This window comes from Curtobacterium sp. BRD11, from assembly GCF_031844345.1.
Taxonomy (GTDB): domain Bacteria; phylum Actinomycetota; class Actinomycetes; order Actinomycetales; family Microbacteriaceae; genus Curtobacterium.
Genome location: NZ_JAUZUZ010000003.1, coordinates 173,015 through 229,633, shown reverse-complemented (window position 1 = coordinate 229,633; position 56,619 = coordinate 173,015). Strand labels below are relative to the sequence as shown.

The 56,619-nt window shown below is 72.2% G+C and carries 54 protein-coding genes, 2 tRNA genes and 1 riboswitch (2 of these 57 only partly in view); of the genes, 34 read left to right on the top strand and 22 right to left on the bottom strand.

Features of this window, described 5'->3' with window-relative positions; all coding sequences use genetic code 11:
* A protein-coding gene (locus Q9R28_RS08990) for a hypothetical protein (RefSeq protein ID WP_311205924.1) crosses the window boundary here: on the bottom strand, positions 1-507 show its 5' portion. It extends 159 nt beyond the left edge of the window; the window shows 507 of its 666 coding nt (coding positions 1-507); it begins with the start codon at positions 505-507; its stop codon lies off the left edge, out of view.
* Positions 508-1,173: 666 nt separating this feature from the next.
* Between Q9R28_RS08990 and Q9R28_RS08985 the strand changes: the two genes are divergently transcribed.
* The 8 genes from Q9R28_RS08985 to Q9R28_RS08950 all read left to right on the top strand — a co-directional run bounded on the left by Q9R28_RS08985 (position 1,174) and on the right by Q9R28_RS08950 (position 10,482).
* Complete coding sequence (locus tag Q9R28_RS08985) at positions 1,174-2,178, top strand: aldo/keto reductase family protein (protein WP_311205923.1); 1,005 nt, start codon at positions 1,174-1,176, stop codon at positions 2,176-2,178.
* 286 nt (positions 2,179-2,464) lie between these two features.
* On the top strand, positions 2,465-2,995 hold the full coding sequence (locus Q9R28_RS08980; protein WP_235426514.1) for a GtrA family protein: 531 nt from the start codon (positions 2,465-2,467) through the stop codon (positions 2,993-2,995).
* Positions 2,992-4,515, top strand: coding sequence for a glycosyltransferase (locus tag Q9R28_RS08975; RefSeq protein WP_251159842.1), 1,524 nt, complete (start codon positions 2,992-2,994; stop codon positions 4,513-4,515). The genes Q9R28_RS08980 and Q9R28_RS08975 overlap by 4 nt, the downstream gene beginning before the upstream one ends.
* Positions 4,512-6,500, top strand: coding sequence for a glycosyltransferase family 39 protein (locus Q9R28_RS08970; protein WP_311205922.1), 1,989 nt, complete (start codon positions 4,512-4,514; stop codon positions 6,498-6,500). The genes Q9R28_RS08975 and Q9R28_RS08970 overlap by 4 nt, the downstream gene beginning before the upstream one ends.
* Positions 6,501-6,800: 300 nt before the next feature.
* Positions 6,801-7,649: a DUF4397 domain-containing protein gene (locus Q9R28_RS08965; RefSeq protein WP_311205921.1), complete on the top strand. Its 849-nt coding sequence runs from the start codon at positions 6,801-6,803 to the stop codon at positions 7,647-7,649.
* Positions 7,650-7,780: 131 nt separating this feature from the next.
* On the top strand, positions 7,781-8,932 hold the full coding sequence (locus Q9R28_RS08960) for a glycosyl hydrolase family 8 (RefSeq protein WP_311205920.1): 1,152 nt from the start codon (positions 7,781-7,783) through the stop codon (positions 8,930-8,932).
* On the top strand, positions 8,929-9,642 hold the full coding sequence (locus Q9R28_RS08955; protein WP_066653002.1) for a class F sortase: 714 nt from the start codon (positions 8,929-8,931) through the stop codon (positions 9,640-9,642). Before Q9R28_RS08960 ends, Q9R28_RS08955 begins: the two co-directional genes overlap by 4 nt.
* A gap of 45 nt (positions 9,643-9,687) precedes the next feature.
* The gene (locus tag Q9R28_RS08950; protein ID WP_200884134.1) at positions 9,688-10,482 is read left to right on the top strand and encodes a polyprenol monophosphomannose synthase; all 795 of its coding nucleotides are present in this window, start codon (positions 9,688-9,690) and stop codon (positions 10,480-10,482) included.
* A gap of 166 nt (positions 10,483-10,648) precedes the next feature.
* On the opposite strand, the gene treZ is transcribed toward Q9R28_RS08950, so the two are convergent.
* From treZ to glgX, 3 genes are read right to left on the bottom strand one after another with little or no spacing between them, the layout of a single operon-like run.
* Complete coding sequence (treZ, locus tag Q9R28_RS08945; RefSeq protein WP_066653008.1) at positions 10,649-12,403, bottom strand: malto-oligosyltrehalose trehalohydrolase; 1,755 nt, start codon at positions 12,401-12,403, stop codon at positions 10,649-10,651.
* Entirely contained in the window at positions 12,400-14,847 is a 2,448-nt protein-coding gene (gene treY, locus Q9R28_RS08940) for a malto-oligosyltrehalose synthase (RefSeq protein ID WP_311205919.1), read from the bottom strand. The genes treZ and treY overlap by 4 nt, the downstream gene beginning before the upstream one ends.
* Positions 14,844-17,243 (bottom strand): glycogen debranching protein GlgX, encoded by a 2,400-nt coding sequence (glgX, locus tag Q9R28_RS08935; RefSeq protein ID WP_311205918.1) that lies wholly within the window; start codon positions 17,241-17,243, stop codon positions 14,844-14,846. Before glgX ends, treY begins: the two co-directional genes overlap by 4 nt.
* A gap of 129 nt (positions 17,244-17,372) precedes the next feature.
* Between glgX and Q9R28_RS08930 the strand changes: the two genes are divergently transcribed.
* From Q9R28_RS08930 to Q9R28_RS08910, 5 genes are all read left to right on the top strand, one after another.
* Positions 17,373-17,693: a hypothetical protein gene (locus Q9R28_RS08930; RefSeq protein WP_058727630.1), complete on the top strand. Its 321-nt coding sequence runs from the start codon at positions 17,373-17,375 to the stop codon at positions 17,691-17,693.
* 78 nt (positions 17,694-17,771) lie between these two features.
* A riboswitch (TPP riboswitch) is annotated at positions 17,772-17,883 on the top strand.
* Complete coding sequence (locus Q9R28_RS08925) at positions 17,879-18,628, top strand: ECF transporter S component (protein ID WP_209683523.1); 750 nt, start codon at positions 17,879-17,881, stop codon at positions 18,626-18,628. (Overlaps the previous riboswitch by 5 nt.)
* A gap of 5 nt (positions 18,629-18,633) precedes the next feature.
* Positions 18,634-20,421: an ATP-binding cassette domain-containing protein gene (locus Q9R28_RS08920; protein WP_311205917.1), complete on the top strand. Its 1,788-nt coding sequence runs from the start codon at positions 18,634-18,636 to the stop codon at positions 20,419-20,421.
* Entirely contained in the window at positions 20,418-21,224 is an 807-nt protein-coding gene (locus Q9R28_RS08915; protein ID WP_066653024.1) for an energy-coupling factor transporter transmembrane protein EcfT, read from the top strand. The genes Q9R28_RS08920 and Q9R28_RS08915 overlap by 4 nt, the downstream gene beginning before the upstream one ends.
* Entirely contained in the window at positions 21,217-21,858 is a 642-nt protein-coding gene (locus Q9R28_RS08910; protein WP_311205916.1) for an ATP-binding protein, read from the top strand. Before Q9R28_RS08915 ends, Q9R28_RS08910 begins: the two co-directional genes overlap by 8 nt.
* A 69-nt stretch (positions 21,859-21,927) precedes the next feature.
* Here Q9R28_RS08910 and Q9R28_RS08905 read toward each other — a convergent pair whose 3' ends face one another.
* Entirely contained in the window at positions 21,928-23,319 is a 1,392-nt protein-coding gene (locus Q9R28_RS08905) for an MFS transporter (RefSeq protein WP_311205915.1), read from the bottom strand.
* 102 nt (positions 23,320-23,421) lie between these two features.
* Here Q9R28_RS08905 and Q9R28_RS08900 point away from each other — a divergent pair, with 102 nt between their 5' ends.
* On the top strand, positions 23,422-24,849 hold the full coding sequence (locus tag Q9R28_RS08900; RefSeq protein WP_066653028.1) for an LLM class flavin-dependent oxidoreductase: 1,428 nt from the start codon (positions 23,422-23,424) through the stop codon (positions 24,847-24,849).
* Positions 24,846-26,168, top strand: a complete 1,323-nt coding sequence (locus tag Q9R28_RS08895) for an acyl-CoA dehydrogenase family protein (protein WP_311205914.1) — start codon at positions 24,846-24,848, stop codon at positions 26,166-26,168. Before Q9R28_RS08900 ends, Q9R28_RS08895 begins: the two co-directional genes overlap by 4 nt.
* A gap of 179 nt (positions 26,169-26,347) precedes the next feature.
* Here the strand turns inward: Q9R28_RS08895 and Q9R28_RS08890 are convergent, their stop codons facing one another.
* The 5 genes from Q9R28_RS08890 to Q9R28_RS08870 all read right to left on the bottom strand — a co-directional run bounded on the left by Q9R28_RS08890 (position 26,348) and on the right by Q9R28_RS08870 (position 30,255).
* A complete protein-coding gene (locus Q9R28_RS08890) occupies positions 26,348-26,692 on the bottom strand; it encodes a metallopeptidase family protein (RefSeq protein WP_311206000.1) in 345 nt (114 codons plus the stop codon).
* 75 nt (positions 26,693-26,767) lie between these two features.
* Positions 26,768-26,843 (bottom strand) — tRNA-His (locus tag Q9R28_RS08885).
* 75 nt (positions 26,844-26,918) lie between these two features.
* Entirely contained in the window at positions 26,919-27,557 is a 639-nt protein-coding gene (gene orn, locus Q9R28_RS08880; RefSeq protein WP_066653036.1) for an oligoribonuclease, read from the bottom strand.
* A 1,013-nt stretch (positions 27,558-28,570) separates the two neighbouring features.
* On the bottom strand, positions 28,571-29,809 hold the full coding sequence (locus Q9R28_RS08875) for an MFS transporter (protein WP_311205913.1): 1,239 nt from the start codon (positions 29,807-29,809) through the stop codon (positions 28,571-28,573).
* Complete coding sequence (locus Q9R28_RS08870) at positions 29,806-30,255, bottom strand: MarR family transcriptional regulator (RefSeq protein WP_311205912.1); 450 nt, start codon at positions 30,253-30,255, stop codon at positions 29,806-29,808. Before Q9R28_RS08870 ends, Q9R28_RS08875 begins: the two co-directional genes overlap by 4 nt.
* A gap of 61 nt (positions 30,256-30,316) precedes the next feature.
* Here Q9R28_RS08870 and Q9R28_RS08865 point away from each other — a divergent pair, with 61 nt between their 5' ends.
* The 3 genes from Q9R28_RS08865 to Q9R28_RS08855 all read left to right on the top strand — a co-directional run bounded on the left by Q9R28_RS08865 (position 30,317) and on the right by Q9R28_RS08855 (position 31,429).
* Complete coding sequence (locus tag Q9R28_RS08865; protein ID WP_311205911.1) at positions 30,317-30,607, top strand: oligoribonuclease; 291 nt, start codon at positions 30,317-30,319, stop codon at positions 30,605-30,607.
* A gap of 29 nt (positions 30,608-30,636) precedes the next feature.
* A complete protein-coding gene (locus Q9R28_RS08860) occupies positions 30,637-30,897 on the top strand; it encodes a co-chaperone YbbN (protein WP_066653047.1) in 261 nt (86 codons plus the stop codon).
* A 459-nt stretch (positions 30,898-31,356) separates the two neighbouring features.
* Positions 31,357-31,429: transfer RNA gene (locus tag Q9R28_RS08855), tRNA-Arg, on the top strand.
* Positions 31,430-31,488: 59 nt separating this feature from the next.
* On the opposite strand, the gene Q9R28_RS08850 is transcribed toward Q9R28_RS08855, so the two are convergent.
* Both Q9R28_RS08850 and Q9R28_RS08845 read right to left on the bottom strand, forming a co-directional pair.
* Positions 31,489-32,661, bottom strand: a complete 1,173-nt coding sequence (locus Q9R28_RS08850) for a hypothetical protein (protein WP_311205910.1) — start codon at positions 32,659-32,661, stop codon at positions 31,489-31,491.
* 169 nt (positions 32,662-32,830) lie between these two features.
* A complete protein-coding gene (locus Q9R28_RS08845) occupies positions 32,831-33,196 on the bottom strand; it encodes a hypothetical protein (RefSeq protein WP_209683505.1) in 366 nt (121 codons plus the stop codon).
* Between the two features lie 74 nt (positions 33,197-33,270).
* Between Q9R28_RS08845 and msrA the strand changes: the two genes are divergently transcribed.
* The 5 genes from msrA (at position 33,271) to Q9R28_RS08820 (ending at position 37,255) form a co-directional block, all read left to right on the top strand.
* Positions 33,271-33,798, top strand: coding sequence for a peptide-methionine (S)-S-oxide reductase MsrA (gene msrA, locus Q9R28_RS08840; RefSeq protein WP_066653055.1), 528 nt, complete (start codon positions 33,271-33,273; stop codon positions 33,796-33,798).
* Positions 33,799-33,835: 37 nt separating this feature from the next.
* A complete protein-coding gene (locus tag Q9R28_RS08835) occupies positions 33,836-34,039 on the top strand; it encodes a hypothetical protein (protein ID WP_081984725.1) in 204 nt (67 codons plus the stop codon).
* Between the two features lie 117 nt (positions 34,040-34,156).
* Entirely contained in the window at positions 34,157-34,867 is a 711-nt protein-coding gene (locus Q9R28_RS08830; RefSeq protein WP_209683502.1) for a single-stranded DNA-binding protein, read from the top strand.
* Between the two features lie 216 nt (positions 34,868-35,083).
* The gene (ettA, locus tag Q9R28_RS08825; RefSeq protein WP_209683500.1) at positions 35,084-36,769 is read left to right on the top strand and encodes an energy-dependent translational throttle protein EttA; all 1,686 of its coding nucleotides are present in this window, start codon (positions 35,084-35,086) and stop codon (positions 36,767-36,769) included.
* Positions 36,770-36,772: 3 nt separating this feature from the next.
* Positions 36,773-37,255, top strand: coding sequence for a thioesterase family protein (locus tag Q9R28_RS08820; RefSeq protein WP_251154763.1), 483 nt, complete (start codon positions 36,773-36,775; stop codon positions 37,253-37,255).
* 122 nt (positions 37,256-37,377) lie between these two features.
* On the opposite strand, the gene Q9R28_RS08815 is transcribed toward Q9R28_RS08820, so the two are convergent.
* Positions 37,378-38,235 carry an acyl-CoA thioesterase II gene (locus tag Q9R28_RS08815; protein WP_066653071.1) on the bottom strand — a complete coding sequence of 286 codons (858 nt, stop codon included), beginning with the start codon at positions 38,233-38,235 and terminating at the stop codon, positions 37,378-37,380.
* A gap of 43 nt (positions 38,236-38,278) precedes the next feature.
* On the opposite strand from Q9R28_RS08815, the gene Q9R28_RS08810 reads away from it, so the two are divergent.
* Positions 38,279-38,980 (top strand): hypothetical protein, encoded by a 702-nt coding sequence (locus Q9R28_RS08810; protein WP_209683494.1) that lies wholly within the window; start codon positions 38,279-38,281, stop codon positions 38,978-38,980.
* A gap of 109 nt (positions 38,981-39,089) precedes the next feature.
* Positions 39,090-39,932 carry an NAD(P)H-binding protein gene (locus tag Q9R28_RS08805; protein WP_066653078.1) on the top strand — a complete coding sequence of 281 codons (843 nt, stop codon included), beginning with the start codon at positions 39,090-39,092 and terminating at the stop codon, positions 39,930-39,932.
* 207 nt (positions 39,933-40,139) lie between these two features.
* Here the strand turns inward: Q9R28_RS08805 and Q9R28_RS08800 are convergent, their stop codons facing one another.
* The 3 genes from Q9R28_RS08800 to pepN form a co-directional block, all read right to left on the bottom strand.
* A complete protein-coding gene (locus tag Q9R28_RS08800) occupies positions 40,140-40,550 on the bottom strand; it encodes a globin (RefSeq protein ID WP_066657907.1) in 411 nt (136 codons plus the stop codon).
* Between the two features lie 44 nt (positions 40,551-40,594).
* Positions 40,595-41,680, bottom strand: a complete 1,086-nt coding sequence (locus Q9R28_RS08795) for a mechanosensitive ion channel domain-containing protein (RefSeq protein WP_311205908.1) — start codon at positions 41,678-41,680, stop codon at positions 40,595-40,597.
* Between the two features lie 81 nt (positions 41,681-41,761).
* Entirely contained in the window at positions 41,762-44,341 is a 2,580-nt protein-coding gene (gene pepN, locus Q9R28_RS08790) for an aminopeptidase N (protein ID WP_251159830.1), read from the bottom strand.
* Between the two features lie 120 nt (positions 44,342-44,461).
* On the opposite strand from pepN, the gene Q9R28_RS08785 reads away from it, so the two are divergent.
* Entirely contained in the window at positions 44,462-45,106 is a 645-nt protein-coding gene (locus tag Q9R28_RS08785) for a DsbA family protein (protein WP_066653084.1), read from the top strand.
* A gap of 91 nt (positions 45,107-45,197) precedes the next feature.
* Here Q9R28_RS08785 and Q9R28_RS08780 read toward each other — a convergent pair whose 3' ends face one another.
* The gene (locus Q9R28_RS08780) at positions 45,198-45,725 is read right to left on the bottom strand and encodes a GNAT family N-acetyltransferase (protein ID WP_251159829.1); all 528 of its coding nucleotides are present in this window, start codon (positions 45,723-45,725) and stop codon (positions 45,198-45,200) included.
* Between Q9R28_RS08780 and Q9R28_RS08775 the strand changes: the two genes are divergently transcribed.
* From Q9R28_RS08775 to Q9R28_RS08765, 3 genes are read left to right on the top strand one after another with little or no spacing between them, the layout of a single operon-like run.
* Positions 45,724-46,377, top strand: coding sequence for a helix-turn-helix domain-containing protein (locus Q9R28_RS08775; RefSeq protein WP_251154768.1), 654 nt, complete (start codon positions 45,724-45,726; stop codon positions 46,375-46,377). The two genes, Q9R28_RS08780 and Q9R28_RS08775, sit on opposite strands and share 2 nt — an antisense overlap.
* 10 nt (positions 46,378-46,387) lie before the next feature.
* The gene (locus tag Q9R28_RS08770; RefSeq protein WP_251154769.1) at positions 46,388-46,876 is read left to right on the top strand and encodes a ribose-5-phosphate isomerase; all 489 of its coding nucleotides are present in this window, start codon (positions 46,388-46,390) and stop codon (positions 46,874-46,876) included.
* An 18-nt stretch (positions 46,877-46,894) separates the two neighbouring features.
* Positions 46,895-47,824: a DNA-formamidopyrimidine glycosylase family protein gene (locus tag Q9R28_RS08765; protein WP_311205907.1), complete on the top strand. Its 930-nt coding sequence runs from the start codon at positions 46,895-46,897 to the stop codon at positions 47,822-47,824.
* A 46-nt stretch (positions 47,825-47,870) separates the two neighbouring features.
* Here Q9R28_RS08765 and Q9R28_RS08760 read toward each other — a convergent pair whose 3' ends face one another.
* Both Q9R28_RS08760 and Q9R28_RS08755 read right to left on the bottom strand, forming a co-directional pair.
* Entirely contained in the window at positions 47,871-49,349 is a 1,479-nt protein-coding gene (locus Q9R28_RS08760; RefSeq protein WP_311205906.1) for an amidohydrolase family protein, read from the bottom strand.
* Positions 49,346-49,999 carry an FMN-binding negative transcriptional regulator gene (locus Q9R28_RS08755; RefSeq protein ID WP_066653091.1) on the bottom strand — a complete coding sequence of 218 codons (654 nt, stop codon included), beginning with the start codon at positions 49,997-49,999 and terminating at the stop codon, positions 49,346-49,348. Before Q9R28_RS08755 ends, Q9R28_RS08760 begins: the two co-directional genes overlap by 4 nt.
* Positions 50,000-50,032: 33 nt before the next feature.
* On the opposite strand from Q9R28_RS08755, the gene Q9R28_RS08750 reads away from it, so the two are divergent.
* From Q9R28_RS08750 to Q9R28_RS08735, 4 genes are all read left to right on the top strand, one after another.
* A complete protein-coding gene (locus Q9R28_RS08750; RefSeq protein WP_311205905.1) occupies positions 50,033-51,439 on the top strand; it encodes a serine hydrolase domain-containing protein in 1,407 nt (468 codons plus the stop codon).
* A 94-nt stretch (positions 51,440-51,533) separates the two neighbouring features.
* Positions 51,534-53,150, top strand: coding sequence for a sensor histidine kinase (locus Q9R28_RS08745; protein ID WP_251154774.1), 1,617 nt, complete (start codon positions 51,534-51,536; stop codon positions 53,148-53,150).
* A 60-nt stretch (positions 53,151-53,210) separates the two neighbouring features.
* Entirely contained in the window at positions 53,211-53,873 is a 663-nt protein-coding gene (locus Q9R28_RS08740) for a response regulator transcription factor (protein WP_066653098.1), read from the top strand.
* A 22-nt stretch (positions 53,874-53,895) separates the two neighbouring features.
* Positions 53,896-54,783, top strand: coding sequence for a DMT family transporter (locus Q9R28_RS08735; RefSeq protein WP_251154775.1), 888 nt, complete (start codon positions 53,896-53,898; stop codon positions 54,781-54,783).
* 36 nt (positions 54,784-54,819) lie between these two features.
* On the opposite strand, the gene Q9R28_RS08730 is transcribed toward Q9R28_RS08735, so the two are convergent.
* The 3 genes from Q9R28_RS08730 to Q9R28_RS08720 form a co-directional block, all read right to left on the bottom strand.
* Positions 54,820-54,972, bottom strand: coding sequence for a hypothetical protein (locus Q9R28_RS08730; RefSeq protein WP_158407736.1), 153 nt, complete (start codon positions 54,970-54,972; stop codon positions 54,820-54,822).
* A 100-nt stretch (positions 54,973-55,072) separates the two neighbouring features.
* The gene (locus Q9R28_RS08725; protein ID WP_066653100.1) at positions 55,073-55,390 is read right to left on the bottom strand and encodes a hypothetical protein; all 318 of its coding nucleotides are present in this window, start codon (positions 55,388-55,390) and stop codon (positions 55,073-55,075) included.
* Between the two features lie 48 nt (positions 55,391-55,438).
* Positions 55,439-56,497 carry a LacI family DNA-binding transcriptional regulator gene (locus Q9R28_RS08720; protein WP_251154776.1) on the bottom strand — a complete coding sequence of 353 codons (1,059 nt, stop codon included), beginning with the start codon at positions 56,495-56,497 and terminating at the stop codon, positions 55,439-55,441.
* Positions 56,498-56,600: 103 nt separating this feature from the next.
* Here Q9R28_RS08720 and Q9R28_RS08715 point away from each other — a divergent pair, with 103 nt between their 5' ends.
* Positions 56,601-56,619: the 5' end (the start) of a sugar ABC transporter substrate-binding protein gene (locus Q9R28_RS08715; protein WP_251154777.1), read on the top strand. 1,277 nt of this gene lie beyond the right edge of the window; the window shows 19 of its 1,296 coding nt (coding positions 1-19); it begins with the start codon at positions 56,601-56,603; its stop codon lies beyond the right edge, outside the window.

Sequence of the window (56,619 nt, the reverse complement as noted above, 5' to 3'; positions counted from 1 at the left end):
CTCGCCGCGTGTCAGGTCCTTGCGGAACACCCGCGGGTCGGATCGGTGGAGGTCGCTCTCGTACTCGATCGCGACCCTCGCGTCCGGGTAGGCCAGGTCCACGCAGGCGACCCATCTGCCTCCGACGACGACGTCGTGGTTGCGCGACGGAAGGGGGAGTCCGCGCCGGACCAGGACCAGTCGGAGACGTGTCTCGCCCGGGCTCCGCGAGCCCGGGCGCACCTCGGCGAGCGCGGCGCGTGCCTTGCGGACGTGCCGCCCGCCGCGGTGGCGGCGGACGACGGCCCTGAGTTCGTCGACCGTGCACCAGTTCAGCCATCCGACCAACGCGTCGCCGGCGATGACGAGCTCGTCGACCGTGAGGAACGCTGCCAGCACGACGAAGGTGGTGGCCGGGTCCACGATCGGGGTGGTCCCGGAACGGACGACGTTCGCGAGGTGTGCCCTGGTTCGGTGTCCGACGGTCCCGCGCACGCGGATGGCCTGGTCCTTGCCGATGGTGGTCACGTGGATGCGTCGGTCTGCCTCGAGTCTGCGTGGGAGCGGTATGCCGAGGAGGTGCGCTGCGGTCGTGTGACTGAACGCCTGGTCGTACCGGAGCCGTGGAGCGACCGCGCGTGCACGGTCCGCGTGGGAGGTGGGTGGGGTCCAGCACCGTGTGCCGTGGAAGGGGCGGCAGAGCCGTCGTGAGCGGAGTCGGCTTGCCGGGACACCGCGGTGCAGTGCCTCGCGGACGCGGAAGGGGCGTCCGCGGAGCGGCGGCGGGAAGTGGTCGGCGAGGGACATGCGGGCAGCGTGCCTGATCGTCCAGGTCGGCCGTGGCGGGTGCTGTCGAGCTGTGGACGGGCGCCGGACGGAGCGAGGTGTGCAGGACTCGTGCCTTGCCGAGGACCGGTGCGTGCGGCCCGGAGCGGGCGGATCCGGTCTGTTGCTGCTCGCACCCCGAGCGGGCGGATCCGGATGAGGTCGGGAGGCGCGCGTCGCGTGTTCCGCCCGCTCGCGCCAGCACCCGATCCGACCCCGCCGCACCACACCGCGTGTTCCGCCCGCCCGCGCCGGCGGCGCCCGCGCCGGCGGCGCCCGCGCAGGCGCCCGTGCCGGTGGCGCCCGCGCCTCTCCACAGGTACTCGCACACCCCCTCACGAGAGCGCTCACTCCACTAGCGTCAGGAGCATGGAATTCAGGTACCTGGGCAACTCCGGACTCAAGATCTCCGAGATCACCTACGGCAACTGGCTGACGCACGGCTCGCAGGTCGAGAACGACGTCGCCACCCAGTGCGTGCGGGCAGCGCTCGACGCCGGCATCACCACGTTCGACACCGCCGACACGTACGCCAACACCGCGGCGGAGACGGTCCTCGGCGAGGCGCTCAAGGCCGAGCGTCGCCAGTCGCTCGAGATCTTCACGAAGGTCTACTGGCCGACCGGGCCGAAGGGGCACAACGACGTCGGCCTTTCCCGCAAGCACGTCATGGAGTCGATCGACGGCTCGCTCGAGCGCCTGCAGACCGACTACGTCGACCTCTACCAGGCGCACCGCTACGACCACGAGACGCCGCTCGAGGAGACCATGCAGGCCTTCGCGGACGTCGTCCGTCAGGGCAAGGCGCTCTACATCGGCGTCAGCGAGTGGAACGCGGAGCAGATCTGCGCCGGTGCCGCGCTGGCGAAGGAGCTCGGCTTCCAGCTCATCTCGAACCAGCCGCAGTACTCGATGCTGTGGCGCGTCATCGAGGGCGAGGTCGTCCCCGCCTCGAAGCAGCTCGGTCTCAGCCAGATCGTCTGGTCCCCGATCGCACAGGGTGTCCTCACCGGCAAGTACAAGCCGGGTCAGCCGGCCCCCGAGGGGTCCCGCGCCACGGACGAGAAGGGCGGCGCGGACATGATCAAGCGGTTCATGCGCGACGAGGTCCTCGAAGCCGTGCAGCGCCTGCAGCCCGTCGCCGACCAGGCCGGCCTCACGCTGGCCCAGCTCGCGATCGCGTGGACGCTGCAGAACCCGAACGTCGCCTCGGCGATCGTCGGCGCGTCCCGCCCCGAGCAGGTCACCGACAACGTGAAGGCCGCGGGCGTGACGCTCGACGCTGACGCGCTCGCCGCCATCGACGAGGCGCTCGGCGACATCCCGGAGCGCGATGCCAGCAAGACGGTCAGCCCGGAGCAGCGCCCCGCGTAGCGCGCGACCGACCGACGGACGGGAGGCACGGTGCCAGCTGGCACCGTGCCTCCCGTCCGTCGTACAGCAAGCTCACGACGAGCGCGACCGTCCGGACGGACTGCCCTTCTGGCACCTGATCAGCAAAAACGCTGAAGGATGTTCACTGATGAATGGCAGGTGTCGCGGAACTGGCAGAGTCCTGGCAGGGGCTGTACCCCGACCAAACCACTCCGCAACGTGCCCCCGAAGAGGGGGCATGACCCGAACCGTCACCCCCGTTCTGGTGCCACCAGGCACAGGCTCGGTGCCGACCTCCACCGCCTCGACCGCCCACCCAGCGGCGACCGGCGTCCCTGCGGCGAGCGTCGCACGACCGGCCCTCGGCCCGCGGCTCCGCGCCACCATGACGCAGCTCGCGTCGTTCGGCGCCATCGGAGCGATCTGCTTCCTCATCGACCTCGGCGTCTACAACCTCCTGCGCGCGACCGTCCTGCCCGACGGTCCGATCGCCGCGAAGATCGTCTCCGCCGTCATCGCCACGGTGGTCGCGTGGCTCGCGAACCGCTCGATCACGTTCCGTTCGCAGCGGCAGGTCGGCCGGAAGGAGACCCTCCGCGAGGGACTCCTCTTCGCCGTCACGAACGTCATCGGTCTCGGCATCGCCGCGGCCTGCCTGTTCGTCTCGCACTACGTCCTCGGCTTCACCTCGACCCTCGCCGACAACGTCGCCGGCAACGGGGTGGGTCTCGTCCTCGGCACCGTCTTCCGGTTCGCCGCGTACAAGGCCCTCGTCTTCCGTTCCACCGACGCTCACGCGAAGGAGCACGCCGCATGACCATCACCACCACGCTGCTGACGGCCGCCGGGCCGCTGCTGCAGCCGAACGAGGGGACCGGTCCCGCCGGGGACCTCCCGAACCGCGGGACCACGGACGTCCCGACGGGAGGCTCGGGGCAGGCTCCGCAGGTCGCCTGGTCGCTGGGCGAGTGGGTCGGCTACTCGGCGCTCATCGCGGTCTCCGTGCTGCTCACGGTGATCGCGCTCACCACGCTGTGGTGGATGCTGCACGCCTGGCGCTCACGTGACGCGCTGAAGTCGACGAGCTTCAGCCAGACCCCGCTGCCGGCCGCCCACCGCTTCACCCTGCTGGTGCCCGGTCGGCACGAGCAGGACGTGATGGGCGAGACGCTCGACATGCTCGCGACGCAGGACCACCCGGACTTCGAGATCATCGCGATCGTCGGCGAGGACGACCCGGAGACGGACGCCGTCGTGCGCGCGGCTGCGGAGCGTCATCCGGGACTGATCCGCGTGGTCGTCGACGACACCGCACCGAAGAACAAGCCGAAGGCGATGAACCTCGCGCTGCAGTACGCGACGGGCGACATCGTCGGGGTGTTCGACGCCGAGGACGAGGTCTACCCGAAGCTGCTGTCGCTCGTCGACTCGCGCTTCCAGGAGACCGGCGCTGACGTCGTGCAGGGCGGCGTCCAGCTGATGAACTTCAAGTCGAGTTGGTGGTCGCTCCGCAACGTGCTCGAGTACTACTTCTGGTTCCGCTCGCGCCTTCACTTCCACGCGGGCTCGAAGTTCATCCCGCTCGGCGGCAACACCGTCTTCGTGACGAAGGAGCGCCTCGAGTGGTCGGACGGCTGGGATGCGCACTGCCTCGCCGAGGACTGCGAGCTCGGCGTCCGGCTCTCCGCCGACGGCGCGAGGGTCGTCGTCGCCTACAGCCCCGAGGCCGTCACCCGCGAGGAGACGCCGCCCACGTTCGCGTCCCTGCTCAAGCAGCGGACCCGCTGGAACCAGGGCTTCCTGCAGGTGCTCGGCAAGGGGGAGTGGAAGAAGCTGCCGTCCTTCCGCCAGCGCTTCTTCGCCCGCTACATGCTGACCATGCCGTTCATCCAGGCGGCGACCGGTCTGCTCATCCCGCTCAGCGTCCTGATGATCCTCTTCGTCAAGGTGCCGACGGCGATCGCCCTCGTCTCGTTCATCCCGGTGGCGCCCACGCTCATGCTGCTCGCCGTCGAGGTCGTCGGACTCAACGAGTTCGGTCGCATATACAAGGAGAAGGTCCGCATCCGCGACTACGTGAAGCTCGTCCTCGGCCTGGTGCCGTACCAGGTGTTCCTCGCCGCAGCGGCGGTCCGTGCCGTCGTCCGCCACGTCAAGGGGCAGAACGGGTGGGAGAAGACCGAGCACACGGGCCAGCACCGCACCGGTGGCGCTCAGCCCGAGGTCGTCGGGTTCGCGTCCGAGCTGACCGGCTCGGCTGCGTCCGCATCATCGGCTGCGTCCTCGTCCTCGTCTGAGCGTGCGCTCGCCGGTTCGTCTGCAGGAGGTGCCCGATGACCGCCACCATCACCCACACCACCGGGATCCCCGTCCGGGGTGCCGCCTCCCTGTCCGGCGTGCGCGGTTGGTTCCGTGTCCACGCGGCGAGCATCGGTTGGCTGGTGCCCGTCCTCATCGTGACCGTCGTGGTGCAGGCGTGGAACATGACCGGTACCCCGCAGCGCATCGACGACGAGGGGACCTACACCGCCCAGGCGTGGGCGATCGCCAACCTCGGGGAGATCACCCACTACACCTACTGGTACGACCACCCGCCGCTGGGGTGGATCCAGATCGCGGCGTACACGTCGCTGACCGGGGCGTTCGCGCGCTACCCGTTCGCCGTCGAGGCCGCCCGCGAGGCGATGGTCTTCTTCGCCGCCGTCTCCAGCGTCCTGCTCTTCGTCCTCGCGCGTCGACTGGGCGCAGGTCGCGTCACGGCCGCGGTCGCGGGGCTCGTCTTCGCCCTCTCACCGCTGGCCCTGCAGTACCACCGCACGGTCTACATCGACAACGTCGCGACGCCGTGGCTCCTCGCCGCGTTCGTGCTGGCGCTCAGCCGACGCCAGCAGCTCGCCGGGTTCGCCGGAGCGGCCGCGTGCCTCGGCGTCGCGGTGCTCTCCAAGGAGACGTACCTGCTCGCGCTGCCGTTCCTGATCTGGATCGCGGTCCGTCGGGCCGACAGGAGCACCCGTCGGTACACGCTGAGCGTCGCCGGGGCCGTCCTGGTCGTCATCGGTGGCGGCTACCTGCTGCTCGCCGCGGTCAAGGGTGAGCTCCTGCCCGGCGCCGGGCGGGTGAGCCTCTTCGAGGGCATCACCTACCAGCTCGGTTCGCGCACCGCGTCGGGATCGATCTTCGACGGAGGCAGCCTGGCGAACCAGGCCGCCGCACAGTGGTGGGCGCTCGACCCCGTCTTCATCGTGCTCGGTTCGGCCGCCGCGGTCGTCGGGCTGTTCCTGCGCCGGGTCCGCCCGATCGCCGCGATGCTCGTCTTCCTGCTCGCGATGATGTTCCGCCCGAACGGGTACCTGCCGGTGCCGTACGTCATCGTGCTCGTGCCCTTCGCAGCGCTGCTCGTCGCGTACACCGCCGAGCGAGCGGTCCTCGCGCTCGCCGGACGGATCCGGTCCAACGCCCGGACCCGCGTGCACGGAATCGCTCGACGTGGCTTCGGTGCCGCCTGGGCCGTGGTCACCGCAGCGGCCGTCGTCGTGGCGGTGCCGCTCTGGGGCACGCAGCTGCGCGGGTTCACGTCGGCGAACCTCGACCTGCCGATGCAGCAGGCCGAGCAGTGGGTCGGCGACAACGTCCCGAAGTCCTCGCGGCTGCTCGTGGACGACGCCATGTGGGTCGACCTGGTCCGCGACGGGTACGCCCGCAACAACGTCATCTGGTACTACAAGCTCGACACCGACGCCGCCGTCCAGCGCCAGTCGCCGAACGGGTGGAAGGACTCCGACTACGTCGTCACGACGGACTCGATGCGCACCGGCGGGAACTCCTCGCAGGACGTGTCGCTCGCCATCCGGAACTCGACGAGCGTGGCCACGTTCGGCACCGGTGACCAGCAGGTCGACGTCCGTCGCATCCACTCCGAGGGCGAGGCGGCCGCGAACGACGCGATCACCGCCGCGACGAACGGGCGGAAGACGATGGGGACCGAGCTCGCGCAGAACCCGGCGCTCCGGGCCGACGCCGGCACGAAGTCGCAGTTCCGAGCGGGCCAGGTCGACTCGCGCGCGATGCTCGCCCTCGGCCAGGTGCTCGCTGACCAGTCGGTGGCGGTCGAGCGATTCCGCCCGCTCACGGGGGAGGACGGGCAGCCCTTCCGCCGACTCGTCGTGCAGACCGCCGACCGGGCGGATGCTGCTCGTGCCGTCGCCACCTTCGATGCCATGAGCGACGGGATCCGCCCGGCCGACGTCGAGCGCGACGGGGAGCGGGTCGTCGTGACCTACACCCCGACCGACCCCACGACGACGCCGACGAGCGCCTCCTGACCCCGGCCCCGTCGTGAGCGGGCGGAACCGGTAGCCGAACCGGCAGCCCCCGAGCAGGATCCGCCCGCTCGCGGAACGGCGAGCGCCTCCCGACCCCGGCCCCGTCGTGAGCGGGCGGAACCGGTAGCCGAACCGGCAGCCCCGAGCAGGATCCGCCCGCTCGCGCACCGCCACCGGCCACCAGCCCCGCTCCCCACCTCCACCCCCCCACACGCTGCCCAGCCCCACGCTCCCCAGCACCAGCACCAGCACCAGCCCCAGCACCAGCACCAGCACCACCCGAACCGAAGGAGCACCACGATGCACGCACGCACCTCCGCGCCCACCGCCTCGCGCCGCACCACCCGCCGCCCGGTCGTCGTCGCCGGGATCGCCGCAGCCGTCGTCGCCGCCACCGTCGGCCTCGCCGCACCGCAGACCGCCTCGGCCGCGACCGGCTCCGACGAGGGCTGGCTCCGCGTCGGCCACCTCTCCCCGGACACCAAGGGCGTCGACGTCGAGCTGACCAGCCTGTCCGGCGGCAAGACGGTGTTCGAGCTCGACGACGTCACGTACGGCCAGGTCAGCCCCTACCAGGAGCTCCCCGTCGGCACCTACGTCCTCTCGATGCGCGCTGCCGACGCCCCCGACTCCACCCCGGTGATCTCGACCGACGTCCAGGTCCAGCAGGGCGACGCGAACACCGTCGTCGCCTACGGCAAGAACGACGACCTGCAGACCAAGGCGTTCACCGACGACCTGCAGCAGCCCGGTGACGGCAAGGCCAAGCTCCGTCTCGTCCAGGCCGCGACCACGGCGAAGGAGGTCGACGTCAGCACGACCGACGGCACCGCCATCGCCGAGGACGCCTCCTTCGGCACGGCCACCCGGTACGCGACGGTCGGCGCCGGCAAGTGGTCGCTCGACGTCTCCGGCAGCGGCCAGCGCGGGACCGCCGAGGTCGACCTCGCCGGCAACACCGTCTCGACGCTCTTCGTCCTCGACGACAGCAAGGGCGACCTGACCGTCGTGCCCGTCACCGACGCGGCCGCCACGGCAACGACCCCGTCCGGTGGGGTCCAGACCGGTGGTGGCGGCGCAGCCGCCGACCGCCCCGTCACCGAGTTCACGCACGCGATCGTCGCGGCGTTCCGCTCGCTGTTCCACTGACCGACGGGCAGCCGACGGGTCGCGTGACCCGTCGGGCCCGGCCTGGAGGCGCGGATCACCGCAGCCCGAGCGCCCACCTGGTGCGCGCCTCCCGTCCGACCGTCCCCGACCACCCCGGAAGAGGTGCCGGCATGACCCGCAGGACCTGGATCCCCATCACCGCCGCAGCGGCGGTCGTCGTCGCCGTCGGCGTCGCCCTCGTCGCCGTCCGTCCGTGGAGCGACGCCGTGCCGCAGGCAGGAGCGACCTCGAGCGTGACCTCGTCGCCCGCCCCGGACGTCGACCGCAGCGCCGCCGAGCTGCGGCAGGACTTCCTCGACGACTACGTGCAGGACGGCCGGGTCGTCCGCACCGACCAGGGCGGCGACACCGTCAGCGAGGGGCAGGCCTACGGTCTGCTCATCGCCTACGCGGACGACGACCGTGCGACCTTCGGCGACATCTGGTCGTGGACGAAGCGGCACCTGGTGACCGACGACGACCTGCTCGCGTGGCGGTGGACCCCGGAGGACGGGGTCGTCGACGGCCAGTCCGCGAGCGATGCCGACCTCGACGCCGCCCGGGCACTCGTGCTCGCCGGCGACCGGTGGGGCGACGAACGGTACACCGCCGCGGGCAGGGCGATGGCGTCGGCGATCCTCGAGCACGAGACCGCGGAGACCGACCTCGGGACGATCCTGCTGCCGGGGCCGTGGGCGGACACAGAGCCGTACCGGTACGACGCGTCCTACGCGTCACCCGCCGCGTTCCGGGTGCTGGAACGGGCGACCGGCGACCGCCGCTGGGCGGAGCTCACCGAGGGTTCCCGTGCGGTGACCGCCGCCGTGCTCGACGTCAGCGACCTGCCGAGCGACTGGTCCCAGGTGCACGCCGACGGCACGGTCGAACCGATGCCCGCGAACGGCGACCAGGGCAGCGTCGTCTACGGGTGGGACGCGATGCGGCTGCCGCTGCGCTACGCCGAGGCGTGCTCGGCCGAGGACCGCACGCTCGCCGGGTCGATCGCGCCGACCCTGCGCCGGAGCACCGAGCTCGCAGCCCAGCTCGACCTGGGCGGCACGGCCGTGACCGGGGACACCAGCGCGCTCGCCTACGCCGCACGGGCAGCGGCCGAGCACGCGGCCGGTTCGTCGGCGGCGGCGTCGGCCGACCTGCGGCGGATGGACCGGACCTCGGCGACCACCCCGACCTACTACGGCGACGCGTGGGCAGCGCTCGGCGCGACCATGCTCACGTCCGACGTCCTCGGTGGCTGCGCGACCGACGCGGGAGGCGCCTCGTGACCGGGCGTCGGACCGCGACCGGACCGAGCCGGTGGTGGTCCGGCCGCCCCGGCGTGATCGTCGGTGGAGCGGTGGCGGCGGTCCTCGTCGGCGGCGGCATCGCCGGGGTGGCCGTCGCCACCACGGGGACCGACGCCGCGGGGACCCGGACGGCGGCGACCAGCAGCCCGTCCGCGAGGACGGACCCGGGTGCGGCGGCGAACGGCTCCGGGGCCGGCGACACGTCGGGCTTCCAGGACCCCGCTGCCCCGGCGGCACGCTCGACCGCCACGCCGGTGCGGGTGGAGATCCCGGCGATCGGTGTGTCCTCGGGCCTCGAGGACCTCGGCCGTGGTGCCGCTGGGGAGCTCGACCCGCCGGAGGACTGGGACAGCGCGGGCTGGTTCGCCGACGGCATCGTGCCGGGGCAGGTCGGGCCGGCCGTGATCGCCGGGCACGTCGACAGCCCGACGAGCGCCGCCGTCTTCTTCCGGCTCGACGAACTCGTGGCCGGGGACGAGATCCACGTGGCGATGTCCGACGGCACGACCCGCACCTTCACGGTCGACCGTTCGGAGCGCGCCGCGAAGTCGGCCTTCCCGACGAGTGACGTGTACGGCAGCGCACCGACCCCGCAGCTCCGGCTGATCACGTGCGACGGTACGTTCGACACCGCGACCGGGCACTACACGGACAATCTGATCGTGTTCGCAGACCTGACGTCGGGCTGACGCAGGGCGACCCGATACCCTTCGATGCGAACCGCGAGGAGCACCATGAGCACGTCCCTGGTCATCATCCCGACCTACGACGAGGCGGAGAACGTCCGCCCGATCGTCGCCCGCACCCTGGCCGCGACCGACGACAGCGTCCACGTGCTCGTCGTCGACGACAACTCCCCGGACGGCACCGGCGACATCGCGGACGAGATCGCGCGTGAGACCGACCGGGTCCACGTGATGCACCGGACGGTGAAGGACGGCCTCGGCGGCGCGTACCTCGCGGGGTTCGCCTGGGGCCTCGAGCACGGCTACGACAAGCTCGTCGAGATGGACGCGGACGGCTCGCACCACCCGGAGTACCTCCCGTGGATGCTCGAGCTCGCCGACTCGAACGACCTCGTGCTCGGCTCCCGCTGGATCAAGGGTGGCGAGGTCGAGAACTGGCCGTGGTACCGCGAACTGCTGTCCCGCGGCGGGAACCTCTACACGCGGATGGCGCTCGGCATCGCGGTGCGTGACGCGACCGGCGGCTTCCGGGTGTTCACGTCGAAGGCGTTCGAGCGGATCGACCTGGCCGGGGTCGCGTCGAAGGGGTACTGCTTCCAGGTCGACCTGTGCTGGCGTGCGCTCGAGGCCGGGTTGCGGGTCGTCGAGACGCCGATCACCTTCACCGAGCGCGAGTTCGGGGTCTCGAAGATGAGCGGCAACATCGTCCGCGAGAGCCTGACGCTCGTGACGAAGTGGGGCATCGACCGGCGGGTGCGCGAGGTGCGCTCCGTCGTGAAGGACCACCGCCGACTGCCCTCGGTGCGCAAGAACGCGCACGCGGTCGGAGACCAGTCCGCCTGACCCGCAACGGCCCGGGACCGGTGCCGGTGACGGCCCGGTACCGGTAGCGGTTCTGCCGCGCCGTGCCCGGCCGGTGTCGTGGCTGCTCTGGTCCGCGGAAGCAACAGTCCCCCGTGGGAGTTCCACGGGGGACTGTCGCTCTCGCAGATCGGTCAGGGTGCGTCCGTCAGCGCAGGACCACCACGCCGCGCGACGCGAACCGGACCACACCGGCGTCGACGCTCGCCTCACCGAAGCGGTAGAGCTCCTCACCGGTCGCGTCCGGGACGGACACCTCGGCAGCGTCGTCGGCGAAGTTCACCACGACGTGCACCGGCGCCGCGTCGGGCCCGAGCAGACCGCGGGTCAGCACGAGCCAGCGGTCGTCCCCGTCGAAGCGGACGGCGTTCGCCTCGTAGCGGTGGTCGACGAAGGCCTGCTCGGTGCGGCGCAGCGCGACGAGCACGCGGTAGGCCCGGAGGATCCGCGCACCCCGCTCCGAGGTGACGTCGGCCCAGTCGAGCTTCGAGTTCGAGAACGTCGTCGGGTCCTGCGGGTCCGGGACGACCGATTCGTCCCAACCGTGCTCCGCGAACTCGGCGATCCGACCCTTCGCCGTGATCTCGCCCAGCGCCTTCTCCGGGTGGGAGGTGAAGAACTGCCACGGCGTGGTCGCGGCGAACTCCTCGCCCATGAACAGCATCGGCGTGAACGGGCCGAGCAGCGTCAGCGCCGCGGCGATGACGAGCGACTCGTCGTCGAGTGACGCCGCGAGCCGGTCGCCCGCGGCGCGGTTGCCGATCTGGTCGTGGTTCTGGTTCGCGACGACCAGCGCCGTCGCGGGCGACGTCCCGCGGTCGATCGGTCGACCGTGCCGCTTCCCGCGGAACGACGACCAGGTGCCGTCGTGGAAGAACCCGTGCTCCAGGACCTTCGCCAGCGCCGAGAGCGGTGCGAAGTCGGCGTAGTAGCCGTTCGTCTCGCCGGTGAGCGCCACGTGGACGGCGTGGTGGAAGTCGTCCGACCACTGTCCGGTCAGGCCGTACCCGGAGGCCTCCTGCGGACGGAACATGACCGGGTCGTTGAGGTCCGACTCGGCGATGAGCGAGAGCGGGCGCCCGACGAACTCCGAGTACGACTCGGTCTCGGAGGCCATGACCTGCAGCACGTGCGGGCGCGTGGTGTCCCGGATCGCGTGCACCGCGTCGAGCCGGAGTCCGTCGACGTGGTGGTCGCGGAACCACATCCGCACGTTGTCCAGCACGTACCGCCGGACCTCGGGGTGCTCGACGTTGACCGAGTCGCCCCAGGTGTTCCCGAGCCCCTGCAGCAGGTACGGACCGTACAGCGGCAGGTAGTTCCCGCTCGGGCCGAGGTGGTTGTAGACGACGTCCTGGATGACCCCGAGGCCCAGCGCGTGGGCGGTGTCGACGAAGCGGTCGTAGGCGTCGGGACCGCCGTAGGGGTGGTGCACGGCGAACCAGCCGACCCCGTCGTAGCCCCAGTTCCACTCGCCGTTGACGGCGTTGACGGGGAGCAGCTCGACGAACTCCACGCCGAGCTCGACGAGGTGGTCGAGCTTCGCGGCCGCAGCGTCGAGGGTGCCCTCGGGCGTGTAGGTGCCGATGTGCATCTCGTAGATCACACCGCCGCGGGCGGGACGGCCCGTCCAGGCCTCGTCCGTCCACGCGAAGCGCTCCGGGTCGACGACCTCGGACGTGCCGTGCACCCCGTCCGGCTGGTACCGGCTGCGGGGGTCCGGACGGACGTCCTCGTCGTCGTCGATGCGGAAGCCGTAGCGGGCACCGACCACGGGAGCGACCTCGTCGGTGCTCCACCAGTCGTCGTCACCGCGGGTCAGGGCGTACTCGACGTCGTCGACGACCAGGCGCACGCGCTCGGGGTTCGGCGCCCAGACGGCGTAGCGGGCGGGAACGGTCATGCGTGACCCTCCAGGATCTCGATCTCGGCCTGCTGGTCGGAGACGGCGGTGCCGTCCGACCCGGAGGCCGCGGGGGTGGTCGTCGACGTGGACGAGGAGGCAGCGGCCGCCCCGGCGTCGGCGAGGTCGGCGGGCACGAGGAGCGCAACCGGCAGGTCCGTGAGCAGCTCGGCGAGCGCGATGCCGCGGGACGCGGGGAACCGTCGACCGGTGAGCAGGTCGACCCGGTCGAGCGGCACCGGGTGCACCAGGGTGTCGCCCCAGCCCCCGACCCGCTCGAGTCCGACGGGCAGGCGTGTCGCGACGGTCACGGCACCGCCACGGTCGAACGCCAGGACGTGGTCGGCGGCGCTGCCCGTGGCCTCGAGCCCCAGGTAGCGGGTGAACAGCTCGGGGTGGTCGCGGCGCAGGCGCAGGGCCCGGCTGACGACGAGGGTCTTCACGGCACCGTCGAGTCCGACGGCCGGCAGCCGCTCGGGGCCGTCGTCCTCGGGGCCGTCGAGCCCGGCGAGCACGTGCCGGAGCTCGGCGTAGTCGACCGGTCGGCGGTTGTCGGGGTCGACGAGCGACCGGTCCCAGCCCTCGGTGCCCTGGTAGACGTCCGGCACGCCGGGCATCGTCAGCTGCACGAGCTTCTGGGCCAGCCCGTTCGACCACCCGGCAGCGTTGATGACCTGGTCGAGCTCGTCGAGCACGGCCACGACCTGCGGATCGTCGAACGACGCGTCGACGAGCGCGTGCATCTGCTCCTCGAACGCCTCGTCCGGCTCGGTCCACGTCGTGCTGTCGCCGGCCTCGCGCGACGCCTTCTCGGCGTAGGCGTGCAGGCGATCGCGGCTCGCAGGACGTGCACCGACGATGGCCTGCCACAACAGGTCCGCCATCACGGCGTCGTCGAGCGGGGCCAGGGATCGCAGCCGCGCGAGCGCGTCGGCCCACTCGGAGCCGAGCTCGGCGAGCACGCTGATGCGCGCACGGGTGTCCTCGCTGCGCTTCGTGTCGTGCGTGGTGAGCGTCGTCATGGTGTGCGGCCAGCTGCCCTGGCGGTCGCGCTGGGCCTGGTGGAAGTCCTCCACCGAGACGGCGAACAGGCTCGGGTCTGCGCCGACCTCGCTCAGGGTGGTCAGGCGCGACGTGCGGTAGAACGCGGTGTCCTCGACGCCCTTCGCCATCACCATGCCCGACGTCTGCTGCAGCCGGACGGCCGCGGCGTGACCGGGGTCGACGAGCGCCGGTGCGATGCGGTCGATCACGTCGTCGAGGTCCGGGCGGGCCTCGGCGGCGCGTTCGAGGGCGTCGATGAGGTGGTGGACGCCCTCGGGCAGGTACGTCCGGTAGACCTCGAAGGACGCGACGATCTCGGCGACGGCGTCGACGACGCGGTCCTCGGGCACGTCGGGTGCCACGGGGGCGAGGAGCCGTGCGAGCCGGCGGACCTCGCTGCCGAGGATGCCGTCGGCGATCCCGCGCCGGGTGTCGTGCGTGAGCTGCTGCCAGTCGGCGGGCTCGGCACCGGACGCGGCGGTGAGCGCCGGTTCACCCGCGGGGTCGACGAAGACACGGTCTACCACGGCGAGGGCGTCGTAGCCGGTGGTGCCGTCGACCGGCCACGACGACGGGAGCTGCTCGCCGGGCTCGAGGATCTTCTCGACGAGCGTGTACGCGCCGCCGGTGAGGTCGTGCAGGTCCTGCAGGTACCCGGCGGGGTCGTACAGGCCGTCCGGGTGGTCGATGCGCAGGCCGTCCACGAGCCCGTCGCGGAACCAGCCGCCGATCGTCGCGTGGGAGGAGGCGAACACCTCGGGCTCCTCGACGCGGATCGCCGCGAGGGTGTTGACCGCGAAGAAGCGACGGTAGTTGAGGTCGTGGTCCGCGCGCTTCCAGTGCACGAACTCGTAGTGCTGACGGGCGTGCACGGCTGCGACGTCGTCACCGTCCTGCACGGTGCCCTCGGCCGTCGGGTAGGCGGTCTCGCCGACGTACAGCCGGCCGTCCCGCAGCTCGACCGCGCCGAGCAGCCGGTCGTCGAGCACCGGGATGCGGATGCGCCCGTCCCCGGCCTGCCAGTCCACGTCGAAGGCCCACGCGACGGGGGAGCCCTGTCCGGACTCGAGCAGGGACCACCACCACGGGTTCGCCTCGGGGGTGGCGACGCCGACGTGGTTCGGCACGATGTCGACGAGGACGCCCAGCCCGGCACCGTGCGCGGCCTCGGCGAGGGCTCGGAGCGCGGCGTCGCCGCCGCGCTCGGTGTCGACGTGCGAGTGGTCGACGACGTCGTAGCCGTGCTGCGACCCGGGCTCGGCCTGCAGCACGGGGGAGAGGTAGACCCAGTCGGCACCGAGGGTGCGGATGTGGTCGACCACGCCCTGGGCGGCGTCGAGGTCGAAGTCTGCGGTGACCTGCAGCCGGTAGGTGGACGTGGGGACGCGGCGAGCGCTCACGCGGTGGCTCCTGTGGGATCGGGTTCGGGTTCGGTGTCAAGGGAGTCGGGGTCGGCGTCGGTCTCGCTGACCGGGTCCGTTGCGGACGTGCCCCCGGCCGACGCCGTGAGCTGTTCCGCCCCGGACGGAGCAGCGTCGGACGGTTCCGCGCCGGACGGTGCAGCGTCGGACGGTTCCGCCCCGGTCGGTTCCGGGTCGGTGGCGGACGCCGCCGTCGACGCCGCGGGGTTGGTCGGGGTTGACTGCCGCCCGCCCTCGACCGACTCCACCTGCGTGGTGGTGACCTCGTGGTCGGGCTCGGCGCGGAGCACGATCATCGAGCGCGCCGGCACGTCGAGCGGGGTCCCGGCGTCGAGGACCGTCTCGCGGGCGCCGGGTTCGGCCGTGTCGATCCGGACGGTCCACCCGGGCGAGTACTCCTCGGGCGGCAGGGTGAAGGTCACGACGTCGTCGTGTGCGTTGTAGTACGTCAGGAACGCCACGTCGGTCACACGTTCGCCCCAGCGGTCGCGGCCGCGGATGCCCTCGCCGTTCAGGTACATGCCGACGCTCTTGCCGAAGCCGGAGTCCCAGTCCTCGGGGTCCATCGCGTCGCCGGACGGGGTCAGCCACACGACGTCGGGCAGTGGCTCGCCCTCGCCCCGGCGCACCGGACGACCGTTGAAGTACCGGGTGCGGCGGAAGGTCGGGTGGTCGTGCCGGAGCTTCACGACGTCGGCGGTGAACTGCACGAGTTCGTCGTCGGCGTGCTCCCAGTCGATCCAGCTGATCGCGGAGTCCTGCGCGTACACGTTGTTGTTGCCGTGCTGGGTGCGGCCGAGCTCGTCGCCGTGGGCGATCATCGGCACGCCCTGGCTGAGCAGCAGGGTGGCGAGGAAGTTCCGCCGGCGCTGCAGTCGGAGCGCGGCGACCTCCGGGTCGTCCGTCGGCCCCTCGACGCCCGAGTTCCACGACCGGTTGTGGCTCTCGCCGTCGTTGTTGTCCTCGCCGTTGGCGTCGTTGTGCTTCTCGTTGTACGCGACCAGGTCGTACAGCGTGAAGCCGTCGTGGGCGGTGATGAAGTTGATGCTCGCCTTGGGCGTCCGGCCGTCGTGCTCGTACAGGTCGGCCGACCCGGAGATGCGCGAGGCGAACTCGCCGAGCGTCGAGGGCTCGCCCCGCCAGAAGTCACGCACGGTGTCGCGGTACTTGCCGTTCCACTCGGACCACTGCGGCGGGAAGTTGCCGACCTGGTACCCGCCGGGCCCGACGTCCCACGGCTCGGCGATGAGCTTGACCTGGGACACGATCGGGTCCTGCTGGACCAGTTCGAAGAAGGCCGCGAGCCGGTCGACCTCGTAGAACTCGCGGGCCAGGGCCGCGGCGAGGTCGAAGCGGAACCCGTCGACGTGCATCTCGGTGACCCAGTACCGCAGCGAGTCCATGATGAGCTGCAGCGAGTGCGGGTGCCCGACGTTGAGCGAGTTCCCGGTGCCCGTGGTGTCCATGTAGTACCGCTTGTCGTCCTCGACCAGGCGGTAGTACGCCGCGTTGTCGATGCCGCGGAAGGACAGCGTCGGCCCGAGGTGGTTGCCCTCTGCCGTGTGGTTGTAGACGACGTCGAGGACGACCTCGATGCCGGCACGGTGGAGCTCGCGCACCATCGCCTTGAACTCCTGCACCTGCTGCCCGCGGTCGCCGGACGACGAGTAGTGCGAGTGCGGCGCGAAGAAGCCGATCGTGTTGTAGCCCCAGTAGTTCGACAGCCCCTTCTCCTGCAGCGTGGAGTCGTTGACGAACTGGTGCACCGGCATGAGCTCGAGCGTCGTGATCCCCAGGCGCTTGAGGTGCTCGATGACCGCCGGGTGCGCGACACCGGCGTAGGTGCCCCGTTGCTCCTCGGGCACGTCGGGGTGCGTCTCGGTGAGGCCCTTGACGTGCGCCTCGTAGATCACCGTCTCGCCGTAGGGGACCCGGGGAGCCCGGTCACCCTGCCAGTCGAAGAACGGGTTGATGACGACGCCCTTCATCATGTGGGACGCCGAGTCCTGGTCGTCGGTCGAGTCCGGGTCGCCGAACGTGTACGAGAACAGCGCCTGGTCCCAGTCGATGTCCCCGCTGGTCGCCTTGGCGTACGGGTCGAGGAGCAGCTTGTGCGGGTTGCCGCGCAGTCCGTTCGCCGGGTCGTACGGGGCGTGCACGCGGAAGCCGTACTCCTGCCCCGGGGCGACGTTCGGCAGGTAGGCGTGCCAGACGTGTGCGTCCACCTCGACCAGGTCGACGCACTCCTCGTTCCCCGCGTCGTCGAAGAGGCACAGTTCCACGCGGTCGGCGACCTCGCTGAACAGGGCGAAGTTCGTGCCGCTGCCGTCGTAGGTCGCCCCGAGGGGGTACGGGTTGCCGGGCCAGGTGTGCAAACAGTCCTCCAGGTGTGGGTTCCGCCACGGTATCGGCGCGGGCCGTCCGCGTCCGCAGACAAGCCCCAGGGGTGGACGGCCGCCGGTGCTCGCCGGCCTGTGGAGGAACCGCCGAGTAGCCTCGCGCGCATGGCCAACATCGTGAGTCAGATCGCAGACAAGGTGCGCCCCGTGGGCGTCTCGACCAACTACGGCGAACCGGTCGAGGTCGGGGACCAGACCCTCATCCCGGTGTCCATCGGCTGGTTCGGCTTCGGCGCCGGCGGGGACGACGAGAACGGCGGCGGCGGTGGCGGCGGGGCGTCGATCCCCGTCGGTGCCTACGTGCGTCGCCCGGGGCAGGACCTGCAGTTCGAGCCGAACCTGATCTCGCTGCTCGCGGTGAGCATCCCCACCATCTGGGTGACCGGCAAGGCCCTGAGCAAGGTGATCCGCGCCCTCAAGAAGTGACCCACCGGACGGGAGGCCCGTGGCGACGCCGCCACGGGCCTCCCGTCCGTCACGCGGTCGCGACCGCGTCTAGACTGCTGCCACACACACGGGAGTCCGGGACCGCCGGGCTGAGAGGGAGCGAACGGCGCTCCGACCGTCGAACCTGATCCGGGTCATGCCGGCGCAGGGAGGAGTCAGCAACCATGCCTGCAACCACGCAGTCCGCAGCACCGTCCACCACCGTCAGGCGCTCGTTGCGCTGGCGGGTCGTCGACATCGTCGTCGCGAGCGTCCTCGCCGTCGCGATCGGTGTCGTCTTCAAGCTCTGGGAGTTCGGCTACGAGCCGATCAGCGCCGTCGCCGCCCTGGTCCTCCCCGGCACCCAGGCACTCTTCGGCGGGGTCTGGCTGCTCGCCGGGCCGCTCGTCGCCATCGTCGTCCGGAAGCCCGGGGCCGCACTCTACGCCGAGATGGTCGCCGCCAGCGTCGAGGCACTGCTCGGCACCCAGTGGGGGTGGCTGACGCTCGAGGCCGGTCTCGTGCAGGGCCTCGGGGCCGAGGTCGTGCTCGCACTGTTCCTCTACCGGGCCTACCGGCTGCCGGTCGTCGTGCTCGCCGGTGCCGCCGCGGGGCTCGCCCTCGGCATCAACGACACGGTGCTCTGGTACCCGGGGCTCGACGCGGCGTTCAAGACCGTCTACGTCGTGTCCGCGGTGGTGTCCGGCGCCGTGATCGCCGGGCTCGGTTCGTGGCTGCTCGTGCGGGCGCTCGCCGCGACCGGCGTGCTGTCCTCGTTCGCCGCAGGGCGTGAGCACGCCCGACGGACGCACGCGACGACCCCGCAGGACTCGTCCGCCCCGACCGGCGCGACCGTTCCGCTCGACGGCGCGCAGTCCGGCACCGCGACGCCTGCTGCCGAGCAGGCCGAGCGCGGGTCCCGCGCCGCTCGGTGACGGCCGTGTCGTCCTCGGGGGCGGCGCGGATCGCCTTCCGTGACTGGGGCTGGCGGTACGCCGGGCGCGACGCGTGGGCGGTGCGCGGTCTCGACCTCGTCGTCGAGCCGGGTGAGCGCGTCGCGGTCGTCGGCCCCTCGGGCGCCGGCAAGTCGACGGTGCTCCGCGCGGTCGCAGCGGTGCTGGCGGACGAGCCGGACCCCGACGACGACACCGCCGCAGCCGTGCAGGGCTCGGTCCTGGTCGACGGCGCCGACCCCCGCGCGGTCCGCGGGCGCGTCGGCCTCGTCATGCAGGACCCCGAGGCCCACACGGTGATGTCGCGCATCGGCGACGACGTGGCCTTCGGGTGCGAGAACACCGGCGTCCCGCGGGCCGAGACGTGGGAACGCGTCCGGCACGCGCTCGGGGTCGTCGGCCTCGACCTGCCGCTCGACCGGTCGACGAGCCGGCTCTCCGGCGGGCAGCGGCAGCGTCTGGCGCTCGCGGGCGTGCTCGCGATGCGCCCCGGCGTGCTCGTGCTCGACGAACCGTGCGCGAACCTCGACCCCGAGGGCGTGGCGCAGGTCCACGACGCCGTGCGGGCGCTGCTCGACACCAGCGGTGCGACGATGCTCGTGGTCGAGCACCGGATCGGCACCTGGCTCGACCTGGTCGATCGACTCGTGCTCCTCGAACCCGGGGGCGGGGTCGTCGCGGACGGGACCCCCGCGTCGGTGCTCGCCGAGCACGGTCCGGCGCTGACGGCGGCCGGCGTGTGGGTGCCCGGTGCCGAGCCGGCGCGGGGATCGTCCCGGGCCGGCGGCGGACGTCCGGTCGCGCCGTCGACCGGTGCCGGCCGTCCGGTCGCGCCGTCGACCGAGCGAGCGGGCGGATCAGCACCGGGAGCGCCGGTGGCCGGGGGCGCCTTCCGCCCGCGCGACGAGGACACGGCGCTGCTCGAGGCGCGGGGACTCGCGACCGCGCGCGGGGGCATCCTCGGACGTGCCGGCGGGACCCGTGTCGGCAGCGGCATCGACCTCGGGATCCGTCGCGGTCGGGTCCTCGCGGTCACCGGTCCGAACGGCGTCGGCAAGTCGACGCTCGGCCTCACCCTCGCCGGGCTCCTGCGGCCGTCCGGAGGGACACTCCTCGCGACGCCCGACCTGGCCGGGGAGGCCGGTGACGCGCCGATCCGGTGGACGAGCCGGCAGCTCGCGGCCCGGATCGGGTCGGTGTTCCAGGACCCCGGACACCAGTTCGTGGCGCGCAGTGTCCGCGAGGAGCTCGGTGCCGGACCGCGCGCGCTCGGGATGTCGGACGCCGACGCGCGGGTGGAGGAACTCCTCGACGCGTTCGGGCTCCGGCACCTCGCCGACGCCAACCCCTTCACGCTGTCCGGCGGTGAGCAGCGGCGGCTCGCGATCGGTGCCGTCGTCGCCTCGCGGCCGCCCGTGGTCGTGCTGGACGAACCCACCTCGGGCCAGGACCGTGCGACCTGGCAGGCCGTGGTCGACCTGCTCGGGGCGCTGGCGGACGCGGGGACGGCGCTCGTCGTGGTGACGCACGACCGTGACCTCGTCCGTGCGCTCGACGCCGACGAGGTCGTGCTCGCCGCCGACGGTGCGAGGGCCGTGCCGCCGGCCGGAACCGCCGTGCCGCCGGCCGGAACCGCCGTGCCGCCGGCCGGAACCGCCGTCCCGCCGGACGGACGCGGTGACCCCTCGGCCGGACCCGGCGCTCCGTCGGCCGGACCGGACGCCCCGTCGACCGGACCCGGCGGACCCCGACCGACCACGGAGGTGCACCGGTGACCACCCCGACGACCCGCGCCGGTGCGGGCGGTCGAGCCGAGCCTCCCGGCCGGACGCGTCGCGGTGTCGCCGGCGTCCAACCCGTCGCCGCGATGCTCGGCGTGCTCGCACTCGGCCTGTGCCTCGTGACGAGTCTCGACGTCGTCTCCGCGGCCGTCGCGCTCGCGCTGGAGCTGCTGCTCCTCCCGGTGCTCCGGATCCCGCCGCGGACCCTGTTGCTGCGGGCGTCACCGGTGCTCGTCGCCGTGCCCCTGACGGCGCTGAGCATCGCGCTGTACGGGCGGCCCTCCGGGCGGGAGTGGTTCGACCTCGGCTTCGTCCACGTCACCGACGGGTCGCTGACGCTCGCGCTGGCGACCGCGCTGCGGGTCCTCGCGGTCGGGCTACCGGCCGTCGTGCTCTTCGTCGGGGTCGACCCGACCGACCTGGCCGACGGGCTCGCACAGCTGCTGCGGCTGCCGGCCCGCTTCGTGCTCGGGGCCCTGGCCGCGGTGCGGATGACGACCCTGCTCGGCGAGGACTGGCGCCAGCTCGCCAGGGCACGCCGCGCACGGGGGCTCGCCGACCACGGGCGACTGCGGCGCGGAGCGTCGATGGCCTTCGCGCTGCTCGTGCTCGCACTCCGCCGGGCGACCACGCTGGCGGTGGCGATGGAGTCGCGCGGCTTCGGCGCTCCCGGTCCCCGGACGTGGGCGCGGCAGGCGCGGTTCGCGGGACCGGAGTGGGCGATGGTCGCCGTGCTGGTGGGGATCGGTGTCGCGTCGATCGGGGTGGCCGTGGCTGCGGGGACGTGGCGTGCCTGAGCGCGCGCGGCCGGACGCGACCGCCTCGGGTGCGGTCGCCGGGGGAGCGGTGCCGGATGTGACGGCCCGGGGTGCGCGGCCGGACGCGACCGCCGGGGGAGCGGCACCGGATGCGGCGCTCGTCGAGGGGATCGCCGCGGCCGCGGTCGGCGCTGCTGCCGCCACCGGTCGACGGCTCGTCGTGCTGGTCGACGGGCGCTCGGGCACCGGGAAGACCACGCTGGGCGACGCCGTGGCGGCACGGCTCGGCGCACGGGTCGTGCACCTCGACGACGTCTACCCCGGGTGGGACGGCCTGCGCGCGGCCGCCGACGCGGTCGTGTCCGACGTGCTCGGGACGCCGTCGGGGTACCGGCGCTGGGACTGGGAGCGGTCCGAGCCGGCGGAGTGGGTGTCGATCGAGTCGCACGAGCCGCTGGTGGTCGAGGGGTGCGGGGCGCTCTCCCGGCGGTCCGCCCCGAACGCGACCCTCCGGGTGTGGCTCGAGGCGGACGACGACGTCCGACGCGACCGGGCGATCGGCCGCGACGGCGAGGTGTTCGCCCGCGAGTGGGAGCGCTGGGCTGCCCAGGAGCGCGCCTTCATCGCCGCCGAGGCGCCCGCGGAGCTCGCGGACCTGGTGCTCAGGACGTAGTCGGTGTGGTCGCCGGTGAGACCCGGGCTGACCGACGTCCCTCGCGGCCCGGAGCCCGAGCCCCGTCGCTCAGCCCGAGACTGGCCCACCGGCACCGGCACCGGCACCGGCACCGGCCGCCCGGGCGTCCGCCCGCCGCGCGTCGCGCACCGGGTCGACCGCGAACACCGCGGCCACGACCGACAGCACCGCGTACACGCCGAGGTACGCGCACAGGATCCACGGCGAGCCCCCGCCCACCTCGACGAACACCGCCGCGAGCAACGGCGTCAGCCCCACCGAGAAGATCGACCCGATCTGGTACCCGAGGCTCATCCCCGAGTAGCGCCGCCCGGTCGGGAACTGCTCCGCGAACCACGCCGCCTGCGGACCGTAGATGCTGTCGTGGAACACGCTCATGCCGATCAACGCCACGAGCGGCAGCAGCACCAGGGGCCCGGCGTCGAGGAACGCGAAGAACGGCCAGATCAGCACGCCGATCCCGATCGCCGACCCGATCGCGAGCGGCCGGCGCCCGACCCGGTCGGACAGCCACCCCCAGAACGGCGTCGACACGAGCGACACCGCCGAGATCACGAGCACCGCCTGGAGCCCGGCCGCCGAGCCCTCCTCGCCGCGCTTCGCCCCGAGGTACGTCAGCGAGTACGTCGTCAGGATCGAGTAGAGCGCCGGCTGGACGAGCCGCAGCCCTGCGGTGACGAGGATCGACCGCGGGTGCCGACGGACCGCCTGCCACACCGGGAACCGCTCGACACCGCCGGACGCGCGCAGCGCCTGGAACACCGGGGCGTCCTGCACGCCGAGCCGGATGACGAGTCCGACCGCGACGATGACCGCGGAGAACAGGAACGGCAGGCGCCACCCCCAGGCCAGGAACGCCTCGTTGCCGAGCAGGGTCCGTACGAGCGTGAATACCCCGGTCGCCAGCAGCATGCCGCCCGCGGACCCCATCTGCGTGAACGCCCCGAACAGTCCCCGGTGCCGCGTCGGCGCGTGCTCGACCGACAGCAGCGCCGACCCGCCCCACTCCGCTCCGGCTGCGACGCCCTGGAGCAGTCGCAGCACCACGAGTGCGACCACCGCACCGACCCCGATCGTCGCCGCCGAGGGGATCACCCCGATGAGCGTCGACGCGATGCCCATCAGCACCAGGGACGCCACGAGCAGCTTCTTCCGCCCGATCCGGTCGCCCAGGTGCCCGGCCACGATGCCGCCGAGCGGCCGCGCGACGAAGCCGACACCGTAGGTCGCGAAGGACGCGATCACACCGACGGCCGGCGTGACGGACGGGAAGAACGTCGGGGCGAACACGAGCGCCGAGGCCGTCGCGTACAGGTAGAAGTCGTAGTACTCGACGGTCGTCCCGACGAACGACGCGAGCGCGACGCGACGTCGGGTCGCGTTCGTGGACGGAGACGGGGGACGGACGGGAGGCGCGGCTGCGGTCGTCTGGGTCGGCATGCCTCAGGAGCATGGTCGCCGCCCGGCCGCCGCGGAACCGCGCCCGTAACGCGAGGTCACGTCATGACCGTCGGCGGTGGCTCCCCGGACACCATGGGGGGCATGAGCGATGCACCGACCCGTCCGCTGCGCTTCGCGGCCTTCGTCATGAACACGACGTCGCACATCCAGCACGGCCTCTGGCGGCACCCGGACGCCCGGCAGGCGGACTTCGACGACGTCACGCTGTGGACCGACCTCGCCCGGACGCTCGAGCGCGGGAAGTTCGACGCGATGTTCTTCGCGGACGTCGTCGGCACGTACGGCCCCGCCCGCGGCGACTACGCGACGAACCTCCGCGAGGGGCTGCAGATCCCCTCGAACGACCCGTCCGTGCTGCTCTCCGCGCTCGCCGTGTCGACCGAGCACCTCGGCCTGGCGTTCACCTCGAGCGTCATCCAGGCGCACCCGTTCGACTTCGCCCGCAAGGTGTCGACGCTCGACCACATCACCCGCGGCCGCATCGGGTGGAACGTCGTGACGAGCGCCCTCGACAGCGCCGCCCGGAACTTCGGCGCCGACCGGCTCGAGGAGCACGACGAGCGCTACGCCTGGGCCGAGGAGTACCTCGAGGTCTGCGCCAAGCTGTGGGAGGGGTCGTGGGAGGACGGCGCCGTGCTCAAGGACCCGGTGCGCGGCTACGCCGACCCGGAGCTGGTGCACCGCATCGACCACCACGGCAAGCGGTACGACGTGCAGGGGCCGCACCTCAGCGCGCCGTCACCCCAGCGGACGCCCGTGTTGTTCCAGGCCGGGTCGTCGCCGGCCGGCCGGGCCTTCGCCGCGCGGAACGCCGAGGCACAGTTCATCCTCACCTCGAACCGGGACGCCACCGAGCAGCTGATCCGCGAGACCCGCGACCTCGCCGCCGCCGTCGGCCGACGCCGCGAGGACATCGCGTTCTTCCTCGGCCTGACCTTCGTCACGGGATCCACCGAGGCCGAGGCGAAGGCGAAGGAAGCGGAGATCGACGAGTACCTGGCCGCCGACGGCTTCCTCGTGCACTCGAACCTCGGCTTCGACCCGGACACCGGCGAGCCGCTCGACCCGGCGACCCCGCTGTCCGAGGTCCGGACCCAGGCCGGGCAGTCGCACCTGCAGTGGCTCCGCGAGGCCGCCGGCGACCGCGAGCCGACCATCGCCGACCTCGCCCGGCTCTCCGCCAAGCTCCGCGCCCGGGTCGTCGGGACGCCCGAGCAGATCGCGGACGAGCTCGCCGCGTGGCAGCGGGTCGGGGTCGACGGCGTGAACGTCATCAACTGGACGCTGCCCGGCTCGTACGAGGAGTTCGTCGACCACATCGCGCCGACCCTGCAGGAGCGCGGACTCATGCAGTCGGAGTACCGGGAGGGCACCCTCCGCGAGAAGCTCTTCGGCCACGCGCAGCTGCCCGACTCACACCCGGCGAGGCGGTGGCGCGGCGCGTTCTCCGGCGGCGCGGCCGGGACCGGTGCGGACGAGGCGCGCGACGCCGTGGAGGTGACCGCATGACGGACGTGACGACGAGCGCCGGGGGTGCGCCGGGCCTCCCGAGCGACCGTCCGGAGGACGTGACAGTGAGCGCCGGGGGTGAGCCGCGCCTCCCGGCCGACCGTCTCGCAGTCCTGCGTGCGCGCTTCGCGCCGGTCGTCGAGGCGATCCGCGAGGGCGCGGTCGCGCGCGAGCTGGCGTCCGGCACCCCTGGCGACCGCGACCTCCCGCACGCCGAGGTGCGCGCGCTGGCGGACGCGGGCTTCGGGCGGCTGCGCGTGCCCGAGGAACGCGGTGGCTTCGGCGTGACGCTCGTCGAGCTCGCGCACCTGGTGGCGGACCTCGCGGCGGCGGACTCGAACATCGCGCACCTGTGGCGGGGACACTTCGGGTACACGGAGCTCGTGCTCCTGCGTCCGGACTCGCCCGCTCGGGACGAGTGGCTCCAGCGCATCGTCGACGGGGCGATCGTGGGGAACGCGACCTCGGAGCGGACCGGCACGACGCTGGCGGACATCTCGACGACCGTCGCTCCCGACGACTCCGGCACGTGGCGGCTCGACGGGCGGAAGTTCTACTCGACCGGCACGCTCTACGCCGACTGGATCTACCTGGCGGCCGACCGCGACGGCGAGCGGGTGACCTTCGCCGTGCCGACCGGTGCACCGGGTGTGACCGGCGTCGACGACTGGGACGGCTTCGGGCAGCGCCTCACCGCTTCGGGGACGACCGTCTTCGACGGCGTCGCGGTCGACCCGGCGGTGGTCTCGGCCTACCGGGACGCGCCGCTCTCGCACATCCAGGCCTTCTACCAGCTGTACCTGCTGGCGGTCCTCGCCGGGATCGGACAGGCCGTCGTCGACGACGCCGTGGCGTTCGTCCGGCCGCGGACCCGCACGTACATCCACGCGAACGCCGCCGTACCGGGGGAGGACCCGCAGGTGCTGGCCGTGCTCGGACGGCTGTCGGCGGGGGCGTTCACCGCGCGGTCGCTCGTCGTCGCGGCGGCAGGGCTGCTCGACGGGGTCGTGGCGACGAACGAGCCAGGGGTGGGCGTCGACCACGCACTGCTCGATGCCGCCGAGAACGCCGTCTACCAGGCGCAGGTCGAGGTCGGGCCGCGGGTGCTGCAGGCGGCCACGGAGTTGTTCGAGGTCGGTGGGGCCTCGGCGGCCGACCGGACGCGGGCGCTCGACCGGCACTGGCGGAACGCCCGGGTGGTGGCGTCGCACAACCCTGCCGTCTACAAGGAGCGACTCGTGGGGGAGTACGTGCTGCACGGGCGGGGGCCGGTGGACGCGTGGGAGCGGTACCACGAGGTGGGGCCGACGCGGTTCTGAGGGCGCCGCGCGCGGCCGCGGCGCGTGCGCACGCGTGCGCGCGGCGCGCCGCGCGCGCCGCGCGCGGCGCGTGCCGCCAGCGCGAGTCTCGGCCCCGCGGACACGTTCGCGCCTCCGGGACCGCGAAACCGTCCGCCAGCGCGAGTCTCGGCTCAGCGGGAGTCGGCAGCCGGGCGCCTCTACGCCCAGCCGAGCTCGTGCAACCGAGCGTCGTCGATGCCGTAGAAGTGCCCGATCTCGTGGACGAGCGTGGTGTGCACCTCGTCCCGAAGTTCCTCGACGGTGTCGCACTCCTCGAGGTGCTGCTTCCGGAACACCACGATCCGGTCGGGGAGCTCGCCGAACCCGTACTGCCCGCGCTCGGTCGCGGCGACCCCGTCGTAGTACCCGAACAGGTCGGAGCCGTCCTCGGGCTCGTCCTCGACGACGAACACCACGTTGTCCAGCCCGTCGACCATCTCGTCGGGCAGCCGTTCGAGCTCGTCGGTCACGAGCTGCTCGAACTCGTCGGCGGACATCTCCATCACGGACTCGATGGTGGCACACGACCATCCGAGAACTGCGAAGGCCCCGTCCTTCGGGACGGGGCCTTCGACTTCTGGGGTGAATAACGGGTCTCGAACCCGCGACCTCCTAGACCACAACCAGGCGCTCTACCAACTGAGCTATATCCACCATGTCCGAACCGGCTGACCGGCGCGACCACTCAATAGTAGTACATGCCGGAGGCCGCGACGACCACGCGTGTCGCTACTCCGCCGTGGGCTGCCCGAGCCGCGGTTCCCACTTCTCGACCACCTCGGCCGCGACGGCGCGGACGTCCTCGGTCGTCGGGCCGGGCTCCGGGATGAAGCCGGCGCGACGGTAGTACTCGAGCTCGCGGATCGACTCGAGGATGTCCGCGAGGGCGCGGTGGCCGCCGTGCTTCTCCGGCGCGTTGAAGTACACGCGCGGGAACCAGCGGCGGCAGAGCTCCTTGATGCTCGACACGTCGACGCTGCGGTAGTGCAGGTGCCCGTCGACGCGGGGCATGTACTTCGACAGGAAGGCGCGGTCCGTGCCGATCGTGTTGCCGGCCAGCGGCGCGCTGCCCTCGGCCGGGACGTGCTGGAGGATGTACTCGAGCACCTGGTACTCGGCGTCCGCCAGCGAGACACCGTCCGGGATCGCCTCGGCGAGGCCCGAGGTCGCGTGCATGTTCGTGACGAACTCGTTCATGTTGTCGAGCGCCGACTGGTCGGGCTTGATCACGATGTCGAACCCGGGGTGCACGGGGACGAGGTCGAAGTCCGTGACGACGACGGCCACCTCGACGAGTTGGTCGACCTCGACGTCGAGGCCGGTCATCTCGCAGTCGATCCAGACGAGGCGGTCGTTCGCAGTTGCCATGTCCTCGATCCTATTCCGCACGGGTGACGCTCCCGCGCCCGGTCCCGAGGCTGTGGAGCGATCCCGGTCGGCACCGTGCCGGCTCCGCTCGAGGCGACACCGGGACGTCGTGGCCGCACGGCTGCACCTGGCCGAGCGGGCGGAACCCGCAGCCGCGAGACGACCCGTCTGCAGGATCCGCCCGCTCGCGGCGCGCGCGGTCCGGATCCAGGTGGGCCGTGCCTCCCGGTCGGTCCGTGAGCGGGCGGAACCGGCAGCCGCGATCCGGAACGGCGGCAGGATCCGCCCGCTCGCGGCGCGCGGTGCGGCTCGACGTGCACCGTGCCTCCCGGTCGGTCCGTGAGCGGGCGGAACCGGCAGCTGCGATCCGGAACGGCGGCAGGATCCGCCCGCTGGCGACCGGGCGGTCCCTGCAGTGTCACGGCGCGCCTCCAGGTCGGCCGGTCCAGGCGCGCGGGCGGAATCGTCGACCGGGCGATCATCAGGGCTCGCCTTCCGCCCGCTCGCGTTCACGCGGCTGCCCTCACCACCGGTCTGGAGGCTCGACCCGCGTCCGACGATCTGCTCCGGCCCGTCCTCCGGTTGCCCAGCGGGCGGAACCGGTCGGGCGGACGGCGTCGGCCCGGCGCATCCTGCCCGCTCGCGCGGCTCGCGCGGCTTGCCGAGCGCACTCGGCCCCGAGGACCCTCCCAGCGCGCCCGACGGGTCCACCCTTGAATCTCCATCCACTCGCCCACGCGCGCCCGCACATGACGAACGGGCGAGACCCGCGACCGGACCCGAGTCCCGACCGCAGCCCTCGCCCGCAGCGAAGCGCACCGGGCGCGAGCAGGCTCACCGCCCACCCGCGCTCGCGCCGAGCTCGAGCAGGCTCATCGCCCACCCGCGCTCGCACCGAGCTCGAGCAGGCTCATCGCCCACCCGCGCTCGCACCGAGCGCGAGCGGGCTCACCGCCCACCCGCGCTCGCACCGAGCGCGAGCGGGCTCACCGCCCACCCGCGCTCGTGTCGACTCAGACCATCTCGCCAGCCGAGATCGCCTCGGCCTCGACACGCTCCGCCTCGGCCCCGTCGTCGACCCGCCGCAGCACCTTGGTGGTCAGCACCACGACCACGAACGCGACCGCCACCGAGACCCCGGCGAACACGTAGGCCGCCGACGGCGAGAACGAGTCGGCGAGCAGCGTCGCCACGGGGGGGGCGATCGCACCGCCGATGAAGCGCACCGCGGAGTACGCACTCGATGCCACCGAGCGGGGGAGGTCCGTCGCCTCCATCACGCACTCCGTGAGCACCGTGTTGAGGACACCGAGCACGAGGCCACCGATGACCACGCAGATGATGAGCCCGGCCTGCGAGGTCACGACGACCGCCGCGGCGAACAGGTCGAGGGCGAGGAGCGGCAGCGCGATCTTCAGCACGGTCGTGCGGCGCATGCGCGCGGTCAGCATCGGGGCGACCCACACGGAGGTGATCGCGAGCCCGACGCCCCACCCGAAGAAGGTGAAACCGATGCCGAGTGCGCCGAAGCCGAGCGGGAACGGCGTGTACGCGAGCAGCACGAAGAAGCCGATGTTGTAGAACAGCGCGGTCACCGCGAGGGCCGCGAGCGCCGGCTGTCCGAGGGCGCGGAACGGTGCCGAGAGCTTGGTCGGCGTGGGCTTCTCGAGTCCGGAGGTCTTGAGCAGCGCGACGACGGCGATGAACGCGATCGCCATCAGGGTGGTGACGCCGAAGAAGGGACCGCGCCAGCTCACCGACCCGAGCAGTCCGCCGACCAGGGGCCCGACGGCGATGCCGAGGCCGAGCGCTGCCTCGTAGAGGATGATCGCCGACGCGGTGCCGCCGGACGCTGCACCGACGATGGTCGCGAGTGCGGTGGAGATGAAGAGCGCGTTGCCCAGGCCCCAACCGGCGCGGAAGCCGATGATGTTCCACACGCTGCCCGAGGTCGCTGCGAGCACCGAGAAGACCACGATGAGCGCGAGCCCGATGAGCAGGGTGTTCTTCGCACCGATGCGGCTCGACACCCAGCTGGTGAAGAACATGGCGACGCCGGTGACCGCGAGGTAGCTCGTGAAGAGCAGTTCGGTCTGCGCGGCGGTGGCGTGCAGCGACGTCGCGATCGCGGGGAGGATCGGGTCGACCAGGCCGATGCCCATGAAGGCGACGACGCAGGCGAACGCGATCGCCCAGACGGCGGACGACTGCTTGAGGATGCTGCCGGACGCAGCGGGTGCGTGGGCGTTCACGCGTGGATCTCCGTTCTGGTGGGGTTCGTGGTGGTGCGCGAGGCGATGATGGCGGCGGCGTCGCGCAGGACGTCCCAGTCGTCGTCGTCGAGGTCGGCGAAGACCGGTCCGACGGAGTCGGCGATCGTCGCGCGCCAGGTGGCGAGCCGCTCGCGCCCTGCGTCGGTGAGCTCGATGAGCTGTCCGCGTGAGTCGTCGGGGTCGACGGTGCGCGAGAGCAGACCGTCGGTGAGCATGCCGGCGACGATCCGGGTCATCGTGGGCTGTGCCACACGGGACGCGGCGGCGAGCTCACCGAGGCGCAGCGGCTGCTCGGTCTCGAGGATGCCGAGCGTGCGCCAGACCGCGGCCGAGGTTGAGTCGCCGGAGGCCTGCGCCGCAGCACGGACCAAGCGGTTGACCGAGATGATCAGCGTCTCCAGCGCCTGCGCCCGTGATGCTTCCATGTCTGAACTATATAGCGGTGCTATACATCCGTCAACAGGGCGCCCCTGGTAGAAGGGACGCATGAGCGACATCACCATCCACGAGGGCGACGAGTACACCGCGATCTTCCACGGCGGTCCCTTCGACGGCACGACCGACACCCGCACCGCCACGAGCGACGCGGTCGACGACGAGGTCACGGTGTACGCGGACGTCGAGGGCCTGCAGACGGCCTTCGCCTACAAGGCCACCACGACCCGTCAGGTGCTCGACCAGACCTCGGTCGAGTACGAGTACGACGCCGCGGACTCCGATCCGGTCGACGACCTGCAGGACCGCGGGGACCGCAGCGGCGAGTTCGACCGGGAGTAGATCGCGCGCCGCGCACGTTGCACCGTCCCGTGCAGCTCGACCTCTGGACCTCCGCCTTCTGCGCCCCGTGCGCAGCCGCCCGCCGTGTGAGCGGTGAGGCAGCGGCGCTCGTCCCCGGGCTCCGGGTCACCGAACGCGACGTCGCGGCACACCCTGACACTGCAGAGGACCTCGGCATCCGATCGACCCCCACGATCATCGTGCGTCGGGACGACGGTGCCGAGGTCTTCCGTTCGCCGGGCGTCCCCTCACGGGACCAGCTGCTGGTGGCGGTCGCGAAGGCGCTCTGAGCGGACCCGGTCGGGAGGCACGGGTCACGTCCGCCTCGTCCGGTCACCGTGCAGGCGTGCTCGGCCAGGAGGCGCGGTGCATGTCCGCCACGTCGGTCGCGCCGGCAGCGCGTGCCCTCACGCGAGCGGGCGTTCCCTGCTGTCCGGCGGTGCCGCGCTGACCGGTTCCGCCCGCTCGGTGCGCCGGTCGTCCGGGCTGCCGGGCGTTTCCGCGCGGGCGGGCGTTCCCTGCTGACCGGCGGTGCCGCGCGGACCGGTTCCGCCCGCTCGGTGCGCCGGTCGTCCGGGCTGACCGGTGCGACCCCGGCGGGCGTGCCCTTCGTGCTCACCGGCGGCACACGCCGCACCCCTTCCGCCCGCTCGGGACGGACGAGCGGTCGGGCGCGATCGCCGAGCGCCGGCCTCGTGCGTGGCAGTGCAGCGCCCCGACGACCGACGGCGGTAGAATCGTCGCCGCTCGCCTCCGTAGCTCAGTGGATAGAGCAGGTGGTTTCTACCCTCCGTGTCGCGGGTTCGATTCCTGCCGGGGGCACACGCGACGAGAGGCCGCCATCCGTCGGGATGGCGGCCTCTCGTCGAACGGGGGAGGTCTCAGTCGTCCTCGGCTGCTCGGCGTCGCAGCTCGCTCGCGCTGATGGGCTGGGTGTACGGCGAGGCGTCGTCGTCCTCTCGAGCACCCGGCGTCGCGTTCGCCGCCCCGGGCCGGTCGAGCCCGGTCGCTGACGTTGCGGCACGGTTCACGTGGGCGTCAGCCGACGTCGGGCTCGCGACCCGGGGCGCGGAGGTCGGCCGGTCGTCGGAGCGGGCATCACCGCCACGATCGGTCACGTCGACCTCGCCGGAGTCCGAGGAGTCGTCGCTGCGCGAGCCGAGGTCGTTCCGAGCGCTCGGAGTCGTGCCGTTCCCCGGACGCGCCGACGCGATCGGCGACCCGAGCGGAGGGCGGACCGGCGTGCCGTCGAGCTGGACCGTCTCGCGGTCGCCGTAGGGGCGCGTCCGGTTGTCGGCAGCACCTCGGACGTCGTCGATCGGGGTGGTGGCGTCCTGGTCGACCGTCGCCGCGGCGGTCGGGCCCGAGGTGCGGCTCGCCGACGTCCCCGCCGCAGGGGAACCGACGGGAGACTGCTGCGGCGCAGGACGGAGCGAGGTGGTGGTCGGCGTCGGGCGCGACGGGGCCGTGCTGGCGTCTGCCTCGGCCGACCGCTGCTGCTGCTGCTGACCGGCGTTCCAGTCCTGCTGGCGGGCGATGAGGTCGGCGTCGGGGTCCGGAGAATCGAACTTCCAGCGTTCGAGATCGGCCTTGAACAGCTTCTTCGCGCGACCTGGCTTGCCGTTCCACTCGAGCAGACGGTCGCGGAGTTCGCCGAGCGACTGGTCTGCCTGCGAGGTGAAGGTCGAGGAGTTCCGCTTGATGTCGGCGATCTCGTGCTGCACCCAGTCGGCGGCCAGCGGAGCACCGCTCACCGGCAGGAGGCGCAGCCGCACGTCGGCGTCCTCGGCGAGGTGGTCGGCGTAGGCACGTTCCTCGTGTCCGAGTGCTCCCCAGCGTGAGGCCTTGCGCGCCGCGGTGACCACGCCCGCCACCGCTGCGTTCCGGCTCTCGCGGTCGTGGAGCGCGACGACGCGCTTCGTTGCCGCGCGTCCGATCAGCGCGGCGATCACTCCGGCGACGACGATCGCGACGAAGGGGATGATCGCGCCGGACAGCACGCGCCATCCCTCGTCGGATGCCGTCCAGTCGGTCAGGTCGTTCCACCAGTCCATGGGCGAACCCTACGCAGCGTGCGACGCAGAACCGCGGAGGTCGGACGGCGTTCCGTCGAGCCGGGCTGCGCTCCGTCGAGCCGGGCTGCGCTCCGTCGATCGGGGCGGCGTTCGCTCACGCGCAGCGGTGTTCCTTCGAGCGGCGCGGTCGAAGTGCGCGGGCGGCTGGTCAGCCCCAGCGCAGGCAGTCGACGGCGTCGTCCGCCGACCACACGTTCGGCAGCTCGACGAACCGTCGCTCGACCGCCACGTAGCGACGGGCGCGGTAGGCCGTGCCGCCCGCGACGTCCACGCGGTCGACGTACCCGACGATCTCGCCGTTGGTGCGGGTGACCCGGCTGAGGTCGTCCCGCACGTCGAGCACGCGCAGGTCGCCACGGCTGCGTGCGACCGGCGTGGAACGGATCCGGAACGCTGGTTCGGTGCTGGTCTGCACGGGTGCCTCCTGCTGGTTCGTCGTGGTCTTCGTTGCCTCGACGGTACGGCTGACCACCGACACTCCACGGCCGTGCAGTGGCGTCAGGGGAGCGCTCACGGCGAGGACGATGCTGTGCAGGAGACGTACCCCCGCCCCGTGTTCCGTGAGCGCAGGAGGGTACGGTGGCGCGCATGACGACGTTCGTGCTCGCAGGTGGATGCTTCTGGTGCCTCGACGCGGTGTACCGCACGTTGCAGGGTGTGCAGGACGTGGTGTCGGGCTACACCGGCGGCGTGGTCGAGGACCCGACGTACGAAGCGGTCTGCACCGGTGCGACCGGTCACGCCGAGGCGGTCGCGGTGACCTTCGACGAGTCGGTCATCCCCGCCGACGTCGTCCTCGACGTCTTCTTCACGCTCCACGACCCGCGGCAGCTGAACCGCCAGGGCGCGGACGTCGGCACCCAGTACCGCTCGGCGATGTTCCCGGCGGACGACGAGCAGCGAGCGCTGTTCGAGCACGCGGTGCAGCGCGCTGCGGACATCTGGGACGGCGGGATCGTGACGACGATCGAGCCGCTCGGTACGTTCTTCCGTGCGGAGGAGCACCACCAGGACTTCTTCGCGAAGAACCCCGGTCAGGGCTACTGCCTCGCGGTCGCGCTGCCCAAGGTGAACAAGGTCCGCAAGGCCTACAGTCAGTACATCCTGGCGTCCTGAGGCACGGACGTCGGGGCCACGAGGAGGTGGTCGAACGATGATGGACAACACCGGGACCTGGGTGGCCGTCGGTCCGGCGGGCGCGGTCGGGAGCATCCGCCGCGCGTCGGACGGCTTCCACGTCGAGCTCTACGGTCGACGGGGCCGAGGCGGGACCTACCCGTCGCTGGAGACCGCGAAGGGTGCGGTCCACGCGGCGCTCGGGCCTCTCGCCGACCGACCCGAGTTCCGCGCGCACTGACCCGCCAGCCCGGAGGTTCGGGGGAGTCTTCCTCCACAGCCCACCTCGACGAGTCGGCTGCTCACAGATCGAGCCCCGGGTCGCAAGTGCGGCCCGGGGCTCGCAGACGATCGAGTCATGAACGACACGATCACCGTCTGCGGCATCGTCGCGACCGAACCCCGGCACCTCGTCACCGACACCGGCATCGCCATCTCGAGCATGCGCCTGGCGTCCCCCTCCCGTCGTTGGGACCGCAGCACGTCGTCGTGGACGAACGGTCCGACGAACTGGTACACGGTCACCGCCTTCCGGTCCCTCGCGGCGAACGTTCACAAGTCGCTGAAGAAGGGCGATCGCATCCTCGTGACCGGACGCGTCCGGATCCGCACCTGGGAGCGTGACGGACGGAACGGGACCGCGGTCGAGATCGACGCCGACGGCATCGGGCACGACCTCGCCTGGGGCATCAGCAACTGGATCCGCGTCCCGCGGCACGTCGGCGACTCCAACGCGGGTCCCGGGGTGCCGCCGGGGGTGCCGACGGTGGACCCGGACACCGGCGAGGTGACGGGCACGGTGCCCGAGGACGACCACGCGACGCCCGTGCTCGGCGGGGACGGCGACGATGCGCTGCCCGGGGCAGCAGACGGGACCGTGCTGGCGCGCCACGGCGTCCGGGACGGCGGCGTCCTGAGCGTCGGCATCCCGGGCGACGGCGTCGCGGACGGCGGCGACCCGGGTGACAGCGGGGCGCGGGCAGCCGGAGGGGTCGCCCCGGTCGTGCCCGGATCCCGAGAGCCCGAGCCGGGGGCAGACGGCGACGCCGACGCCCGTGCCGTCGCATGAGTCGTCGCACGGGTCATCACCGGGACCGTCGGCGACGCACGACAACCGCGCCCTGCCCATGCCGGCCGTCTCGGCGCGAGGCACACGCGTCCTGCCGGTGCCGGCCGCCTCGGCGCGCGCCCCACCGTGGTCCTGTCGGCGCCGCCGACCCGCGCGCCCTGCGCCGCGGCGCAGGGGGGAGCGGTGACGTGCCCGGGTCAGTAGACTTGCGCCGATATGGCTGAGTACATCTACCAGATGGTCCGCGCCCGCAAGACGGTCGGCGACAAGCTGATCCTCGACGACGTCACGATGTCGTTCATCCCCGGCGCCAAGATCGGCGTCGTGGGGCCGAACGGCGCGGGCAAGTCGACGATCCTGAAGATCATGGCGGGTCTCGACCAGCCGTCCAACGGCGAGGCGAAGCTCACGCCGGGCTTCTCCGTCGGCATCCTCATGCAGGAGCCCGAGCTCGACGAGTCCAAGACCGTGCTCGAGAACGTCCAGATGGGCGTCGGTGCGATCAAGGGCAAGCTCGACCGCTTCAACGAGATCTCCGCGCTGATGGCGGAGCCGGACGCCGACTTCGACGCCCTCCTGGCCGAGATGGGCACCCTGCAGGAGGAGATCGACGCGGCCGACGCGTGGGACCTCGACTCCCAGCTCGAGCAGGCCATGGACGCGCTGCAGTGCCCGCCGGCTGACGCGCAGATCGCCAACCTCTCGGGTGGCGAGAAGCGCCGCGTGGCGCTCTGCAAGCTGCTCCTCGAGAAGCCCGACCTGCTCCTGCTCGACGAGCCCACCAACCACCTCGACGCCGAGTCCGTGCTGTGGCTCGAGCAGCACCTGTCGAAGTACCCCGGCGCAGTGCTCGCCGTCACGCACGACCGGTACTTCCTCGACCACGTCGCACAGTGGATCGCCGAGGTCGACCGTGGTCGCCTGTACCCGTACGAGGGCAACTACTCGACCTACCTCGAGAAGAAGCGCGAGCGTCTCGAGGTCCAGGGCAAGAAGGACGCCAAGCTCGCCAAGCGTCTGTCCAGCGAACTCGAGTGGGTCCGGAGCAACTCGAAGGGCCGCCAGGCGAAGTCGAAGGCCCGTCTCGCCCGGTACGAGGAGATGGCTGCCGAGGCCGAGCGCACGCGGAAGCTCGACTTCGAGGAGATCGTCATCCCCGTGGGCCCGCGTCTGGGCTCGCAGGTGATCGACGCCGAGAAGCTCCAGAAGCAGTTCGGTGAGCGCGTCATCATCGACGGCCTGTCCTTCACGCTGCCCCGCAACGGCATCGTCGGGGTCATCGGTCCGAACGGCGTCGGCAAGACCACGCTGTTCAAGACCATCGTCGGCCTCGAGCCGCTCGACGGCGGCCAGCTGCGGATCGGCGACACGGTCGACATCTCGTACGTCGACCAGAGCCGCGGCGGCATCGACCCGAACAAGAACCTGTGGGAGGTCGTCTCCGACGGCCTGGACTTCATCCAGGTCGGCAAGACCGAGATCCCGTCCCGCGCCTACGTCTCGCAGTTCGGGTTCAAGGGTCCGGACCAGCAGAAGAAGGCCGGTGTGCTCTCCGGTGGTGAGCGGAACCGCCTGAACCTGGCGCTCACGCTCAAGCAGGGCGGCAACCTCCTGCTCCTCGACGAGCCGACCAACGACCTCGACGTCGAGACCCTCGGCAGCCTCGAGAACGCCCTGCTCGAGTTCCCCGGCTGTGCCGTGGTCATCACCCACGACCGGTGGTTCCTCGACCGCATCGCGACGCACATCCTCGCGTGGGAGGGCGTGAACGAGGACGGTACCCCGAACTGGTACTGGTTCGAGGGCAACTTCGAGGCCTACGAGGAGAACAAGCTCGTGCGCCTCGGCCCGGACGCGAACAAGCCCGGTCGCTCGACGTACCGCAAGCTCACCCGCGACTGACCCGTGGCGAGGCTGCACGCTCCCGTCCGCATCCGGTGGAGCGACATCGACGCGTACGGCCACGTCAACAACTCCGCGATGCTGCGCCTCCTCGAGGAGGCGCGCATCGCGGGGTTCTGGGGCCACGACCCCGCCGACGTCGCGCCGGAGGACGACCTGCCGGACCCGATCATCGACGGCCGGCCCGGCTCCGGGACGATGACGGTCATCGCTGCACAACGTCTCGAGTACCTCGCATCGATCCCGTACCTGCGCCGGCCGCTCGACGTGCAGATGTGGATCGGACGCATCGGTGGCGCGAGCATCGACGTGTCGTACGAGATCTGGTCACCCGTCGGAGTCGAGCCGCAGGTGCTCTACACGCGCGCCACGACCGCCTTGGTGATGGTCGACGCGGCCTCGAACCGGCCTCGGCGCCTGTCCGAGGCCGAGCGCGCCGCCTGTGCGCCGTTCGTCGAAGCGCCCGTGCAGTTCTCCCGCCCGTAGCGGCGGGACCGCCGGCGCAGTTCTCGAGCCCGTAGCCGGCTGGACCGCCGGCGCAGTTCTCGAGCCCGTGGCGGCCAGGACGGGCGGCACCGTGTGTCCGCCAGGAGCGGGCAGGGCAGCCGTCAGCGCGGCACGCGCAGCATCCCCTCCTGCGCCACCGAGGCCAGCAGCCGACCGTCGCGCGCGAACATCCGCCCGAACGCCAGTCCCCGGCCGCCCTGGGCGCTCGGGGACTCCTGTGCGTACAGGACCCAGTCGTCGGCACGGCCGTCGCGGTGCCACCACATCGCGTGGTCGAGGCTCGCGCTCTTCACTCCCGGCGTGCCCCAGGCGACGCCGTGCCGCCGCATGATCGGCTCCAGGATCGACATGTCGCTCGCGTAGCCGAGCACGGCCCGGTGCAGCGACGGGTCCTCCGGCAGGTCACCGTCGACGCGGAACCACACCGCCTGGTGCGGGACGCGCTCGCCCTGTACGTCGACGAACACCGGGCCCTCGACGTGCCGCAGGTCGATCGAGCGTTCCGCCCAGGCCTGCGCCACGGGGTGGTCGATCGCGGACAGGATCGACGCGGCCGAGGGCAACGACTCGGGATCGGGGGTACCGACGGGGAACGGGTCCTGGTGCTCGAGTCCGTCGTCCGGTCGCTGGAAGGAGGCGATCATCGAGAAGATCGGCACACCGCGTTGGTAGGCCTGGACACGGCGCGTGGCGAACGAGCGGCCGTCGTGGATGCGCTCGACGGCGAAGGTGATGGGCACGTCGATGTCACCGGGACGCAGGAAGTACCCGTGCATCGAGTGGATGCCGCGGTCCTCGATCGTGTGCTGCGCGGCGACGATGCACTGCGCGAGCACCTGTCCGCCGAAGACCCGGCCGCCGGGCGACCAGTGGCTGGCACCGGTGAGGATCGTCTCGCCCGTGCTCGCGCCGGTGTCCTGCAGGCGGAGGGTGCTGAGGAAGTCGGGTTCGCCGTTCACCCCCGCAGTCTACGAACCCGTCGCCGGTAGGATCGGTGTCGACATGGGCACCTCGTTCACGCTTCCCGACGCCGCTTCGCTCGGCGATCTCCGCACCTACCTCGGACGCGCTGCCCGGATCGAGGACGGCTCCGTGCGGCTCATCGCCGACTCCGGCGTCCTCGCCGTCTACGCCGCGATCCTCTACCCGGTCGGGCTCCTCGACGAGCTGCCGACCGTGCTCGGTCTCCGCACCTTCTCGCTGACCGAGCCAGCGACGATCGACGCGGTCGTCCCGCTCGCCTCCCTGCGGGAGCGGCTCCGTGTGCTGGCCGAGGAACAGGACGCCGCCGGTGCCGACGGTGCCGACCCGACGCGACCGACCCCGATCGAGGTCGGGCTGCCGCACGAGGTGCACACCGTGACGTGGGCCGCGATCTCGCCGCCCCGCGGGGGATGGGTGCCGCTGCCCGACGTCTCGCCGGAGCTGCTCCGCCGCGCTGCCCGCGACGGGATCGCCGAGGTCGCGGACGCCGTCCCGTCGAACGCCGGTGACGCCATCGTCCGCCGCATCCGCGCCGAGGTCTGGGGCCGTCCCGTCCCCGGGATCGAGCACGTCCCCGCAGCAGCCGGGTTCGCGGGGGAGAGCCTCGGCTTCCTCGGCCACGATCCGGTCCGGCTGTTCGAGACCGGCCCCTGGAGCCGCCTGACGACGTCGCGCGGGCACATCCTGGTGAAGCGACGCGCCTGGAGCCTCGACCACTAGTGCCGCCGCGGCACTGCCGATCCCTGCACGGTCGCGCACGAGCCCTCGTCCGTCCACACCTCCGACGGGCACCCGGTCAACGCCGTGAGCGGCATGGTTGGGTTGCGTCATGCACGTCTTCCTCACCGGCGCATCCGGGTACATCGGGTCATCAGTCCTCCGCGCACTCCTCGCCCACGGGCACCAGGTCACCGCGGTCGTCCGTTCCGACCAGAAGGCGCAGGCGGTCCGTGACGCCGGCGGCCAGGCGGTCGTCGGCGACCTGTCCGACACCGAGCTCGTGCGCCGACTCGCGCATGAGAGCGATGCCGTCGTCCACACCGCGTCGGCCGAGTCGGTGGACCCGGACTTCACGGCGACGGTGACCGAGGCGTTCTCGGGGACGTCGAAGCCGTTCGTGCACACGGGCGGCATCTTCACGTTCGGCGACTCGACCGACATCTCGGAGCAGTCGCCCGTCGACCCGCCGGAGCTCACGGCGTGGCGCGCCCCGATCGAGGCGCGGGTCCGCGCGAGCGACGCACGGACGACGATCGTCGCACCGGGCATCGTGTACGGCCGTGGCGCGGGCATCCCGGCGATGTTCGTCGGCGACGGGGAGCACGAGGTCCGGCTGGTGGGCGACGGGTCACAGCGGTGGACGACGGTGCACGTCGACGACCTCGGCGAACTGTACGTCCTCGCCGTGCAGCGCGGGGAGCAGGACGGCTACGTCGTCGCCGCGACCGGTGACAACCCGACCGTGCGCGAGATCGCCGAAGCGGGCGCGCACGGGTCGCCGGTCGTCGCCGAGAGTGCCGACGACAGTCGGGAGCGGCTCGGTCGCGCGTACGCGGACGCCCTGCTGCTGCACCAGGAGGCGTCGGGCGCGCACGCGCGCGCCGCCTTCGGCTGGAACCCGACCCGACCAACACTGGTCGAGGACCTCGCCAGCGGGTCCTCCGCCCGCTGAACCCAGGTGCGGGGCGGACGGGAGGCCCGTGGCGGCCCCGCCACGGGCCTCCCGTCCGCGTCCCGCCCGGCAGCGACCGCCACAGGACGAACCCGCTGTCCGGCTCGGCATCGAGCGGACCAGCCGGATACCGAGCGGACCGGCCGGCTACCGAGCGGACCGGCCCGGGTTCGAGCGGACCGGCTCGGCATCGAGCGGCGAGGACGCTCAGTCGAACGTGTTCGTCATCGCGTGTGCCGCCCGGTCGAGGTACGCCCACAGTTCGGCCTCGTCGAGGGGCGCCAACCCCAGCGACTCGACGGCCTCGTGCATGTGGTGGAGCCAGCGTTCCCGGGCTTCGGAGGTGATGCGGAACGGGTTGTGGCGCATCCGGAGCCGGGGGTGCCCGCGCTCCTCGCTGTACGTGCCGGGGCCGCCCCAGTACTGCTGCAGGAACGCCGACAGCCGCCAGATCGCACCGTCGAGGTCGTCAGCCGGGTACATCGGCCAGATGACCTCGTCCTGCTGCACCCCCTCGTAGAAGCGTCGGACCAGCCGGTCGAAGGTGGGAGCACCGCCGATGCGTTCGTACAGGGAGCCGGTCGCGCTGGCGCCGTGCTCGCCGACGCGGAGCGTGATCGGCTGCGCCGGTACGCCGCCCCGGTCCGGAGGGGTGAGGTCGCTCACTGGTGGTCCTTCCCGGGGTCCTGGCCGCGGTCGGTGTCGTCGGTGCGGATCGCCCGTCCGAACAGGTTCCCACGCTTCCCACCGCGCGACTTCGTCGGTGCGGGCGTCGGCTGCGTCCGGACCGACCGGAGGCCGTTGATCGAGGTGGCGTTCTCCCACCCCTCGGGCATGATCATCGCCATGGCGGGCAGTGTGACGCCGAGCTCGTCGACGGCGCGCTTCAGCCGCACGCGCATCTCGCGCCCGACGACGTCGAGCTCGGACGCGCGGGTCTTGACGACGAGACGGAACACCATCCCGGCGTCGGAGATCGACTGGAGGCCCCAGATCTCCGGCTTCTCGACGATCCGCTGACGCCAGCGCGGCTCCTGGGACATCGTCACCGCGGCACGGAGGAGGGCGTCCTGCACGGCGTCGATGTCGGTGTCGTACGGGACGGTGATGTCGACCAGCACGCGCGACCAGCCCTGGGAAAGGTTGCCGACGCGCAGGATCTGCCCGTTCGGGACGAACCACAGGATGCCGTTCACGTCGCGGATCTGCATGACGCGGAGTCCCACGTTCTCGACCACGCCGGTGGCCTGCCCGGTGTCGACGACGTCCCCGACGCCGGCCTGGTCCTCGAGGATCATGAAGACGCCGGAGAGCAGGTCCTTCACGATGCTCTGCGCACCGACGGCGAGGCCCGCGGCGATCAGCGAGGCGCCACCGACGATCCCGACGGCCGCGCCCTGCCACACGGCGGTGACGATGACGATCAGCGCGATGACCACGACGACGACGGTCGCCAGGTTCTCGAGCACACTGCCGAGGGTCCGGGTCCGTTGCACGACGCGGGCGGTCTGCACCGGCGAGGCGATGAGCGCCTGGGTGTCGTCGACGTTCTGGCGGCGCTTCGCCCCGTTGACCACCTGGTCGACGACGCCCTTGATCACGCGCCGGAGGATCAGCCGCAGGACGATCGCCGCGATCACCGTGATGACGATCGTGATCGGTGCTTGCCAGGTGTCGACGAACTGGGTGAATGCGTTCGACGCCCACTTCGAGACGTCGTCGGTCGTGTTCGCTGCCGAGTTCATCATCCGGACGATGCTAGAGGGCGAGGCCTCGGCGACCCTTGAGGATCACCGAGGCCCCGCCCCTGCACTGCCGTCGGACGACGATCAGGCGTCGGCCGCCTGGACCCGCAGCGCGCGCTCGGTACCCGCGAGGTTCTCGGACACGATGCGGCGGAGCGCCGGGGTCTCCGGGTGTGCCTCGAGCCACGCGTTCGCGGCGTCGCGGAGCTCGACCGACGCGAGCGGCGCCGGGTAGAGGCCGCTGACGATCGTGTCGGCGATGTGGTAGCTCCGCTCGGCCCAGATGCGGGTCAGCACGTCGAAGTACCGCGACACGAGCCCCTCGAGGACGACCGGGCTGTTGGTGTGCTGGAAGCCGACGGTCGTCTGGCGGACGATGGCGTTCGGCGCCTCGGACGAGTCGACGAGCGACGAGAACGCCGCGAGCTTGCCCTCGGCGGTCGGGATCGTCGCCCGCGCCCGCGCGGCGGCCTGCTCGCCCGAGGCCGTCTTGTCGGCGGCGAGCTCGGCGTCGACCTCGGCGTCACCGGCAGCACCTGCGAGGACGAGGCCCTCGAGCAGCTCCCAGCGCAGGTCGGTGTCGATCTCCAGGCCCTGCAGTGTGACGGACCCGTCGCGCAGGCCCTGCAGGGTCGTGACGTGCTCCGGCGTCGAGGCGATCTGCGCGAAGAACTTCACGAACTGGAACTGGGCGTCGGACCCGGCCTCGGCCGAGGAGGCCAGCTGCCAGAGGGTGTCGCCCACGGTGCGGACGGTGGCGTCGACCTTCGCCGGTGCCACGTAGCTCCGGGCGGTCAGCAGCAGCTGCGAGAGCGTGGTGCGGATCGTCGTCGACTCGGTCTCGGTCGCGATGTTGCCGAGCACCAGGCGGACGTAGTCGCTCGCGGGCGACTCGGCGTCGCGCGTAGCGTCCCACATCGCGCCCCAGACGATGGAGCGGGCGAGCGGGTTCGCGATCGCGGCGAGGTGCTCGATCGCGGTGCGGCGGGACTGCTCGTCGAGACGGATCTTGGCGTACGCCAGGTCGTCGTCGTTGAGGAGCACGAGGTCGCCGCGGTGCACGCCGACGAGCTCGGGGACCTCGGTGCGGGCACCGTCGACGTCGATCTCGACGCGGTGCGTGCGCTCGAGCTTGCCGCCGGCCGACGCGGTGTCGGCACCGAAGGGCGCCGACTCGTCCGTCGTGAAGCCGTAGACGCCGATCGCCAGACGGTGCGGGCGGAGCGTCGGGTGGTCGGCCGGAGCCTCCTGCAGCACGGCGAAGGACGTGATCACGCCGGACTCGTCGACCTCGATCTCGGGGCGCAGCGTGTTCACGCCGGCGGTCTCGAGCCACAGCTGCGACCACTCGGACAGGTCGCGGCCGCTGGTCGCCTCGAGCTCGACGAGCAGGTCGCGGAGCTCGGTGTTGCCGTGGTGGTGCTTCGTGAAGTAGGCCGAGACGCCCGCGAAGAACGCGTCGATGCCGACCCACGCCACGAGCTGCTTGAGGACGGAACCGCCCTTGGCGTACGTGATGCCGTCGAAGTTGACCTGGACGTCCTCGAGGTCGTTGATCGTCGCGACGATCGGGTGCGTCGAGGGGAGCTGGTCCTGGCGGTAGGCCCAGGACTTCTCCATCGCCTGGAAGGTGGTCCACGCCTCGGTCCACTCGGTGGCCTCGGCCGTGGCGATGGTCGACGCCCACTCGGCGAACGACTCGTTCAGCCACAGGTCGTTCCACCACTTCATGGTGACGAGGTCGCCGAACCACATGTGCGCGAGCTCGTGCAGGATCGTGACGACCCGGCGCTCCTTGATGGCGTCGGTGACCTTCGAGCGGAAGACGTAGGTCTCGGTGAAGGTCACGCAGCCCGCGTTCTCCATCGCGCCGGCGTTGAACTCCGGCACGAAGAGCTGGTCGTACTTCTCGAACGGGTACGGGACGTCGAACTTCTCCTCGTAGTAGGCGAAGCCCTTCTTGGTCGTCTCGAACACGTACTCGGGGTCGAGGTACTCGGCGAGCGAGCGCCGCGCGAAGACGCCGAGCGGGATGGTCCGGCCGTCGCGGCTCGTGAGCTCGTCGCGGACGACCTCGTACGGGCCGGCGACGAGCGCGGTGATGTAGCTCGAGATCGTCGCGGTCGGGCTGAACGCCCACGTGGCGATCTCGCCGTCGACGTGGGGCTCGGGCGTCGGGGAGTTCGAGACGACCTGCCAGCGCGACGGTGCCGTGACGGTGAAGGAGAACTCGGCCTTGAGGTCGGGCTGCTCGAACACCGCGAACATCCGGCGCGAGTCCGGGACCTCGAACTGGGAGTACAGGTAGACCTCGTCGTCGACCGGGTCGACGAAGCGGTGCAGGCCCTCGCCCGTGTTCGTGTACATCGCGTCGGCGACGACCACGAGCTCGTTCTGCTCCTGCAGGTCGTCGAGCTGGATGCGCACGCCGTCGTTCACCGCGGCGACGTCGAGCGCCGAGCCGTTCAGGGTGATCGAGTGCACGGTCTTCGTGATCGCGTCGATGAAGGTCGAGGCACCGGGCGTCGCGGTGAACCGGACGCGCGTGGTGCTGCCGAAGGTCTCGGCCCCGCGGGTCAGGTCCAGCTCGACGTCGTACGTCTGCACGTCGACGATCGCGGCGCGTTCCTGGGCTTCGGTTCTGGTGAGGTTCTCTCCGGGCACGGACGCTCCAACTTCGCTTGCGGCGCGGACGATCGATGTCCGCGGTGAGGGGATCCCGGCAGGCGTCGTGCGCCGTCGGGACGATGGGATCAGCCTAGCGAGCGCGCGTACGCTCGCAGCGTGACCGAGACGACTGTGGACAACACCGAGACCGCCCGCACCGCCGTGGAGTTCTGGTTCGACCCGAACTGCCCGTGGGCCTGGATGACGAGCCGCTGGGTCGGCGAGGTCGAGCGCCAGCGCCCGATCGACGTGACCTGGAAGGTGATGAGCCTCTTCGTCCTCAACGAGGACCAGGACATCCCGGACGATTACCGGGAGCGCATCCACACGGGACAGCTCTACCCGCGCATCGTCACCGCCGCGCTGCTCCGCCACGGCCAGGACGTCGTCAAGCCGCTGTACGACGCGCTCGGCGAGCACGTCCACCACCGCCAGGAGTCCGACCCCGACCAGGTCGTGCCCGCCGTGCTCCGCGAGCTCGACCTCGACGAGGACCTGCTCGAGTACGCGTGGACCGACGAGGTCGACCAGGCCGTCCGTGCGAGCCACCAGGACGGCATCGACCGGGTCGGTCAGGACGTCGGCACCCCGGTCATCGCCGTCGAGGGCACCGCGTTCTTCGGCCCGGTCATCTCCCCGGCGCCGAAGGGCCAGGAGGCGCTCGACCTGTGGGACGGCGTCGTCGCCGTCGCGAAGGTCCCCGGCTTCTTCGAGCTCAAGCGTTCGCGGACGGTCGGTCCGATCTTCGACACCGTCGAGTAGCCCGGCCGGCGTCCACGACGCGACCGGTGGACGGACGGACGGGAGGCGCGGTGCGGCTCCGCCCCGCGCCTGCCGTCCGTCCGACGCCCCGTCAGGACAGGGGCAACCGCATCAAGGTCAGGTCGAGCCACCGGTCGAACTTCCGCCCGACCTCGGGCAGCACGCCGACGGTGGTGAAGCCGAGTCGCTCGTGGAGGGCGATCGAGCCGGTGTTCGTCGAGCAGATGCCCGCCATCAGGACGTGCACGCCGGCCGAGCGGGCGTGCGCGACGAGCGCGTCCATGAGCACGGTGGCGATGCGCCGACCGCGGAACGCCGGGACGACGTAGACGCTGTGCTCCACGGTGTGCCGGTACCCCTGGTGCGGCCGGAAGGCGCTGTAGGTGACGTACCCGGCGACGGCGCCGTCGACCTCGGCGACCAGGACGGGCAGCCCGGCAGCCCGGCGCTCCGCGAGCCAGCCGTCGAAGTACTCCCGCGGGTGCGGCTCCTCCTGCCAGATCGCGGTCGAGTGCAGCACGGCGTCGACGTGCAGGGCGTGGACGACGTCGAGGTCACGCGGCTCGCAGTCGCGGACCGTGACCGAGGACGCCGACTCCGTCGCATATGCTGTCGCCATGTCTCAGATCGTAGACGACTTCTCGGCGACGGTGGAACCGGTCACCGAGCACCCGGACGACGCCGACCAGCGTCGCCTGGGGGAGCGACTGCAGCGCCTCCGCACCGAGCGGAAGTGGAGCCTGACCGAGCTCGCCGAGGAGTCCGGTGTCTCCCGCGCGATGATCAACCGCGTCGAGCGCGGGGTGTCCAGTCCGACGGCGACGATCCTCGGGCGGCTGTCCGGGGCGTTCGGACTCACGATCTCGCAGCTCCTCGACGAGGCACTCGACCACGAGGTGCCCAGGGCGACCGACCCGGACGAGGCGCGTGGCGTCCAGCGCGGGGTGACCGCCGACTCCTGGACCGATCCCGAGACCGGGTACCGCCGTCGTCCGGTCTCGAGTGCCGACTTCCCCGCGGACGTCACCGAGGTGCGCCTCCCGGCCGGTGAACAGGTGGCGTACCCGGCGTCCGCCTACGCGTTCCTCCGGCACTGCATCTGGGTGGTCGACGGCGTGCTCGAGGTCGTCGTCGGCGACGAGCCCACCCGGCTCGGTGCCGGCGACCGCATCGAGCTCGGTGAGCCCGCCGACGTGGTCTACCGGAACCCCGGCGCGGAGCCCGTGCGGTACGTCGTCGTGGTGGTCCGGGCCCCTCGGGGCCGGGAATAGGATCGGAGCCATGCGCATCCACCTCGGAACGGACCACGCCGGCCTCGAGTTCACCAAGACCCTCGCCCAGCACCTCACCGAGGCGGGGCACGAGGTCGTCGACCACGGGCCGACCGAGTACGACGCGCTGGACGACTACCCGTCGTTCTGCATCAACGCCGCGCACGCGGTCGTGCAGGACCAGCGCGCGGGCGTCGAGGCGCTCGGCGTCGTCTTCGGCGGGTCGGGCAACGGCGAGCAGATCGCCGCGAACAAGGTGGAGGGCATCCGCGCCGCGCTGGTCTGGAACGAGTCGACCGCGCTCCTCGCCCGCCAGCACAACGACGCGAACGTCATCTCGATCGGCGCGCGCCAGCACACCGAGGAGGAAGCGATGCGCTTCGTCGACCTCTTCGTCGCCGAGCCCTTCTCGGGCGAGGAGCGTCACGCTCGCCGCATCGCGCAGCTGGCCGAGTACGAGACGACGGGGCACATCGCCGGTCGGCAGATCGACGAGTAGTCCGGGTAGACAGGACCGATGCCAGAGGGTCACTCCGTCCACCGCATCGCGAACCAGTTCTCCCGGCACTTCGTCGGCAAGCGCTGCGAGGTCTCCAGCCCGCAGGGGCGGTTCGCCGCCGGTGCCGCCCAGCTCGACGGCAAGCGCATGGTCGCCGCCCGGGCCGTGGCGAAGCAGATGTTCCTCGAGTTCGAGGACGACCTGTTCCTCCGCGTCCACCTCGGGCTCTACGGGGCGTGGGACTTCGCGGGCGTGATCTCGTCGGCCGAGGCGCTGTCCGAGGACGGCGACGGCGAGGAGTCGCTGTCGTCGATCGGCGCCCCGCGGCTCGCCCGGTACCGGATGGCCGAGCAGGAGAAGTCGGAGGACCCGATCGAGTCCTTCCCACCGGACCCGGTCGGCCAGGTGCGCGTCCGCATCCTGACCGAGGACACCGTCGCCGACCTCCGCGGACCGACAGCCTGCGTCGTCGAGGACCCGGCCGGGGTGCAGCGCGCGCTCGACAAGCTCGGGCCGGACCCGATCAACGACGACGGCCCGGAGGCCGAGCAGACCTTCGTCGACAACGTCCGGAAGCGGAACGTCGCGATCGGGCAGCTGCTCATGGACCAGGCCGTCGTCGCGGGCATCGGCAACATCTACCGGGCCGAGCTGCTCTTCCGGCAGCGCATCGACCCGTACAAGCCCGGCAGGAAGATCACTGTGAAGCAGGCGAAGGCGCTCTGGCAGGACTGGTCGAAGCTGCTGCACGCGGGGGTCCGTGACGGCCTCATGCTGACGATGGACGACCTGTCCGAGGCCGACCACGCCAAGGCGGTGCGCTCGCGGAAGGACCGCCACTGGGTGTACCACCGCGAGGGGGAGCCCTGCCGGGTGTGCGGCACCGAGATCCGGATGGCGGACATGGCCGGACGCAAGCTCTACTGGTGCCCGAAGGACCAGGAGTAACGCCGGGGACCAGGAGGAGCCAGGGGACGAGGAGGCGCCGGGGCCGCTACAGGTCGCGGTGCGTGAACCGTCCCGCGATCGCGGTCCCGAGCACCTCGGCGTGCCGCAGCGACGCCGAGTCGGCGACCGCCAGCGGGTCCGCGGCGAGCAGCACCAGGTCGGCGACGTCGCCGACGGACACCCCGACCCGACCGCCCTCGGTCGAGCCGCGCCACGCGGTCAGCGCCGCCAGCCGCTCGGACGGGTGCCACGGTGTGCGTCCGTCGCGGTCCCGCCCGACCGCGGCCGCCATCGACACCCACGGGTCGAGCGGCGCGACGGGAGCATCCGACCCGAGCCGGAGCTCCGCACCGGCCCGGTGCAGCGACGCGAACGGGAAGGCCCGGTCGGTCATGCCCGCCCAGTACCGGTCCGCGATGTCCCGATCGTCCATCGCGTGCTCGGGCTGGACGGACGCAGCGACCCCGAGCCGGGCGAACCGGTCGACGTCGGTGTCGACGAGCAGCTGGGCGTGCTCGATGCTGCCCCGCGCGCCCACGGCCTCGAACACGTCGAGCGCCAGGGTGTTCGCCCGGTCGCCGATCGCGTGCACGGCGGGGACGAGTCCGGCGTCGACCGCGCGCCGGACCATCGCGACGAGATCCTCGAACGGGTACGCGAGCACCCCCTCGCCCGACGTCAACGCGGCGGTCCGGGTGCCGAGCGAGCCGTCGGTGATCACCTTGAACGGACCCGTCCGGACCAGGCCACGGGTACCGTCCACGACGTCGCCGGTCCGGAGGCCACGGGCGATCGCCGCGTCGAGGCCGCCCGGGTACACCCCGCAGTCCACCCGCAGGCCGTCGGTGCCGGCGCGGACCCGTCGCGTCCAGCGGTCGAGTCCGGACACCATCTCGAGGTCGACGACACGCGTCACGCCGCGGGCGGCCGCTGCGTCGACCGCCTCCGCCGCCCAGTCGTCGAGCACGTCGTCCGGCACCCGGGACAGCACCGCGGTCACGTCGAAGGCGTCCTGCTCGCGCAGGACCCCGTCGTCCCCGGCGGCGAGCGGCCGTCCGACGAGCGCCGAGCAGTGGGCGAGCGCGAGCGCGTTGCACCACACGGCGTGCAGGTCGGCGCTGATGACGACGACCGGGAGGCCCGGTGCGGCACCGTCGAGCAGCTCGCGTCGTGCGGGGCGCGGCCAGGTCCCGTCGCGGTAGCCGTGGCCGACGAGCACCAGGTCCGACACCCCGGTGCGCGCGACCGCGGCGAGCGCCTCGGCCGTCGCCTCCGCCGACGTGCAGGCGGACACGTCGACGCGCCGGCGGACCAGGGCCCACTGGTCGAAGTGCACGTGGTGGTCGACGAGCCCCGGACCGAGCCACGCGCCGTCGGTTTCGACGACGTCGGTGTCGGCGCCCGTGGGCGGGTCGAGCGTGCCGGCGGGGGCGACCGCGTCGACGCGGCCGCCGACGATGCGGACGTCGCACGGCGCGCCGGAGGTGCCCACCCGGCGGACGGTGCGGAGCAGGACGTCGGTCACGATGCCTCCCGGTCGTCCCGGCGCGCCACCTGGGCGCGCTCGACGGCGTCGGCGAGCGCTGGCGAGGCGTACGGGCCGTCGCCGCGGAGCCCGGCGACGATCCGCTCGACGACCTCGGGAGCCTTGTTCTGCGAGAGCTTCGCGCGGGCGTCGAACCGGGTGACCCGGATGCGGATGCCGACGGTGCCCTTCGCCGCGCGGCGGGCGGTCGCGGGGTCGACGTCGAGGGACACCGGCTCGGGCATCACGCGCTCGAAGTGGTCGACCAGCTCGCCGAGCACCCGGAAGTTCTCCTCGTCGGACAGGATCTCCGGCGTGCCCCAGCAGTGCGCCGTCACGTGGTCCCAGGTCGGGACGAACTGCTCCGGTGGGTACCAGGCGGGGGAGACGTAGCCGTGCGGGCCCTGGAACACGACGAGGACCTCGTGCTGGCCGAGCTCGTGCGCGACCTCGTCCGGTCGGCCGACGTGCGACACGAGGACGAAGGCGTCGGGATCGTCGTCCGGTCCCGGCGCCTCGAGCAGGAACGGGTAGTGCGAGGCGACGAGCCCCTGGGCGGTGTGCGACACGATCGTCGCCCACGGGTGCCCGTCGATCAGACGTCGCACCTCGTCGACGTCGGTCATGAGGAAGTGGGGTGTGTGCCGCATGCGACGAGCGTGGCACATGCGAGGCTGGTCGGCATGGAGAAGCGCGCCGCGTACGAGTCCGTCCTGCCCTACGTCCGTGAGTGGATCGACTACAAGGTGTGGCAGCTCCGGCTCCCGGGCGTGCAGGTCGCGATCGGATTCGAGGACGAGGTGCTGTTCTCCGAGGCCTGGGGTCACGCGGACGTCGAGGCCGGACGGCGCCTGACGACCACGGACCTGTTCCGGATCGCGTCGCACTCGAAGACCTTCACCGCGACCGCGCTGCTGCAGCTCGCCGACGCCGGCGCGCTGCGGCTCGACGACACCGTCGGGTCGTTCGTGCCCGCCCTCGTCGACGCCGGGTCGCCGATCGCCGACGCGACGGTGCGCGAGCTCATGGAGATGGGCGGCGGTGTCGTGCGTGACGGTGCCGACGGCGACCACTGGGCGCTCGACCACCCGTTCCCGGACGCCGACCAGCTCGTCGCGCTCGTGGTCGAGGGCGGCGCGAAGGTCCCCGTCGGCTCGGCCTTCAACTACTCGAACCTCGGCTACGGCCTGCTCGGACTCGTCATCGAGGCCGTCACCGGCACGACCTACGCCGAGCACGTCCGGCGTGCGATCGTCGAGCCGCTCGGACTCACCGGCACCGGGCCGGAGTACGACCCGGCGCGCGAGGACGAGTTCGTCGTCGGCTACACGGGCCTGCACACCGCCCGCACCCGCCAGCGTGTCCCGCACGTCACGACCGGGGCGCTCGCCGCGGCGACGGGCTTCCACGGCACCGCGTCCGACCTCGTCCGGTACTTCTCGGCGCACGTGCCCGGCCGGGGTTCCCTGCTGTCCGACCACGCGAAGCGCCTGGCGCAGCGGAAGGCCTGGAGCGCGCTCGACACCGATCCGGCCGCGCGCGGCTACGGCGCGGGCTTCATCGTCGACCGGATCGGCGGGCGCGAGGTCCGTGGGCACTCCGGCGGCTTCCCCGGACAGATCACCCAGACGGTGTTCGACCCGGCGTCGTCGCTCGTCGTCTCCGTCCTGACGAGCAGCGCGACCGGCCCGGCGGGGATGCTCGCGACGGGCATCGTGCACCTGCTCGACGCCGCGGCCGACGAGCACGCCCCCGGCCCGGAGCTGCCCGCAGATGTCGACACCACGCGGTACACCGGACGGTTCACGACCTTCGAGGGGATCACCGACGTCGCACGGGTGGGGGACCGGTTGCTCGCGATCGACCCGACGCAGCCGGTGCCGACCGAGTCCCCGGTGCGCCTGGGCGTCGTCGACGAGGACACGCTCCTGATGGCGGCGGGGAACCGCTTCGGCTCGGTGGACGAGCGGATCACCTACGCGCGCGGCGAGGACAGCACCGTCGTGTCGTTCCGCGGGGACAGCGGCATGACGCACCGCCCGTGGTCGGTCCCCGAGGAGTCCCCGGAGGTCGCCGCCGCCCTCGTCTGACGGCGCGACGGGCACAGGGGGTGGGGACAACCCCACCCCCGATCCGGGAGACGGCAGGATGGGACGCGGGGACGGGCTCCGTGAGGCTGGACCCATGACCGACACCGACCGCCTCGACCAGGCCGAGACCGTCCCGCTGGACGACCATGCCGCCGATCGTGCACAGACCGTCCCGCTCGACGGAGCCGTGCCCCAGGGAGCCACGAAGCCGATGCCCGAACAGCCCCGCACGCCCGACGGCGGCCCGTCCTCGGCGCCCTCGGGATGGGGTGCGACACCGACCACGGGGCGGGCGTCCGCTCCGGGGGAGCAGCCCTTCGCCCCCGCGGGTGCAGCGGCGCAGCCGCCCTTCGCCGCCGCGGGTGCGCCGGGCAACGGGGGTGGTGCCGGCTCCGGCATGACCGCCGGTCGCTTCTACCGCGAGGCCTGGCGTCGCCTGCCGCGCGACTTCGGCTACATGGCGCTGACGGCCGTGCTGCTCTGCACGCTGTACGCGGCGTTCCCCGCGGCGCTGTTCGGGCGGGGCCTGCGCGACCTGTTCAACCCGTTCGTGCTCCTGATGTTCTTCATCGCGCTGTTCGTGGCGCGGTGGCTCGGCCAGTTCGAGAAGACCCGCATCGGGTGGGCAGACCCCCGGCCGATCCGTCCGGTGGACTGGACGCCGCGGTGGCAGCAGAACTGGTGGACGCGCACCGGGTCCGCGGTGGCGAACCCGCACTACTGGCTGTACCTGCTGCACGCGGCCGTGGTCTACCCGCTCGCGGCACTCGTGACCGTGGGAGCCGGTGTCGTGCTCCTCGCCGGGTTCGCCTGGCCGTTCGTGGTCGCCGTCGCCTGGGGCTTCCTCGGCGTGGGCGGCATGTACCTGCCCAGCTCGGACAGTGCCGCGCTGCTCGCGATCGGACTCCTCAGTCTGCTGTCGATGGCCGCGTCGGTGGCGCTCCTGCCCCTCTGGGCACGTGGCTCCGTGCTCGCCCACTACTGGATCGACCTCGGTCTGCTCGGTGGCTTCCGTGCCGAGCAGCTCGAGCAGCGCGTCGCCGGGCTGCAGGCCTCCCGCGCGGGTGCCGTGACGGCCGAGGGCCAGGCACTGCGCCAGATCGAGCGAGACCTGCACGACGGTCCGCAGCAGCGGCTCGTCCGGCTCCGCATGGACCTCGCCGCTGCCGAGCGCGCCTTCGACCGCGACCCGGAGAAGGCGAAGCGGCTCATCGGCGAGGCGACCGAGCACGCGCAGGACGCCCTCGACGAGCTCCGCGCCCTGTCCCGCGGCTTCGCACCGCCGATCCTGCTCGACCGCGGACTCGTGGCAGCGCTCGAGGCACTGGTCGCCCGGACGCCGATCCCCGTCGGGCTCGACGTCCGCCTGCCCGAGGGGCTCGAGCTCGCGACGGAGATCCAGCGCAACGTGTACTTCACGGTGAGCGAGCTCCTGACGAACACGACGAAGCACGCCGGTGCCTCGACGGCCGGCGTGTACCTCGGGCTCATCGTCGACGCCTCGGGCCTCTGGTACCTGACGGTCAGCGTCACCGACGACGGCCGTGGTGGCGCACGACCGCAGGAGGGCCACGGCATCGAGGGCCTGATGGGTCGGATGCGCGCCCTCGACGGCGAGCTCGTCGTGAACAGCCCCGAGGGTGGTCCGACCGAGGCCACCGCCCGGATCCCGCTCGGAGCCCTGAACGGCGTCCCCGTCGTCCGCGGGTGACGGCGTCGGGAGCGGCCCGGCGCCACGGTCGGCGCACCCGCTCCCACTAGGCTGGTCGGCATGAGCGACGGCCCGGGTGCAGCACGCATCCGGGCCGTCGTCGTCGACGACGCGGTGCTCCTGCGTGAGGGGCTCGCCCGCGTGCTCGACGAGGCCGGCATCGACGTCGTCGGCCAGTACGCCGACGCGGACGCCTTCCTCGCCACGCTGCCCGACGGTGCCCCCGACGTGGTCGTCATGGACGTGCGGATGCCGCCGACCTTCACCGACGAGGGTGTGCGCGCCGCCGTCGCCACCCGCCGCGTCGCACCCCGCACCGGGGTCCTGCTGCTGTCCCAGTACGTCGAGGCCACCTACGCCGAGGACGTCCTGGCCGCCGGGGCGACCGGCATCGGGTACCTGCTCAAGGACCGCGTGACCCGGCTCGAGGAGATCGACGACGCCGTCCGGCGCATCGCCGCGGGCGGCACCGTGCTCGACCCCGAGGTCGTCACGCAGCTCATGGGTCGCCGGCGGGACCCGCTCGCCGCCCTGACGCCCCGCGAGCGCGAGGTCCTCGGGCTGATGGCCGAGGGGCGCACGAACGCCGCCATCGCCCGTGCGCTCGTGATCGGCACCGGAGCCGTCGAGAAGCACGTGTCGAGCATCTTCGGCAAGCTCGCCCTGGAGGACACCGGTGAGGACCACCGCCGCGTCCTCGCCGTGCTCGCGTACCTCGGCTGACCCGACGCATGGCGACCGCACCGTGACCCGCGTCCCCGCACCGGTGCTCGCCCTCGCCGCGATGCTCTCGGTGCAGATCGGTGCCGCGCTGGCGAAGACCCGCTTCGACGAGGTCGGGTCGGTCGGTGCCGCTGCGCTCCGGCTCGTCATCGGTGCGCTCGTGCTCCTGCTCGTCGTGCGCCCGCGCGTCCGGCACTGGACCCGCGGGCAGTGGACGGCCGCGGTGCTGCTCGGCCTCGCGCTCGGCGGGATGAACGTCTTCATCTACGTGGCCTTCGCGAGCATCCCGATCGGCGTCGCCGTGACGATCGAGTTCCTCGGACCGCTCACCCTGTCGCTCGCGCACACCCGACGGTGGCGGGACGTCACGTGGGCGGTCCTCGCGCTCGCCGGGGTCGTGCTGCTCGGTGTCGGTCCGGCCGCGGTCACCGCGGTCGGTGGCGTCGTCGCCGCGATCGCCGCTGCCGCGTGCTGGGCGGGCTACATCGTGATGAACCGGCGGGTCGGTGCCGCCATCCCCGGGGTCGACGGGCTGGCGGTGTCGATGGTCGTCGCGATGCTCGTGTCGCTGCCGACCGGACTCCGTCCGGCCGTCGACGGCGTGGTCGGGGACCCGTCGCTGCTGCTCGTGTTCGCGGGCGTCGCGCTGCTCTCGACCGTGCTGCCGTACGCCCTCGAGATGCTCGCGCTCCGCCGGATGCCCACCCGGGTGTTCGGTGTGCTGCAGAGCCTCGGTCCGGCGATCGCGGCCCTGGCGGGCCTCGTGGTGCTGCACGAGGAGCTCGCGGTGCAGGAGGTCGTCGCCCTGGCCTGCGTGAGCGTCGCCAGCGTCGGGGTCACCCTGTCGGCGCGACGCGGTCGCGCGCGACCGGACGCGGGTCGGACGGGAGGCGCGGGGCAGGTTCCCTGACGTCGGGGACGTCCGTCGTGCCTCCCGGCCGACCGCCTACTCGGCGCGCAGGAAGTCCGCGTACGTGGGTTCCGACTGCACACCCGACAGCAGGGCCGGATCGTTGATCCGGCGCTCGACGTAGGCCGCGATGACCTCCGGCGGGGTGAGCACGTGGGCGACCCAGGACGGCACCTCGTTCCTCTTCACAGTGCCTCCTCTCGTCGGGTCGTGGCCGTCGAACTTCTCGATGATCGTGTAGTTCGACGAAGCGGTACGGGCAGAACGATCCTCGTGATGCGGGTGGAAGTCAATGCGGTGCGTTCCCCGGATGCCGTGGGTCGGCGCGGAGCGTGCGGTGCTTCACGGCCGACCGCCAGACCCAGGCGTCGGCCTGCTGCCCGAACTGCGCCCACTCGACGAGCACGGCGTCACGGGTCCAGCTCTTCGCGAAGCCCTTCACGCGGATGTGGAACGTGGGGAACTGGATCCACGCCCACACGGGTGCGGGGGTGACCGCGTGGCAGACGTCGGGCCCGCGGGCATCCTCCGACAGGGAGTAGGCGCGCGGGCGTTCGACCTCCGGGTGTTCCGGGGGCTGCCACCGGTTCTCGCGACGCCGTCCCACAGGGGTATTCGAACGTGTGTTCGAACCGGCGTCAAGTCGGCCGCGCGGTCAGCGTGGGGATCGGCCGCCGTGCGGGCGTGTCGGTGCGCGACCGGTGGAGTCGCGCACGCTCAGGGTCAGCGAGGGGCCGGGGCGTGAGGGCAGGACCGCGCCCGAGTCGATCTGCTCGCGCAGGAGCACGGCGGCCCGCTGCCCGAGCTCGACCGTGTCGCGGGTCAGGGACGTGATCGCGGGTCGCACGAGGCGGATCATCGCGGAGTCGTCGAACGAGACGATCGACACCGCGTGGGGGACCGCGATCCCCATCTCGCTCGTGACGCCGAGGCCGGCGACGGCGAGCACGTCGTTGTCGTACACGATCGCGGTCGGCCGGTCGGTGCCGGACAGCAGCGTCCGCGTCGCACGGGCGCCGGCCTCCGCCGAGTAGTCCGTCGGGATCGACACTGTCCGCTCGAGCCCCTCGGTCGCGGCGAACGTCTCGAGGCGCGCCGTGCGCATCGCCGTGTGCTCGAACTCCGGAGGACCGGCGACGTGGGCGATGCGGCGGTGACCGAGGGCGTGCAGGTAGCGCAGGACGGTCTCGGTGGCGTCGGAGTCGTCGATCCAGACGCTCGGCGCCGCACCCGCCGGTGACGGGTGGGATCCGACGACGACGGCCGGCATCCCGAGCTCGGCGAGCAGGGCCAGGCGGTCGTCGTCCTGTCTCGGGTCGATCACGACGACGCCGTCGACCCGGTGGCCTCGCCACCAGTCCCGGTACGTCTGGAGCTCCTCGTCCGCATCCCGCGCCACGAGCAGGGTCATGCCGACGTGGGTGCCCGCGAGACCGAGCTGGATCCCGGAGATCAGGTCGCCGAAGAACGACTCCGTCCCGAGGGTGCGTGCGGGCCGGTTCAGCACGAACCCGATCGAGCCCGCCCGGGCTCCACCGAGCGCGCGCGCCGCGGTGTGCGGCTGCCAGTCGAGCTCGCGCGCGATCTCCTGCACCCGTCGACGGGTCTCCGGGGAGACGCCCGGTCGGTCGTTGAGCGCGAACGACACCGCGCTGATGGACACGCCGGCTCGGGCGGCGATGTCGGCGATCGTCGTCCGACGCTTCGGTTGCACGGGGTTGACTATAACGCTTTAGTCCCGCACAGTGGCACGCAACCCGGTTGCAGCACACGACGGCTGAACCGCTTGAGCAGGATGACGAAGGAGTCACAACGCCATGAGGACCACACCACGAC

Coding starts and splice junctions, on each gene's coding strand:
- Q9R28_RS08985 (WP_311205923.1), top strand. CDS start 1,174: ATGGAATTCAGGTACCTGGGCAACTCCGGACTCAAGATCTCCGAGATC.
- Q9R28_RS08975 (WP_251159842.1), top strand. CDS start 2,992: ATGACCATCACCACCACGCTGCTGACGGCCGCCGGGCCGCTGCTGCAG.
- Q9R28_RS08970 (WP_311205922.1), top strand. CDS start 4,512: ATGACCGCCACCATCACCCACACCACCGGGATCCCCGTCCGGGGTGCC.
- Q9R28_RS08965 (WP_311205921.1), top strand. CDS start 6,801: ATGCACGCACGCACCTCCGCGCCCACCGCCTCGCGCCGCACCACCCGC.
- Q9R28_RS08960 (WP_311205920.1), top strand. CDS start 7,781: ATGACCCGCAGGACCTGGATCCCCATCACCGCCGCAGCGGCGGTCGTC.
- Q9R28_RS08950 (WP_200884134.1), top strand. CDS start 9,688: ATGAGCACGTCCCTGGTCATCATCCCGACCTACGACGAGGCGGAGAAC.
- treZ (WP_066653008.1), bottom strand. CDS start 12,403: ATGACCGTTCCCGCCCGCTACGCCGTCTGGGCGCCGAACCCCGAGCGC.
- Q9R28_RS08930 (WP_058727630.1), top strand. CDS start 17,373: ATGGCCAACATCGTGAGTCAGATCGCAGACAAGGTGCGCCCCGTGGGC.
- Q9R28_RS08925 (WP_209683523.1), top strand. CDS start 17,879: ATGCCTGCAACCACGCAGTCCGCAGCACCGTCCACCACCGTCAGGCGC.
- Q9R28_RS08905 (WP_311205915.1), bottom strand. CDS start 23,319: ATGCCGACCCAGACGACCGCAGCCGCGCCTCCCGTCCGTCCCCCGTCT.
- Q9R28_RS08900 (WP_066653028.1), top strand. CDS start 23,422: ATGAGCGATGCACCGACCCGTCCGCTGCGCTTCGCGGCCTTCGTCATG.
- Q9R28_RS08895 (WP_311205914.1), top strand. CDS start 24,846: ATGACGGACGTGACGACGAGCGCCGGGGGTGCGCCGGGCCTCCCGAGC.
- Q9R28_RS08890 (WP_311206000.1), bottom strand. CDS start 26,692: ATGGAGATGTCCGCCGACGAGTTCGAGCAGCTCGTGACCGACGAGCTC.
- orn (WP_066653036.1), bottom strand. CDS start 27,557: ATGGCAACTGCGAACGACCGCCTCGTCTGGATCGACTGCGAGATGACC.
- Q9R28_RS08870 (WP_311205912.1), bottom strand. CDS start 30,255: ATGGAAGCATCACGGGCGCAGGCGCTGGAGACGCTGATCATCTCGGTC.
- Q9R28_RS08865 (WP_311205911.1), top strand. CDS start 30,317: ATGAGCGACATCACCATCCACGAGGGCGACGAGTACACCGCGATCTTC.
- Q9R28_RS08850 (WP_311205910.1), bottom strand. CDS start 32,661: ATGGACTGGTGGAACGACCTGACCGACTGGACGGCATCCGACGAGGGA.
- msrA (WP_066653055.1), top strand. CDS start 33,271: ATGACGACGTTCGTGCTCGCAGGTGGATGCTTCTGGTGCCTCGACGCG.
- Q9R28_RS08835 (WP_081984725.1), top strand. CDS start 33,836: ATGATGGACAACACCGGGACCTGGGTGGCCGTCGGTCCGGCGGGCGCG.
- Q9R28_RS08830 (WP_209683502.1), top strand. CDS start 34,157: ATGAACGACACGATCACCGTCTGCGGCATCGTCGCGACCGAACCCCGG.
- ettA (WP_209683500.1), top strand. CDS start 35,084: ATGGCTGAGTACATCTACCAGATGGTCCGCGCCCGCAAGACGGTCGGC.
- Q9R28_RS08810 (WP_209683494.1), top strand. CDS start 38,279: ATGGGCACCTCGTTCACGCTTCCCGACGCCGCTTCGCTCGGCGATCTC.
- Q9R28_RS08805 (WP_066653078.1), top strand. CDS start 39,090: ATGCACGTCTTCCTCACCGGCGCATCCGGGTACATCGGGTCATCAGTC.
- Q9R28_RS08795 (WP_311205908.1), bottom strand. CDS start 41,680: ATGATGAACTCGGCAGCGAACACGACCGACGACGTCTCGAAGTGGGCG.
- Q9R28_RS08775 (WP_251154768.1), top strand. CDS start 45,724: ATGTCTCAGATCGTAGACGACTTCTCGGCGACGGTGGAACCGGTCACC.
- Q9R28_RS08780 (WP_251159829.1), bottom strand. CDS start 45,725: ATGGCGACAGCATATGCGACGGAGTCGGCGTCCTCGGTCACGGTCCGC.
- Q9R28_RS08770 (WP_251154769.1), top strand. CDS start 46,388: ATGCGCATCCACCTCGGAACGGACCACGCCGGCCTCGAGTTCACCAAG.
- Q9R28_RS08765 (WP_311205907.1), top strand. CDS start 46,895: ATGCCAGAGGGTCACTCCGTCCACCGCATCGCGAACCAGTTCTCCCGG.
- Q9R28_RS08755 (WP_066653091.1), bottom strand. CDS start 49,999: ATGCGGCACACACCCCACTTCCTCATGACCGACGTCGACGAGGTGCGA.
- Q9R28_RS08750 (WP_311205905.1), top strand. CDS start 50,033: ATGGAGAAGCGCGCCGCGTACGAGTCCGTCCTGCCCTACGTCCGTGAG.
- Q9R28_RS08745 (WP_251154774.1), top strand. CDS start 51,534: ATGACCGACACCGACCGCCTCGACCAGGCCGAGACCGTCCCGCTGGAC.
- Q9R28_RS08740 (WP_066653098.1), top strand. CDS start 53,211: ATGAGCGACGGCCCGGGTGCAGCACGCATCCGGGCCGTCGTCGTCGAC.